This is a genomic window from Methylobacterium sp. Leaf85, from assembly GCF_001422125.1.
GTDB lineage: Bacteria > Pseudomonadota > Alphaproteobacteria > Rhizobiales > Beijerinckiaceae > Methylobacterium > Methylobacterium bullatum.
This window is the reverse complement of record NZ_LMME01000007.1, coordinates 55,189-107,998: the sequence shown is the minus strand read 5'-3', so window position 1 is coordinate 107,998 and position 52,810 is coordinate 55,189. Positions and strand designations below refer to the sequence as shown.

Below are 52,810 nucleotides of genomic sequence, written 5' to 3'. Positions count from 1 at the left end.
CGCTCTTCCGATCTCGCACCAAGCCGCACTGCAACATCGGCACGATCGGTCACGTCGACCACGGCAAGACGTCGCTGACGGCGGCGATCACGAAGGTCCTGGCGGAGTCGGGTGGCGCGACGTTCACGGCCTACGACCAGATCGACAAGGCCCCCGAGGAGAAGGCCCGCGGCATCACGATCTCGACGGCTCACGTCGAGTACGAGACGGCCAACCGTCACTACGCCCACGTCGATTGCCCCGGCCACGCCGATTACGTGAAGAACATGATCACSGGTGCSGCSCAGATGGACGGCGCGATCCTGGTCGTGTCGGCCGCCGACGGCCCGATGCCGCAGACCCGCGAGCACATCCTGCTCGCCCGTCAGGTCGGCGTGCCGGCSCTGGTGGTGTTCCTCAACAAGGTCGACCTCGTCGACGACGAGGAGCTCCTCGAGCTCGTCGAGATGGAGGTGCGCGAGCTCCTCTCCAAGTACGACTTCCCCGGCGACGACATCCCGATCACCAAGGGCTCGGCCAAGGTCGCCCTCGACAACGGCGACAAGGCCGTCGGCCACGACGCCGTGCTGAAGCTGATGGAGTCGGTGGACGCCTACATCCCGCAGCCGGAGCGTCCGATCGACAAGCCGTTCCTGATGCCGATCGAGGACGTGTTCTCGATCTCGGGCCGCGGCACCGTGGTGACGGGCCGCGTCGAGCGCGGCATCGTCAAGGTCGGCGAGACCGTGGAGATCGTCGGCATCCGCGACACCCAGACCACCACGGTCACGGGCGTCGAGATGTTCCGCAAGCTGCTCGACCAGGGCCAGGCCGGCGACAATGTCGGCGTGCTCCTGCGCGGCACCAAGCGCGAGGACGTCGAGCGCGGCCAGGTCGTGTGCAAGCCCGGCTCGGTCAAGCCCCACACCAAGTTCAAGGCCGAGGCCTACATCCTCACCAAGGAGGAGGGCGGTCGCCACACCCCGTTCTTCACCAACTACCGGCCCCAGTTCTACTTCCGCACCACCGACGTGACCGGTGTCTGCGAACTGCCCGAGGGCACCGAGATGGTGATGCCCGGTGACAGCGTCACCATGGACGTCACCCTCATCGTCCCCGTCGCCATGGAAGAGAAGCTCCGCTTCGCCATCCGTGAAGGCGGTCGCACCGTCGGCGCAGGCGTCGTCGCAGCCATCAACGATTAAGTTCGGTACGCTCCACCGGGCATCACCATAGATGGTGATGCCCGGTGACAGCGTCACCATGGACGTCACCCTCATCGTCCCCGTCGCCATGGAAGAGAAGCTCCGCTTCGCCATCCGTGAAGGCGGTCGCACCGTCGGCGCAGGCGTCGTCGCAGCCATCAACGATTAAGTTCGGTACGCTCAGTCTGCTGGGATCGACAGAGGGGCGGGTCCTCGCGCCCGCCCCTTCTTAAGTCCCGCCAAGGTTTCAGGTCATGAACGGTCAGAATATCCGCATTCGCCTCAAGGCGTTCGATCATCGCATCCTCGATGCCTCGACCCGCGAGATCGTGTCGACGGCCAAGCGCACCGGCGCGACCATTCGTGGTCCGATCCCGCTTCCGACGCATATCGAGAAGTTCACCGTCAACCGCTCGCCGCACATCGACAAGAAGTCGCGCGAGCAGTTCGAGATGCGCACCCACAAGCGCGTCCTCGATATCGTCGATCCGACGCCGCAGACCGTGGACGCGCTGATGAAGCTCGACCTCGCCGCCGGCGTGGACGTGGAGATCAAGCTCTAAGTCCCGCGGGGATTTAGAGCTTACCGTAGAATCGCGCGAGGGAGACACCTATGCGCTCAGGCGTCATTGCACAGAAGGTCGGCATGACCCGCATCTTTACGGATGCTGGCGAACATGTCCCCGTGACAGTGCTTAAAATCGATCAATGCCAGGTGGTCGCCCACCGTACCGTCGAGAAGAACGGCTACGTCGCCCTTCAGGTCGGCGTCGGCAAGGCCAAGGTGAAGAACGTGTCGGCTGCCGAGCGCGGCCGGTTCGCGGTCGCCAAGGTCGAGCCCAAGCAGAAGCTCGCCGAGTTCCGCGTGTCCGAGGACGCGCTGATCCCGGTCGGTGCCGAAATCACCGCCGACCACTTCATCCCCGGCCAGTTCGTCGACGTGACGGGCACGACCACGGGTAAGGGCTTCGCCGGTGGTATGAAGCGCTGGAACTTCGGTGGTCTGCGCGCCACCCACGGCGTGTCCATCTCGCATCGTTCGATCGGTTCGACCGGTGGCCGCCAGGACCCGGGCAAGACCTTCAAGAACAAAAAGATGCCCGGTCACATGGGCGTCGACCGGGTCACGACCCAGAACCTGCGCGTCGTGCGCACGGATCCCGAGCGTGGCCTCATCCTCGTCGAAGGCGCCGTTCCCGGTGTCGCCGGCGGCTGGATCCAGATCCGCGACGCGGTGAAGCGCAAGCTCCCCGCCGACGTGCCGCAGCCGGGCAAGTTCCGTGAAAACGGTTCTTCCGCTGCTCCCGCCACCGAAGCTCCGGCTCCCGAGGCTCCCGCTTCCGAGGAGAACGCGTGATGAAGCTCGATATCACCACTCTCGACGGCGACGGCGCCGGGTCCATCGACCTGGACGAGACCATCTTCGGTCTCGAGCCCCGCGCCGACCTTCTCCAGCGCATGGTGCGCTGGCAGCTCGCCAAGCGTCAGGCCGGCACCCATGCGGTCAAGAACCGCTCGGACGTCAACCGCACGCGCAAGAAGCTGTACAAGCAGAAGGGCACCGGTAACGCTCGTCACGGCGCCGCCTCCGCTCCGCAGTTCCGCGGCGGTGGACGTGCCTTCGGTCCGGTCGTGCGCAGCCATGCTCACGACCTGCCCAAGAAGGTCCGCGCCCTGGCTCTCCGTCACGCCCTGTCCGCCAAGGTGAAGGCCGAGACCCTCATCATCGTGGACGACGTGACTCTCGCCGACGGCAAGACCCGTAACTTGGTCGAGCGCTTCGAGAAGATGGGCCTGTCCAGCGCGCTGATCATCAGCGGTGCCGAGGTCGACGTGAACTTCGGTCGCGCCGCCCGCAACATCCCGCAGATCGACGTCCTGCCGGTCCAGGGCATCAACGTCTACGACATCCTGCGTCGCGACAAGCTCGTGCTGACGCGCGCAGCGATCGATGCGCTGGAGGCGCGATTCAAATGAGTGCCGATCCGCGCCACTACGACATCATCGTCTCCCCGGTCATCACCGAGAAGGCGACGAACCTCACCGAGCAGAACAAGGTCGTCTTCCGGGTTTCCCCGAAGGCAACCAAGCCGCAGATCAAAGAGGCGGTCGAGAAGCTGTTCGACGTCAAGGTCACGGGCGTGAACACGCTCGTCACCAAGGGCAAGAAGAAGATTTTCCGCGGGCTTCGCGGACAGCGTTCGGACGTGAAGAAAGCGATCGTGACCCTCGCCGAGGGTGAAACGATCGACGTCACGACCGGGCTCTGACACGAAAAGCGTTAGGATCAAGCCGATGGCCTTGAAGACATTCAAACCGGTCACGCCGAGCCTTCGCCAGCTCGTGCTCGTCGACCGCCGTGAGCTCTACAAGGGCAAGCCGGTCAAGAAACTCACCGAGGGCAAGTCGTCGTCCGGCGGCCGCAACAACCTCGGTCGCATTACCGTCCGCTTCCGCGGCGGTGGGCACAAGCGCACCCTGCGCAACGTCGATTTCAAGCGTCGCGAGCAGCTCGGCGTGGCCGCCACCGTGGAGCGGATCGAGTACGATCCCAACCGCACGGCGTTCATCGCGCTGATCACGTTCCCCGACGGCGTGCAGAGCTACATCCTGGCTCCCCAGCGTCTGTCGCCGGGCGACAAGGTGATCGCCGCCGAGCAGGTCGACATCAAGCCGGGCAATGCCGGCCCGGTGGGCAACATGCCGGTGGGCACGATCGTCCACAATGTCGAGCTGAAGATCGGTAAGGGCGGCGCGATCGCCCGCTCCGCCGGGAACTACGCTCAGATCGTGGGACGTGACCAGGGATACGTCACCCTGCGTCTGAACTCGGGTGAGCAGCGCCTGGTCCACGGCAATTGCTTCGCCAGTGTCGGTGCGGTGTCGAACCCGGACCACATGAACATCTCGCTCGGCAAGGCCGGCCGCAATCGCTGGCTCGGCAAGCGCCCGCACGTTCGCGGCGTTGCCATGAACCCGGTCGATCACCCGCACGGCGGCGGTGAGGGTCGTACCTCGGGCGGCCGTAACCCGGTCACGCCCTGGGGCGTGCCCACCAAGGGGAAGAAGACCCGCTCGAACAAGCGGACCGACGTCTTCATCCTCGCCAGCCGTCACAACCGCAAGAAGTAACCCTCATGGCACGCTCGCTCTGGAAGGGGCCGTTCATCGACGGCTACCTCCTCAAGAAGGCTGAGACCGCTCGCGGATCCAGCCGCAACGAAGTCATCAAGATCTGGAGCCGTCGCTCCACGATCCTGCCGCAGTTCGTCGGGCTCACCTTCGGTGTGCACAACGGACAGAAGCATATCCCGGTCTACGTGTCCGAGGAGATGGTCGGTCATAAGTTCGGCGAGTTCTCGCCGACCCGTACCTTCCACGGCCACGCAGCCGACAAGAAGGCGAAGAGGCGCTGAGATGGGCAAGCAAGCCACCCCCCGCGCGCTCCCCGAGAACGAGGCGAAGGCCGTCGCGCGCATGCTGCGCGTGAGCCCTCAGAAGCTCAATCTCGTTGCGCAACTCATCCGCGGTAAGAAGGTCGAGTCGGCTCTGGCCGACCTGGAATTCTCCCGCAAGCGGATCGCCCGCGAGGTCAAGAAGTGCCTCGAGAGCGCCATCGCCAATGCCGAGAACAACCATGACCTCGATGTCGACGATCTCGTCGTCTCCGAGGCCTTCGTCGGCAAGGCACTCGTGCTCAAGCGTTTCCACGCTCGTGCCCGTGGCCGCGGCGCCCGCATCCTGAAGCCCTTCGCGAACCTCACCATCGTGGTGCGCGAAGTCCCGACCGCCGAAGCGGCGTGAGGAGGACCTGATGGGCCAGAAAGTCAATCCGATCGGTCTGCGGCTCGGTATCAACCGGACCTGGGACTCCCGCTGGTTCGCCCAGAAGGGTGAATACGCGAAACTCATGCACGAGGACGTCGCCATCCGCGCCGCCCTCATGAAGCAGCTGAAGCAGGCTGCCGTGTCCAAGATCGTCATCGAGCGTCCGCACCGGAAGTGCCGCGTCACCATCCACTCGGGCCGTCCGGGCGTGGTGATCGGCAAGAAGGGCGCGGATATCGAGAAGCTGCGCAAGCTCGTCGGCACCCTGACCAAGGCCGACGTGACGATCAACATCGTCGAGGTGCGCAAGCCCGAGATCGATGCCACCCTGGTGGCCGATTCGATCGCCCAGCAGCTCGAGCGTCGTGTCGCCTTCCGTCGTGCCATGAAGCGCGCCGTGCAGTCGGCCATGCGTCTCGGTGCCGAAGGCATCCGGATCAATTGCTCGGGTCGCCTCGGCGGCGCTGAGATCGCTCGTCAGGAATGGTACCGCGAAGGTCGCGTCCCACTGCATACCCTGCGCGCGGATGTCGATTACGGCGTGGCGACCGCCTTCACGACCTACGGGACGTGCGGAATCAAGGTGTGGGTGTTCAAGGGCGAAATCCTCGAGCACGACCCGATGGCGCAGGACAAGCGCGCTCAGGAAGAAGGCGGCCGTTCGGGCGGACGTCGCGAGCGCGATGGCGAGGGTGGCCGCGAGCGCGGCCGGCGCGAACACGCCTGAGGCGTGATCGCGTACGCCCGTTAGCCATAGAAGGTGTTGAGAGGCTGCCATGTTGCAACCCAAGAAGACCAGGTTCCGTAAGCAGTTCAAGGGTCGCATCCACGGTGCGGCCAAGGGCGGCTTCGACCTCAATTTCGGGACGTTTGGCCTGAAGGCCATCGAGCCCGAGCGCATCACCGCACGTCAGATCGAGGCGGCCCGCCGCGCGATCACCCGTGAGATGAAGCGCCAGGGCCGTGTCTGGATCCGGATCTTCCCGGACGTTCCGGTCACGGCGAAGCCCACCGAAGTCCGCATGGGCTCCGGTAAGGGTGCACCCGAGTTCTGGGCTGCCCGCGTGCATCCCGGACGTATCATGTTCGAAGTCGACGGCGTCGCCGAGGACATCGCCAAAGAGGCCCTGCGCCTCGGTGCGGCGAAGCTCCCGATCCGCACGCGCGTCGTTCAGCGCATCGCTGACTAAGGGGAGGGGATCATGAAGTCGTCACAGAGACAGTCGGATCTGGCCGCCCTGTCGCCCGATCAGCTGAACGATGAGCTGCTGAACCTGAAGAAGGAGCAGTTCAACCTGCGCTTCCAGGGCGCCACCGGCCAGCTCGAGAACGTCGCCCGCGTCCGTGAGGTCCGCCGCGATATCGCCCGCGTTCGCACTCTCCAGCGTCAGAAGACGCTGAAGTCCGCGCAGGCCTGAGGAGTACACCATGCCGAAGCGCGTATTGCAGGGCGTCGTCGTCAGCGACAAGGGCGAGAAGACCATCGTCGTGAAGGTGGAGCGTCGCTTCACCCATCCGGTGATGAAGAAGACCGTCCGTCGTTCGAAGAACTATCACGCCCACGACGAGACCAACATTGCCAAGGTCGGCCAGACCGTGTCGATCGAGGAATGCCGTCCTTTCTCGAAGACTAAGACCTGGAAGCTCATCGAAGGTGGCGCAGCCGCCGTGGAAGCACCTTCCGCCGAAGCGTGAGACCGATGCAGTTTTGTTAAAGCGGGCGCAGCTTCTGCGCCCGCTTTTTTGCGTCTTGTGCCTAGCCGGGAAGAACGAGCGATTCGCCGAGGTGCATGACTTCTTGTCGGTCGCCCTATCCGACTGATCGAGCGTCACCGAATCAGATGGCTTCGACCGCGAACACTTGCTCAAATCCGCCGAGCATTCAGTTCCGCTCTCCCACGCTCGTCATCAACGGTGCGAATCAGGATGGCTCCCGGCGTCGGATACGACCGGTCGGACCTTTCGATGAAGACCCGTCCTGGATTGTCGTCTGCAGCGCAGCTGCGCGTCTTTGCTCTTGCGCCGCGCTTCCCTCTCTAGTAATAGGCCGTCCTTCGCGACATGCAAAAGGGTGTTCGCACCCTGGACCGCGGTGACCGCGCCGGCGTTGAGAAACGCCGAATGCGCGGTCCTTCTATATGAGCCGGGGACATCAGATCCCCATCAGACGTCGTCCGCCGGACAATACCGTCCGTGTGCGGAAACCCGTCTGAAACAAGGAAAGGTCACTCTCGTGATCCAGATGCAGACGAATCTGGACGTCGCCGACAATTCTGGTGCGCGTCGCGTGATGTGCATCAAGGTTCTCGGCGGGTCGAAGCGCAAGTATGCCGGTGTCGGCGATATCATCGTCGTCTCGGTGAAGGAGGCCATTCCCCGCGGCCGCGTAAAGAAGGGCGACGTCATGAAAGCCGTCGTCGTTCGCACCGCCAAGGAAGTGAAGCGCGCCGACGGATCCGTGATCCGGTTCGACAAGAACGCCGCTGTCCTGATCAACAATCAGAAAGAGCCGATCGGCACCCGTATCTTCGGACCCGTGCCGCGCGAGTTGCGCGCCCGGAACCACATGAAGATCATCTCGCTCGCTCCGGAGGTGCTGTGATGGCTGCCAAAGTCAAGAAGGGCGACAAGGTCGTCATTCTCACCGGACGCGACAAGGGTCGCTCCGGCGAGGTTATCCAGGTGATGCCGAAGGAAGACCGTGCGCTCGTGCGCGGGGTCAATCTGGTCAAGAAGCACCAGAAGCAGACGCAGAACCAGGAAGGCGGCATCATCTCCAAGGAAGCCGCGATTCATCTGTCCAACATCGCGATCGCCGACCCCAAGGACGGTCAGCCGACGCGCGTTGGTTTCCGCATTCTCGACGACGGCCGCAAGGTCCGGTTCGCCAAGCGCTCGGGGGATCTGATCGATGGCTGAGAAGAACAACGACGCGTACACCCCTCGTCTGCGCAAGCATTACGATGAGGTCGTCCGCCAGAAGCTGATCGAAGAGTTCGGCTACAAGAACCCCATGCAGGTTCCGGTCATCGAGAAGATCGTGATCAACATGGGCGTCGGCGAGTCCACCGCCGATTCCAAGAAGGCCACCGTCGCCGCCGGCGACCTTGCTCTGATCGCCGGCCAGAAGCCGGTCATCACCAAGGCCCGCAAGGCCATCGCGACCTTCAAGGTCCGCGAAGGCATGCCGATCGGCTGCAAGGTCACCCTGCGCAAGCACCGGATGTACGAGTTCATGGACCGCCTGATCACCATCGCGCTCCCGCGCGTTCGTGACTTCCGCGGTCTGAACCCCCGTTCGTTCGACGGCAACGGCAACTACGCGTTGGGCCTCAAGGAGCACCTGGTGTTCCCGGAGATTTCCTACGACAAGGCCGATGCCACCTGGGGCATGGACATCGTGATCCAGACGTCGGCTCGCACCGATGCCGAGGCACGCGCGCTCCTCTCGCAATTCCGATTCCCGTTCCGGCAGTAAGTGCTGAAAAGCGCTTAGACGCGGACACTGGAGAGAGACATGGCAAAGAAAAGCTCAGTCGAGAAGAACAACCACCGCAAGGAACTCGTGAAGCGGTTCGCCGCCAAGCGTAAGGCCCTCCTTGCCACGGCCAACAACGAAGGCCTCGAGATGGAGGAGCGCTTCGAGGCGCGCCTCAAGCTCGCGGAACTGCCCCGCAACTCGTCGGCGACCCGGGTCCGCAACCGTTGCGGCATCACGGGACGTCCCCGCGCTTTCTACCGCAAGATGGGCATCTCGCGCGTGGCGCTTCGGGAACTTGGCAATCGGGGTCTCATCCCCGGTCTGGTCAAGTCCAGCTGGTAAGGAGCAGACACCATGGTCAACGATCCCGTGGGTGATATGCTCACCCGCATCCGCAACGGTCAGATGCGCCGCCGCAACGTCGTTCAGACGCCCGGCTCGCGTCTCCGTGCGAGCGTTCTCGACGTCCTCAAGGCCGAGGGCTACATCCGCGATTACGCCACGACCGATTTCGGCAACGGCCGCACCGAGTTCTCGATCGAGCTCAAGTACTATGACGGCCAGCCCGTCATCCGCTCGATCCAGCGCGTCTCGAAGCCCGGCCGCCGTGTCTATTCGGCCGTGACCGAACTTCCCCGCGTCGCCGATGGCCTCGGCGTCACCATCGTGTCCACCCCGCAGGGCGTCATGGCCGACCACGAGGCGCGTGAGCGCAACGTCGGCGGCGAAGTGCTCTGCAAGGTGTTCTGATCTCGGACTTGGAGGAAAGGCAATGTCTCGCGTAGGCAAGAAGCCCGTTCCCGTCCCGTCCGGTGTGACGGCCACGGTGACCGGTCAGACGGTAACGATGAAGGGCTCCAAGGGTGAGCTCAAATATGTCGTCCCCAATGTGGTGGACGTGAAGTTCGAGGACGGCGCCGTCTCGGTGCTGCCCAAGAACCAGACCAAGGAGGCCCGCTCGCTGTGGGGCACCTCCCGGGCTCAGGTGGCGAACCTCGTCGAGGGCGTCTCCAAGGGGTTCGAGAAGAAGCTCGAGATCACCGGCGTCGGCTATCGTGCCGCCATGGCCGGCAAGGCCCTCAAGCTCTCCCTCGGCTACAGCCACGACATCGAGTACGAGATCCCGGTCGGGATCACGATCGCGGTGCCCAAGCCCACCGAGATCGTCATCTCCGGCATCGACCGGCAGGTGGTGGGACAGGTGGCAGCCGAGATTCGCGATTATCGCGGTCCCGAGCCCTACAAGGGCAAGGGCGTGCGGTACGCGGGTGAGTTCATCTTCCGCAAGGAAGGCAAGAAGAAGTAAGGGCCGGCCATCATGTCACGCAAAATCGATGCACTCGACCGCCGCAAGGCGCGTGTGCGCCGCGCGCTGCGGGCGGCGGCGAATGGACGGCCCCGGCTCTCGGTGTTCCGTTCCTCCAAGCAGATCTACGTTCAGGTCATCGACGACGCCGAGGGCAAGACCCTCGCCGCCGCCTCGACCCTCGACAAGGATCTCCGCTCGGGCCTGAAGACCGGTGCCGATACGGCAGCGGCCGCGGCAGTCGGCAAGCTCGTCGCCGAGCGCGCCAAGGCCGCCGGAGTCACCAAGGTGATCTTCGACCGTTCGGGCTACATCTATCACGGGCGCGTCAAGGCGCTCGCCGACGCCGCCCGTGAGGGTGGCCTCGAGTTCTAAGACCAGGCGGGGAGGGGCGGCACAGGCCGTCCCTCGGACAAGCTATCAAGCGAGCGGGCTCCGCCGCCCGCGTCAGTGAGACAGGATTCAAACATGGCACGTGAACGGGAAGGCGGTGGCCGCGGCCGCCGCGATGAGCGCGAGGAGCGCGACAGCGAATTCGTGGACAAGCTCGTCCACATCAACCGCGTCGCCAAGGTGGTGAAGGGTGGCCGTCGCTTCGGTTTCGCCGCCCTCGTCGTCGTTGGCGATCAGAAAGGTCGCGTCGGCTTCGGCCACGGCAAGGCACGTGAAGTGCCGGAAGCCATCCGCAAGGCCACGGAAGCCGCCAAGCGCGGTCTCGTCCGTGTCGCCCTGCGCGAGGGCCGCACCCTCCATCACGACGTCTACGGACGTCACGGCGCCGGCAAGGTCATCCTGCGCGCCGCTCCCCAGGGTACCGGCATCATCGCCGGCGGCCCGATGCGCGCCGTCTTCGAGACGCTGGGCATGCAGGACGTCGTGGCCAAGTCGCTCGGCTCGTCGAACCCCTACAACCTCGTCCGCGCCACCTTCGAGGCGCTGAAGAACGAGGACAGCCCGCGCGCCGTCGCGGCCCGTCGGGGTCTCAAGGTGTCGACGCTTCAGGCTCGCCGCCGCGATGCCGATCCGTCCGACCTGTCCGAAGCCGCAGTCGCTTAAGGGGAGGGTGCAATGGCAACGAAGACTCTCCGCGTCGAGCAGATCGGCTCGCCGATCCGCCGCGAGGGCGACCAGCGTGCGACGCTGATCGGCCTCAAGCTCAACAAGCTGCACCGGGTGGCCACGCTGGAGGATACTCCCTCCGTGCGCGGAATGATCCGCAAGGTGCACCACCTCGTGCGCGTCCTCGACGACGCGGCCTGAGGGAGGGCATCATGAAACTGAACGAAATCCACGATAACGACGGCGCGACCAAGAATCGGATGCGCGTCGGCCGGGGCATCGGCTCCGGCAAGGGCAAGACCGCTGGTCGCGGCGTCAAGGGTCAGAAGGCCCGTACCGGCGTCTCGATCAAGGGCTTCGAGGGCGGCCAGATGCCGCTTCACCGTCGCCTGCCCAAGCGCGGCTTCAACAATCTGTATTCCACGGACCTGAACGAGGTGAACCTCGGTCGCGTCCAGCAGGCTGTCGATGCCGGCCGTCTCGATGCTTCGGCGGTCGTCACGGTTGAGTCCCTCGTCACCGCCGGAATCATCGCCCGTCCCCGTGACGGCGTGAAGCTGCTCGGCGTCGGCGAATTGACCGCGAAGCTCTCCTTCGAGGTCACCCGCGCGTCGAAGTCGGCGGTCGAGGCTGTCGAGAAGATCGGCGGCACGGTCAACGTCGCTTACGGTGCCGGCATCTCCACCCGCGGCAAGCCTGCCGCGGAATAAGTCTTCCGACGCCGCTGTTGCGTAGCGTCGGGGCAGACTTTAAGTCGAAGCTCTGAGCGTCGGCCCGTGCGACCTGCGCGTGGCCGCCGTTTCAGTTTGTTCGGGGGTGCTTCAACCCCCAATCTGGATCTATCTCAGGAACGGGTGCCATGGCCTCAGCCGCCGAGCAGCTTGCCGCGAACCTCAATTTCGGGGCCATCGCCAAGGCCGACGAGCTCAAGAAGCGCATCTGGTTCACGCTGGGTGCGCTCGTGGTGTTCCGCCTCGGCACCTACATCCCGATTCCCGGCATCGACCCCGAGCAGTTCGCGCGGAACTTCCAGCAGCAGGCCGGCGGCGTCCTCGGGCTGTTCAACATGTTCTCCGGCGGTGCCGTCGAGCGCATGGCGATCTTCGCCCTCAACATCATGCCGTACATCTCGGCCTCCATCATCATTCAGCTTCTCACCTCGGTGATCCCGAGCCTGGAGACGCTGAAGAAGGAGGGGGAATCCGGTCGGAAGGTCATCAACCAGTATACCCGCTATCTCACGGTGGTGCTGGCGCTGGTCCAGAGCTGGGGCATCGCCTTCGGCCTCCAGAGTTCGAGCGCCGCGATCGATCCCGGCCCGTTCTTCATCCTGTCCACCGTCATCACGCTCACGGGCGGAACCCTGTTCCTGATGTGGATCGGCGAGCAGATCACGTCGCGCGGCATCGGCAACGGCTCCTCCCTCATCATCTTCGCCGGCATCGTCGCCCATCTGCCCACCGCCATCGTGGGTGCGCTCGAACTGAGCCGGACCGGTGCGCTGTCCGCCGCCGTGATCCTCGGCGTCGGCCTGGCGGCCATCGTCCTCGTTTACTTCATCGTGTTCATGGAGCGGGCCCAGCGCCGGCTTCTCATCAACTACCCCAAGCGCCAGGTCGGCAACCGCATGTACGAGGGCCAGACCTCGTTCCTGCCGCTGAAGCTGAACACCGCCGGCGTCATCCCGCCGATCTTCGCCTCGTCGCTGCTCCTGCTGCCCGCCACCGTGGCGAGCTTCTCGGCCAATAACGGCGGCACCGGGGTGCTGGCCACCATCACGACCTATCTCGGCCATGGCCGGCCGCTCTACATGGTTCTCTACGCGGCGCTGATCATCTTCTTCGCGTTCTTCTACACGGCGGTCGTCTTCAATCCGCAGGAGACGGCGGACAACCTGAAGAAGCAGGGCGGCTTCATTCCCGGCATCCGTCCGGGCGAGCGGACCGCCACCTTCATCGACAAGGTGCTGACGCGCATCACGCTGATCGGCGCCCTGTATTTGACTTTCGTCTGCCTTGTGCCGGAGATCCTGGCCTCCTACGCATCGGCGAGCCTCGGATTCGGCGGCACCTCGCTTCTCATCGTCGTCTCGGTGACGATGGATACGGTGGCCCAGGTGCATGGACATCTGATGGCCCACCAGTATGAGGGCCTCGTGAAGAAGGCGAAGCTGCGCGGCGCCACCCGGCGCCGCTGAGGCGCCCCAGACGACGCCGATCGACCAGGACGATGCCGGCAGGCATCGTCTTCTCCGTGCCCTGAACGCCAGAACCCCAACGCCCGACGCGGCTACCGGACGAGGACAACGACGCTATGCGGATCATTCTGCTCGGACCACCTGGAGCCGGTAAGGGAACCCAGTCGGCCCGGATCGTCGAGCGTTTCGGCATTCCGCAGCTTTCCACGGGTGACATGCTGCGCGCGGCCGTGGCCGCCGGTACCCCCGTCGGCCTCGAAGCGAAGTCGATCATGGAGAGCGGTGGACTGGTTCCGGATTCCGTCGTGGTCGGAATCGTGGCCGACCGGATCGAAGAGGCGGATGCCCGCCCCGGCTTTATCCTCGACGGGTTCCCCCGCACGGTGGAGCAGGCTGCGGCCCTGGACAGGATGCTGGCCGAGAAGAACCTGCAGCTGGATACGGTCGTCGAGTTCGCTGTGAACGAGGAGATCCTCGTCGGGCGCATCGCCAAGCGCGCCGCCGAGACCGCCGCACGCGGGGAACCCGTCCGCAAGGACGACACGCCCGAAGTGTTCAAGACGCGCCTTTCCGCCTTCCGCGCGCAGACGGCGCCGCTCTCGGCCTATTATGCGAGCCTCGGCATGCTTCGGACCGTCGACGGCATGAAGCCGGTGGACGAGGTGACGAGCGAGGTGATGGCTCTCCTCGAACCTCTGGCCAGCACCACCGCATCCTGAAATCGTCGGCTCGGTGGTCGTTGACAATATTGTCGGGTCGCGCTAGCAGGCCCCTATTCGTCCATGCGTGATGGGTCTGGAGTGCCTTCGTTCAAGAGGCGCTGCGGGCCGATTTGTCGTTATGGGCGGCGCGCAGGGGCCGGCCTCCACCGGACGCGCGTGACACAGCAGGGCCGGACCGCAGCGTCCGAGCGCCCAATGGAGTGAGACCTTGGCCCGTATCGCAGGCGTCAACATCCCGACCAACAAGCGCGTCGTCATCGCGCTCCAGTACATCCACGGCATCGGCGCGAAGAAGGCCGAAGAGATCACCGGCAAGGTGGGCATCCCCGCCGAGCGCCGCGTGAACCAGCTGACCGACGCCGAAGTGCTGTCGATCCGCGAGACGATCGACCGCGACTACATCGTCGAGGGCGATCTGCGCCGTGAAGTGTCGATGAACATCAAGCGTCTGATGGATCTCGGCTGCTACCGTGGCCTGCGTCACCGCCGCAATCTGCCCGTCCGTGGTCAGCGTACGCATACCAATGCGCGCACCCGCAAGGGCAAGTCGAAGCCGATCGCCGGCAAGAAGAAGTAATTTTATAAGATTGGGAGGCAGCTTTTCGCTCCGCCTCCCGTCTGTCGCGCCGGGTGGCCCGCTATCGGCAGCCCGTATGGCGGCTCGGTCATCCAGATCCGCGCCGCCGATACCGCAAAAATCCCGAGCGCCTGGAATGACGGGCGCGCCTGAAGGACGAGACGAGAGACAATGGCCAAGGAAGCAACCCGCATTCGCCGCCGCGAACGCAAGAACATCGTGTCGGGCGTCGCCCATGTGAACGCCTCGTTCAACAACACGATGATCACCATCACCGATGCGCAGGGCAACACCATCTCCTGGTCGTCCGCCGGCGCCATGGGCTTCAAGGGCTCGCGCAAGTCGACCCCTTACGCCGCCCAGGTCGCCGCCGAGGACGCGGCCCGCAAGGCTTCCGAGCACGGCATGCGGACCCTCGAGGTCGAGGTGTCCGGTCCCGGTTCGGGCCGTGAATCGGCGCTCCGCGCGCTGCAGGCGGCCGGCTTCACCGTGACCTCCATCCGCGACGTGACGTCGATCCCGCATAACGGCTGCCGTCCGCGCAAGCGTCGTCGCGTCTGATACCGGTTCGTCACTCGGCCCTTTGGTGTGAAAGCGGAGAAACGTGTGCCCGATGCCGTGAAGGCGCTCCCCGGCGTTCTACGCTGGAGCCTTGGCGATCTGACCGTCACCGTTCTGAATGACGGTTACCTTCAAGGCTCCCTCGATCTCGTCACCGGGATCGGGTCGGACGAGGCCGGTTCGCTTCAGGCGGCCGGCTTTCGTGCGCAGGCTCCTCGGATCACGCTCAACGCCTACCTGATCGAGGCGCCCGGCCGGAAGCCGATCCTCATCGATTCGGGCATGGGTCATTTCGGTGGCGACACGCTCGGTCACATTCCGGCAGCACTCGCTGCGACGGGGGTCAGCCCGAGCGATATCGAGACGGTGCTGCTCACGCATCTCCATCCCGATCATGCCGGTGGCTTGATCCATAAGGACGGTTCGGCCGCCTATCCCAATGCCGAACTCGTCCTGCATCAGGCCGAGACCGCTCACTGGCTGGCGGACGACGCGATCTCACGGGCTCCCGAGGGAGCCCGGCCGTATTTCGAGAACGCGCAGAAGGCGGTGGCCCCCTATGCCGGCCGCGTGCGGACGATGACCGATGGTGAGGTCCTTCCGGGCATCACGGCGGTTCCTTTACCGGGGCATACGCCGGGTCATACCGGCTTTCGGATCGTGTCGGGCTCGGCGTCCCTCTTGATGTGGGCGGATATCGTCCATCTGCCGGCGATCCAGTTCAAGCGACCGGAGGCCACGATGGTCTTCGACGTGGATCCGGATCGGGCGAGAGCCGTGCGCAAGCGGATGCTGGATGAGGTCTCGAGCGAGAGAACCTTCGTCACCGGCGGCCATCTGGAATTTCCGGCGCTCGGCTACGTGGCGCGGGAGGGCGGGGCCTACAGCTTCGTCCCGGAACTCTGGGTCGCGGCCCACTAACCGCCCGCCACTTCGCGGGCACATGATTTTCGAGACCGAGCCGTGCAAGGCGATGCGCGGGGAGGGCTCAAGGACCGACCACTGCAGTGGCTCGTGTCGGAAGTGCGAGAGGTAGGACCGTGGTCATACAGAAGAACTGGCAAGAGCTCATCAAGCCGAACAAGCTCCAGGTTTCGACCGGGCATGACCCCAAGCGGGTCGCCACCGTCGTCGCCGAGCCCCTCGAGCGCGGCTTCGGCACTACCCTCGGCAACTCCCTGCGCCGCGTTCTCCTGTCGTCGCTCCAGGGCGCGGCCGTGACCTCGGTCCAGATCGACGGCGTGCTGCACGAGTTCTCGTCGATCCCCGGCGTGCGTGAGGACGTCACCGACATCGTCCTCAACATCAAGACCATCGCGATCCGGTCGCAGACCGAAGCGCCCAAGCGCCTCACCCTGCGCAAGACCGGTCCGGGCACCGTCACCGCCGGCGACATCGCCGCCGTCGGCGATATCCAGATCCTCAATCCCGAACTCGTCATCTGCACCCTCGACGACGGCGCCGAAATCCGGATGGAGTTCACCGTCGCCACCGGCAAGGGCTACGTCCCGGCCGAGCGCAACCGCCCCGAGGACGCGCCGATCGGCCTGATCCCGGTGGACGCCCTGTTCTCGCCGGTCACCAAGGTGTCCTACCGCATCGAGACCACCCGCGAGGGCCAGGATCTCGACAAGGACAAGCTGACGATGACGATCGAGACCAACGGCGCCGTGTCGCCGGAGGACGCGCTGGCCTACGCCGCGCGCATCCTCCAGGACCAGCTCCAGGTGTTCGTGAACTTCGAGGAGCCCCGCAAGGAAGAGGCGCAGCCGCTCGCGCCGCAGCTCCCCTTCAATCCGGCCCTGCTCAAGAAGGTCGACGAGCTCGAACTGTCGGTCCGTTCGGCGAACTGCCTGAAGAACGACAACATCGTCTATATCGGCGACCTCATCCAGAAGTCGGAGGGCGAGATGCTGCGCACTCCGAATTTCGGCCGCAAGTCGCTCAACGAGATCAAGGAAGTCCTGGCCGCGATGGGTCTCCACCTCGGCATGGACATCCCCGGCTGGCCGCCGGAGAACATCGAAGATCTCGCCAAGCGCTTCGAAGAGCATTACTGAGGCGGAGGCGAAGCCGCCTCGGGCCGAACCTTACGGGCGCATCCCGGCGCCGTTTGTTTGGCCGACACGTCGGGGGTTCGCGCAAACGCGAACTCCCAAAGAATCCCGCCGCGGGGTCATGCGGAATGAACAGTCCCGATCATGGGGCGCTCGGCCGTACCGTGGCACGGCGGCCAGATAAGCAAGGAACAGCCAGATGCGTCATGGATTTCGCGGTCGTCGCTTCAACCGCACCACCGAACACCGCAAGGCGATGTTCGCCAACATGTCCGCCGCGCTGATCAAGCACGAGCAGATCATCACCACGCTGCCGAAGGCCAAGGATCTGCGTCCGGTCATCGAGAAGCTCATCACCCTGGGCAAGATCGACAGCCTGCACACGCGCCGCCTCGCCATGTCGCAGATCCGCGACGAGGCCATGGTCCGCAAGCTCTTCGCCGTCCTCGGCCCGCGCTACAACGCCCGTCCGGGTGGTTATTGCCGCATCATGAAGGCCGGTTTCCGCTACGGCGACAACGCGCCGCTCGCCGTGATCGAGTTCGTCGACCGCGACGTGGATGCCCGCGGCCTGGATTCGGGTCCGTCGCAGGTCTCCGACGCGGCGTAAGCCTCGGCTCCCCCTATCCGACGGCAGAAAGGCGGCCCCTGGGCCGCCTTTTTTCTTGCCCGCGTCACCCGGACCATCGGCTCGGTCCCCGCACGAAACCTCCTGAGCGGAGGCACGGGGGCTCACCCTGGGGAGACGAGCATCCCCGACACCAGAGCGGCGAGATCGGCCGATTCGAAGGGCTTGCGCAGAACCGGCAGGTCCTCGGGGATCGGGATCGCCTCGGCATGGCCGGTCACGATGAGGATCGGGACGGTCGACCAGCGCCGCCGCACGATCTCCGCGAGTTCGACGCCCGTCATTCCGGGCATGGCGAGGTCCGCCACGATGAGGTCGAAGGAGGAGCGCTCCAAGAGGGCCACCGCCGCCGCCCCGTCCGCTGCTTCGGTCTCGGTGTAGCCGAAGGTGTTGAGGAAGGAGGCGGTGACGTGCCGGACTTCGGCATCGTCGTCCACCACGAGGATACGCGCCGGGCTCACGGCGCGTGGCGCCGCCACTGCGGCGAGCGGTGGTCTCTCCTCGGCGAGGTCCGCGCGAGGGAGGAACACCTCGACCGTCGTGCCCTTCTCGACTTCGCTCGTAATGCGCAGCTTGCCCTGCGACTGCTGGGTGAGGCCGAACACCATGGCGAGGCCGAGGCCGGTGCCCTGGCCCACCGACTTGGTGGTGAAGAACGGCTCGCAGACCCGCGCCAGGATCTCGGGCGGGATGCCCATGCCCGAATCGGTGATCGTCACGGTGACGTAGTCTCCGGCCGTCAGGTCGGGATCGTCGGTCACCGTCACCGCGCCCGTGGCGATGGCGATCGATCCGCCGTCCGGCATGGCGTCACGCGCATTGATGCAGAGGTTGAGGATGGCGAGTTCCAGCTGGTCGGGATCGACCCGCGCCGCCGGATGGGCGGCGTCGAGGTCGGTGGTCACGCTGACGAGCCCGCCGAGGCTCCCGCCGAGCAGCACGTCCATCCCGGCGACGAGGGCATTCACGTCCACCGATCGGGGCCGCAGGTCGCGCGCCCGGCTGAAGCTGAGGAGGCGCTTCGTCAAAGACGCGCCGCGTTGCGCGGCCTGCGTCGCGTTGGTGACCAGGCGCTGGACCCGCGGCTGATCGACGATCTTGGGGCCGACGAGTTCGAGGCTGCCCAGGATCGCGGTGAGAAGGTTGTTGAAGTCGTGGGCGATTCCGCCCGCGAGGGTGCCCAGAGCCTGCATCTTGTCCGACTGGCGCAGGCGCGCCTCCAGGTTCTTCTGCTCGGTGACGTCCCGCTCGATGGTGGCGAGGTGGGTGATGGCGCCGGCGGCACCGCGAATCGGCACGCGAGTGACATGGCTCCAGCGCTCGGCGCCGACAGGTCCCTCGGCGGACACCGTCTCGGAGATGCTTCCGCTCGCGATCGCGGCGCGGTCGGCTTCGCGCGCGGCGCTCTCTCCGCTCGGCCTGCCTTCGATCTCCTCCCTGGTGCGTCCGAGGCACTCGGCGACGGTGTGGCCGAGTCGTCCGGCCTTGCGCGCGTTGAGGCGGACGAAGCGGCCCTCCTTGTCCTTGAACGCGATGGCGTCTTCCGCATTGTCGAGGAGCCCGAGGAGCAGAGCGCGCTCGGTGGCGAGCTCGCGGGCGAGGCTGTGGCGCTCGAAGGCCTGACGGACGGTGGAGCGCAGCAGGACGGGATCCCACGGCTTGGTGACGTAGCCGGTGATGCCACCCCGGTTGAGAGCGGCGACGACGGCGCTCATATCGGCATAGCCGGTGAGCAGGATCGTCTGCGCGTCGTGGAACGCCCGGGCCTCGGCCAGCATGACGTCGCCGGTCATGCCGGGCATCCGCTGATCGGAGAGGATGACGGCGATGTCCGGGCTCGCCCTGAGGATCTCGAGGGCCTCGGACGGCTTCGTCGTGGTGATGACCGTGTAATCGTCCTCGAACAGGTCTTCGAGGGCGATCAGGATGTCCGGCTCGTCATCGACGGCGAGGATCGTGCCTTTGACCATGTCTACGCTGCCTGCCGCGGAATGCCGATCACGAAACAGGCTCCCCCCCCTTCGGCCGTCTCCACGCTGAGCGAGCCGCTATGCGCCTGTACCACGCTGTATGCAATCGCCAGCCCGAGACCCGTTCCCGCGCCCACGGGCTTCGTGGTGAAGAAGGGCTCGAATATCTTTTCCCGCAGGGTCTCGGGAATGCCGGGTCCGGTATCGCTGATACGGATCACGTCCGTCTCGGGCAATTCCTGGGTGACGATGGAGATGGTGCCGGATTCCGGCATGGCATCGGCGGCATTGCCGAGGATGTTCATGACGACCTGATTGAGAAGGGCGGGGGTGCAGTGGATCTCGGGCCGGCCCGAGAAGTCGCGTTCGACGGTGATCCGCGTCCCGAGCTTGTGCTGGATCAGGGCGAGCACCGTCTCGATCGATTCGGGAACGTTGACGAGGGTGCGCTCGCCTTCGTCGAGGCGCGAGAACTTGCGCAGGTTCAGCACGAGATCCTGGATGCGCGTGAGGCCCATCCGCATGGAGCCCACGCGGTCGCGGCATTTGGCGAGCGACCGGTACGAGGCGAGTTCAGCCTCGGATTCCGCGATCTCGCCGAGCAGGCGCTCGACCGTGCCCTGATGCGCCAGGATGAAGGCGAGGGGATTGTTGATCTCATGGGCGATGCCGGCGACGAGTTCGCCGAGGGACGCCATCTTGGCGGCCTGGACCAGCTTGGCCTGGGCATCCGTGAGCTTGCGGTTGGCGGTGGCGAGATCCCGGTTGGCCTGTTCGAGGGCACCGGCCAGGGCGGCACGCGCCTCGGCCGCCTCGGCCTCGGCCCGCGCGCGTTCGAGCGCTCGCTCGCGGGCACCGAACTCGCCGGCGATGCGGCGGTCGTCTTCTTCCAGCAGCTTGCGCCGGACGAGGCCCCTGACGCGGATGACGAGGACTTCGCCGTCGGCCTTCGAGACCACGTCGTCGGCCCCGGCCGCATAGGCTTCCACCAGGAAATCCTTGGCCGGGGCGCTGCCGGCGATGCCGACGAGGTGGAAGGTCGGCGCTCCCGCCTCCCGTGCCTCGATTCCCGCCGCGCGGCGCCGGTCGATGGCCCTGCACAACGCGAGGCCGTCATAGGCGGGGCCGAGGAGGTCGATGGTCACGCAATCGAAGGCGGCATCGGCCTCGTCGAGGGCGGCGAGGGCGGCGCCGTGGGTGGCGGCGGTACGGACCTCGTGGCCCTCATGGGCAAGAAGGCCGGCAAGGAAGGTCCGATAGGTAGCGCTGCCGTCGACCACGAGGACGCGGCCGCGCCGAAACGCCGAGACGCCCGGACCGTCGCCGGAGGCAGCGCCCCCCTGGCGCTCACGCAGGAGGGCGCGGATGCGCAGGATCAGGATATCCCGGTCGGCGGACTTCGCCACATAGGCGTCGGCGCCGCTCTCCAGCCCCTGGCGTTCGCCGTCGCGGGCGCCGGTGAGCATCAGCAGCGGCAAGGCGCGGGTGCGCAGGGACAGGCGAAGCTGGCGGGTGAACTCGTCGCCGTTCATTCCCGGCAGATGGTGATCGGCCACGACGAGGTCGGGCAGGCGGGTGTTGAGATGGTCGAGGGCCATCTCCGCCGTTGGGCAGCGTTCCACCGAGAAACCGTGGCTCTCCAGGAGCAGGCGCAGTTCCAGCGCCTGCGTCTCGGAATCCTCGACGAGCAGGATCCGAGGCCGGGGGAGGGTGCCGTCGGGACTGCCGATCCCGCTCATGCGAAGGGGTCCTTCGCCGCGAGGCCGGGCAGGGCGAGGCGGACGAGATGGGGAGCGACCTGGTCGAGAGGGAGGATCGCGGAGGCTCCCGAGAGGCGAATCGCTGCCGCCGGCATGCCGAACACGACGGCGGTACTCTCGTGTTCGGCCACGGTCTGGGCACCGGTCTGGCGCATGGCGAGGAGGCCCGTGGCGCCATCCTCGCCCATGCCGGTGAGAAGGACGCCGATGCCGCGCGCCCCGGCATGGCGGGCCACCGAGGAAAACAGGACGGTGGCGGCCGGGCGCTGGCCGCCGACGGGCGCAGCATCGAGGAGGCGCAGGTGCCCGCCGGGCGCCCATTCGAGGTGCCGGTCGCCCGGCGCCACATAGACATGTCCGGCCTCGGCCCGCTCGCCATCGGCGGCGAGCCTGACCGGGAGGGCGACGACTCCGTTCAGCCAGGAGGCGAATCCCTCCATGAAGGCCGGCCCCATATGCTGGACCACGAGGACGGGAAGCGGGAACCCGTCGGGCAACCCGCCGATGACGCGGGCGAGGGCAGGCGGGCCGCCGGTGGAGGCGGCGATCGCCAGGACGCTGGCGGCGTTCGAGGCGGCCGGGGGCGCGGCGAGGTCGGACGGCGACAGGGGCGCGCCCCGGCGCCCGGCCCATTCCGACCCGATCGGCCGACGCCGGATCACCGGCACCTCGGCCATGATGCGCAGCTGCGTGCAGATTTCTGAAGAGACGGCATCGTAGCCGGCATGCGTCGTCGCCACCGGCTTTTCCACCACGGAGAGCGCGCCGGCGCGTAGCGCGTTCATGGAGATGCGCAGGGAGGAATCCTCCACCGAATCCGCGATGACGACGATGGGCGTCGGCTGCTCGGCCATGATCCGGCGCGTGGTCTCCAGCCCGTCGATGCCGGGGAGACGGATATCCATCGAGATGACGTCGGGACGGGTATTGGGGAGCACCGCGAGGGCTTCCTCGCCGGACGCGACGGCGGCCACCACTTCGAGGCGCGGGTCGCGGCCGACGATATGGCGCAGGAGCTCACGGACCACGAGGGAATCCTCCACCAGCATCACGCGCACGGGGGGGCCCCGCCTCGCCGCCGGAGGGGTCTCGATCGGTGTCTGCTCGGCGTCACTCACAACAATTGCCCGATCGTATCGAGAAGCTGGCGCTGGTCGAACGTCTGTTTCGTCAGATAGGCGTCGGCGCCGAGAGAGAGCCCCCGTGCGACATCGTCGGCATCCCCCCGTGAGGTCATCAGGATCAGGGGAAGGCGGGCGAAGGCCTCGTCCGCCCGCAGGGCCTTCAGCAGCCCGAACCCGTCGAGGCGCGGCATCTCCACGTCGGCCACGACCAGATCCACCCGTTCGATGCCGGCGCGCAGGCGGTCGAGGGCGTCCTGCCCGTCGACGCAGACGACGACGCGGTAGCCCGCCGATTCCAAGATGCCCTTCTCCAAGGTTCGCGTGGTGATGGAATCGTCGACCACCAGGATCGTCGAACGTCGCGGGAGCGCGGCTGTTCCGGAGGGTTCGTCGATGGGCTCCGGCGCCGCGTGGCTCGTCTCGCCCGCCCGGGCGGCCAGACCGTCGGGATCGAGGACGAGGACCGGCGTATCGCCCCCCAGGACGACGGTGCCCGAGATCAGGCGCGGATCGGCGCCGATGGGCGGTGCCGGCAGGACGAGAAGGTTGCGGACATCGCGCAGGGCATCGATCCGCATCGCCCAGGACCGGCCGCCCGCGCGCATCAGCACCGCCGTCACCGGGCGGCCCTCGCTCGGGCGGTTGTCCTCGCTCGCCACCCCGATGAGGCCCGCCAGATCCACCAGGGGCAGGGACAGATCCTCGCCGCCCTCCCTCGGCAGACGGACCATGGTCCGGCCCATCACAGAGGAGAGGCTCGACCGGTCGAGGCGCAGGAGGCGCTCCACGCTGGCGCTCGGCAGGGCGAAGATCGCGGCGCCGACATCCACCAGCAGCAGGGTCCGCCGCGCCGCCGACAGCGGGAGATGCATGATCAGCGACGTCCCGGCCGGGACACGCGGTTCGAGCCGGACACTGCCGCCGAGACGCCGGACCGTGTCGGCGACGACGGACAGGCCGATGCCCCGCCCGGACAGGGTGTCGATGGCGGAGGCGGTGGAGAAGCCGGGTTCGAACACCAGGGCGAGGAAGGAATCGGGATCGCCGTCGACGCCACCGATCAGGCCGCGCGCCCGCGCCGTCGCCTCGATGGCGCGCAGGTCAGGCCCGCGCCCGTCGTCATGGATGCCGATGACCAAGCGGCCGCCGCGCACGGCGACGTCGAGGGTGATCGAGAGTTCGGGCGGCTTGCCCCGGCGTTCACGCTGCTCGGGCGGCTCCGCGCCATGGCTCAGGGCATTGCGCAGGGCGTGGAGGACCGGGTCCTTCAGCGATTGAAGCATGGCGCGGTCGACGGGGAGGTCGAGACCGCGCGTCACGACGTCGATCTCCCGGCCGGCCTCGCGCGCCATGTCGCGCAGCGCCCGGGGAAACGCGCCGAACACGGTCTCCGCCGGCACGAGGGCCAGTCGCTCGGCCTCCCGTCCGATCCGGGCGGCGGCGGCGTCCGCCGCGGCGATGGCGCCGGTGCGGATACGGCCGAGCAGCGCGGCATCGCGGGCGAGGGCGAGGAGCGCCGTCTCGAAACCGCGCAACTCCGCCCTGATGGCGTCGAGGCCGGACGCGTCCGCTCCGGGCTCGGATCGGCCCTTGCCGCTACGGGCTTCGCCGCCGCGAAGGGTTTCGGCCCGGCGGCCGAGGGCGGCGGCGTCCCGCTGGAGCTTCGCCAGCCCCTCCGCCACAACGGATTCCGCGCCGAGCGCACTGGTCAGCTCATGCGAGGCCCGCGTCATCGCCTCCACCGCGTCGGCGGGCACGCGCAGGAGCGCGCCCGCATCGGCGGTGGGTTCGGCCGGGATCGGTGGAGGCTTCTGCGGCGGCGATGGCGCCGGGATACCGACCGCAGGCGAATCCGGCCGGGCCGGCGGCGGCTCGGCGGGAACCGGGGACGGGCCGGCGAGGCAGCGATCGAGGGACGCGAGCGCATCGGCCGGCATGGCCGGGTCCGCTTCGCCCTTGAGGGCCGCGACATAGGCCTCGATCCGGTCCAGGGCGAGGTGGACGGCCCCCGTCGCCTCACGGTCGAGGGCGGCGTCGCCGGCGACGATCCGCTCGAACAGGGTCTCGAGCCGATGGGCCACGGCCTCGACCTTCGGCAGGTCCACCGCCCGCGAGGCGCCCTTCAGGCTGTGCGCCCGGCGGAAGACGTCGTTCCAGTCGGGAGGGACGTTCCCGACCGCACCGGCCAAGGAAACGTGGGTCAAGGAGACATGGGCCAAGGATACATGGGCCAAGGCGGCGCGGATCGCATCGATATGCTCGCGATGTTCGACCTCGAAGGCCGCGAGGAGCTGCTGGCGGATATCCATCGGTCGGTTGCGCCCGGCCTCTCCCGTCAGTGCCGGTATCGGTCGGCGAGGGTCAGGAGCGCCTGGGCGAGTTCGGTGAGATTGGCGGAGGCCGCCTCGACCTCGCGGGTCCCGGCGGCGGTCTGCTGGCTCGCCTGCCGGATGTTCTGGAGGGCGCCCATCACCTGCTCGATGCCGAGCTGCTGCTGGTTGGTGGAGGCGACGATCTGCTGGAAGGTCTGGACGCTCTCCTCGACCTTGGCGGTGATCTCCTCGATGGTCCGCTGGGTCGTGTCCGAGCGGGCCTTGCCGGTCATGGTGCGCTTGACCGCCTCCTCGGTGAGCATGACCGAGGTGTTGATGCCCCGCTGGATCTCCGAGAGGATGGTGCGCACCTGCGCGGTGGCCGCCTTGGCCTGATCGGCGAGCAGCTTCATCTCCGAGGCGACGACGGCGAAGCTCCGGCCGCTCTCGCCCGCCGCCGCCGCCTCGATCGCCGCGTTGAGCGCCAGCAGGTGGGTGCGCTCCGAGATGTCGTTGACGGTGGTGATGATCTCGCCGATCGCCTGGGTCTTCTCGCTCAGCGAGACGATGTTGCCGGCCACCGCCTCCGCCTGCTCGCGGATGGCGTCCATGGCCTTGGCCGTATCGGCCACCGCCCGCAGGCCGGCCCGCGAGATCTGCGCGGTGGATTGGGCGGTGGCGATCACCTCGCTCGCCCGCTTGCCGATCTGGGCGCCGGAATGGGTGATCTCGTCGACCGTGGCGGCGGTCTCCTGCACGGCCGCGAACTGCTCCTCGACGCTGGCCGCCTGTTCCTGGGCGGAAGCGCGGATCTCGGCGGCGGCGGCATTGAGGTCGGAGGTGGCCGCCCGGTTGGTGCGGGCGAGGTCGGCGAGGCCGGAGACCATGGTGTTCAGGGTCGATGCCAGGCGGCCGATCTCGTCGGAGCCGGTGCGCCCGAGCGTCCGCGTCAGGTCGCCTGACCCCACATGCTCGGCGAAGGCCATGACCTCTTCGAGGGGCTTGACCACGCCCCGGCGGATGAGGCCCGTGACCACGATGCTCAGGACGACGCAGAGCGCGAGGATGAGGCCGATGGAGACGAGGCTGCGCTCGTAGATGTCGCTGGAGCGGCGCTGGCCCGCATCGATTCCCTGGTCGAGCAGGTCGCGGGTGCGGTCGAGATCGCGCAGGAACTCGTCCTGGATGCGGTTGAGATCGTCGTTGCGGGCTTCCACCCCCTCGACGTCCTTGGCCAGGATGGCGGCGAGCTGCACCTCGCTGGCGGTGCGCAGCTTCCGGAAATCCGCCGCGGCGGCGCTGGCGGCCTCGCCGAGCCGCTTCCAGATCGCCGAGCGCTCGGGAGAGGGGGCCGTGGCGCCATAGCCGTCGGCGGTGCGGACGGTGTCGACGAGGATCGCCTCCGCCTCGGACGCCACGCGGCGCCAGGTATCGACGTTCGCGGCGATCTCGCCATCGGGGCGGTTGCGCATCAAAGCCGCGATGACGCCGTTGCGGCGAAGGCTGCCGAGGTCGCGCGACTTGTTGCCGAGATCGTCGAGCTTGCGCGCGATGGTGAGGTCGCGCGTGACGATCGTCGCGGTATTGTCGCGGACGGCTCCGATCTGGCCCAGCGCGTAGACGCCGAGCCCCACCATCACCAGGGTGATGGCGACGAAGCCGATGAGGATCCGTTTTCCGATCGAGATCGACACGCTGGGCGACGCTCCGAAACCGCTCGACGGGAAAGGCTCCGGGGGAGCCTTGCCGTCAGCCTTGAGGCAGGTATCGCCGCAGGAGACGCGGCAGATCGATGACGACGAAGCCGGCCTCTCCGCCCTGATGGGCGGCCTCCGGGCCGGGAGCCGGTGCATAGCCCGAAACCGCATCCGCACCAAAGCCGCCCGTGAGAACCGGTTCGGTCGTGAGCGCGCCGTCCACGACCGCGACGGCGAGAACCCGGTCGACGGCGAGGGCCACGGGGGCGATGCCGCCGCGCAGGACGAGGATGTGGCCCGTCGCCGTCGAGGACTCGGCCCGCGAAGAATCCGCCCGCGAGGGAAGCGGACGCGAGAGGGCGCCCGCGAGGCTGAGCACGCTGACGACGCGGCCGGAGAGGGCGATCAGGCCGAGGAGTTCCGGGGGCGCCCCCGGAACGGGCGTGTAGGTCCGCGCCGGCACCACCTGGACGACGGAGTCCAGGGGCAGGCCGTAGCGGTCGTCCCCGGCGGCGCAGACCAGGAAAGGGCGGGTCGCCGCCCGATGGGCGATGTCGACGCCCCGGCGGGCGAGCGCGGCCGTGCGCTCGTCGAGCAGCCTCCGGATGCGCGGATCGTCTGAAGTGTCCCCTGCGGCCGGTGCGATCACGATACGGATGTCCTCATGCGCAGGCGGGCGTCCTCCACGCTTTCGACCAATCGTCCGGCACTCAGCCCGTCGCCTTCGCGGAGCAGGGTGTCGGGCGGCTGGTCGCGGCCGAAGCGGACGGCGTTGTCGAACGCCCGGCGGGCCTCGGCCTCGCGTCCCTGGGCGCCGAGCAGCAGGCCGAGCTGGTAATGCGCCATCACGAAGGTGCGGTCGAGATAGAGCGCCCCGCGCAGGGCCCGCTCGGCCTCCGCCTCTCGGCCGAGGTCGTAGGCGAGAAGACCGTCGTAATAGTGCAGCCGCGCATCTGTGGGGGTGGTCAGGAGGGCCGCCTGAACCCTGCGCCACCCTTCCGCGATCTGCCCGGAATCGGCGAGCCCCCGGATCGCGTCCAGCACCGCCTCGACATCCTCCGGCCCGGCCCCGTCGATCGAGGGCAAGAGCGGGGGCGGGGGCGCGTCCGCGATGGGAGCGGGCATCGGGGCGAAGGCGGGAGGCGGGTCGGCCTCGGGCGCCGGAGGTTCGGGAACCGGTCTCGGGAAGGCGGCCGCCACGGTCTCGGGTGGCGGCGGCGGCTCGATCGGGAGCGCGGTCGTCGGCAGGCGGTAGGCCACCGTACCGGGGAGGTTCACCGGCTGCAGGGTGGCCGCGAAGGCCGGGTTCGGTTCGGCATGGCCGATCAGGAGCCAGCCGTCCGGAACGAGGCGATGGCCGAGGCCGCGCACGATGCCGACCACGGCATCGGCCTGGAAATAGATCAGCACGTTGCGGCAGAGAATGAGGTCGAAGCCGGCGAAATGCGACGGCGCCTTACCGTCGAGCAGACTCATCAGGTTCTGGTGCTCGAACCGCACCATCCGCCGGAATTCCGGCCGCAGGGTGAAACTGCCCTCGCGGGCGATCCCCGGCAGCGAGGGGCCGAGGACGAAGTAGCGCGCGTGTTCCTCGGGCGGCAGGGTGCGCAGGGCCCAGCGCCCGAACACCGCCGCGCGGGCCGTCCCGAGAGCCTCGTGGCTGATGTCGGTGCCGGTGATGGCGATCCGCCAGCGGGGCAGGTCGTCGCCGAGGAGCTCGTGGAGCAGGATCGCGATGGAGTAGGGCTCCGCCCCCGTCGAGCATCCGGCGCTCCAGATCCGCAGGGACTTCGTCTCCGCGCGCGCCGCGATCAGGCCGGGCAGGATCGTCCCGCGCAGGGCCGCGAACTGCTCGGCGTAGCGGAAGAAGAAGGTCTCGCCGATGGTGATCTCGGCCTCGAGGGCGGCCCATTCCGCAGGACCGGTGGCCTCGGCGTCGAGATGGGCGAGATAGGCGGCGGAATCGGCGAGCCGGCACGCCTTGAAGCGCTTGCGCAGACGGTCGAAGAGCAGGTCGTCCTTGTCGGCGTAATAATGGTGCCCGGTCCGGGCGATCACCTTCGCCTTGAGGGCGGCGAAGGTCGGATCGCGTTCGGGGCCAGCCTTGGCCGGACGGATCATCGGGCGGCCGATCCGCTCATGGACGATCCGTTCATGGTGAAGTCGCGGCGTCGAGCCCGGACAGCCGCTCCGCCGCCGCGCGGGTGAGGGCATCGAGGCGGACGCGCTCCTCCCGCGTGAGGAGGCGGGCTAAGCTCAGCACGTCGACGCGGCCGTGCCCCCGCTCGAACCCGGCGATCACGCAGCCGTTGAGGCTGCGCGTCTCGTCCGCCGGCTGGATCTCGGAATCGGGAACGACGAGGAGGGCCTCGGCGCGGTCGACGAGGAAAGCGGTGGAACGGGCCGCATCGAGGACGAGATGGCGGTCCACGTCATCGGGATCGGCCGCCGCCTCGCTCAGCCCGAGGAGGCGCGCGAGGTCGATCACCGGAACCGCGGCACCGCCGAGGTTGAGGAAGCCCGCGAGCATGCCCGCCGTGGCGGATTGCCGGTGCAGCCGGGGCAACGGCAGCACCTCGCTCACGCAGGTCCGGGCCAGGGCGCAGGCGGTGCCAGCCACGTCGAGGATCAGGAAGGCCGTCGTCGCGGTCGGGGGCATCGGTCCCGGAAGGCATGATGGGAGGTTCGCCCCAGATAGGACGATGCCGGAGAACCACGCAAACGGATTCGGTTTTCAGGGACCGGAGTTTTCGCTCCGCCACCGGTCGTGCCGAGCCGGATCAGTCCGCGACGCCGTGTGGCGCGGCCGGGGGATGCGCGGCACCTTCCGGGGCGGCGCAGCAGGTCCGGTTCCGGCCGGCGGCCTTGGCCGCATAGAGGGCGGCATCGGCCCGCCGGTAGAGGTCGAACGGGTCCGTGGAGCCGCCCGCAGAGGGCAGGGCGCTGGCCACGCCGACGCTCACGGTGATCGCGCCCGCTTCGATCTCCGCCGACGGAACCGACAGGGTCGACATCCGCGCATGAACGCGCTCGGCCGCGCCGAGGGCGGCGGCCCCATCGGCATTCGGCAGCAGCAGGACGAACTCTTCGCCACCGACGCGGCAGACGATGTCCCCGGCACGACGCAGACTGGCGGACAGGCAGCGGCCGATGCCCTGGAGCACCCTGTCGCCGACGGCGTGACCATGGCGGTCGTTGTAGCGCTTGAAATGGTCCGCATCGACCACGAGGAGCGAGAACGGCGTTCCCTGAAGGCGGGCGCTCGTCCACAACCGGGCGACCATCTCCTCGAACGCGCGGCGGTTGGGCAATCCGGTGAGCATGTCGGTTCGAGACAGGCGCTCCAGTTCCGCCTGGATCGCGGCGCGGCGGCGCAGCTCCCGCCAGAACAGGAGGGAGAGGCCGATGGTCAGGCCGCACAGCAGAACCACGATGAGGCTGATGACGAGGGCCTTCCCGCGCCACTCCGCCTCGATCTCGTAAGCCGACAGGGTGACGTTGAGGATGAAGGGCAGGTCGCCGATGCGGGTGAAGGCGAAGTGCCGCTCGCTGCCGTCGCGGGGCGATGTCCCCACGAAGCTGCCGCTGCCCTCCCGCCGGAACCGTTCGAATGTCGGGGTCCCGGCGATGGAGCTGCCGATATCACTCTCCAGATAGGGATGGCGGACGATGCGCATGCCGTCGGAGCGATACAGGTTGATCGCACCATACGGGCCGAGACCGATCCGATCGAACAGCCTGTGGAAGTAGGACAGGCTCAGCGAGCCCAGCACGATGCCGCCGAAGGATCCGTCAGGCTTGTTGATGCGGCGGCTCAGGACCAGCACCGGCGTCCCCAGCAGGCGCGAGACTACGGGCGGGCTGATGTAGAGGCCGAGATCGGCCCGGGCCTTCTGCGCCTTGAAGTAGTCGCGATCGGAATTGTTGAGCTTGCGCGGCGTCACCGACGCGGCGTCGATGACGGTGTCTCCGTTCTCGTCGAGGACGAGCATCACCCCCATGTCCCTGGCGCTGGCGGCGCGGTCGAAGAGGATCAGCTGCCGCAATTCGGGGCTGACGTCTCGTACGCCCGGCACGTTCAGGCCGTCGACGACGCCCTGAATCGACAGGTCGATGATCTCGACATTGCGGGCGATGTCGCGCTCGATGACCCGAAGCAGGTTTCGCGAGGTCTGCTCGGCCTTGTCCCAGGCGTCGCGCCGCATGTCGAGCAGCATCACCCCGGAGGTGATCAGCATGCCGATCGGCGCGAGAACACCGAGCACGATCCAGGTCCGGGCGGACCATGTGAACCGGCCGAGGCGAAGCTTGAGGCCCATGGACAGCCTGCGGCACGAACGTCTTCAGGTAGTCCGGGGTCTCGTGCGCTAGCCCCCGACCCTCAGTGCCTCAGCACCTAGTGCGCGATCCATAGGCAAGCAAACACTCAGGGTTTGAATCCGGGTGGACTGTCATCACGAGGACCGACGGCGTGACCTCACTGTGGCCGTGCGAGGCATTATCTTGCCTCGAACGGCGTTGACCGGCCCCTCGGACCTGTTTAAACAGGCCGGCACGAGTTTACGATTCGTCAGACCGACGAACGGCGAGGTTTCGGTTTTCCCATGCGGGTCATCCTTATCGTAACGGAAGCGCCACCGACCGGGCGGCCCTGATACAGGGGCCGTGATCCGGATGGTGGCGCATGCAGGGTCCTTCGGGACCCTTTTTTGTTGCCGCGACGAGACGTTTGACACTGGGTTCAATCAGGTTTTGAGGAGCAGGACGATGAGCGGCGAGGTCATGACCGGGGCCGAAATGGTCATCCGGGCGTTCCGGGATCAGGGTGTCGATACGCTGTTCGGGTATCCGGGCGGTGCGGTGCTGCCGATCTACGATGCCCTCTTCCACCAGGAAGAACTGAAGCACGTCCTCGTCCGGCACGAGCAGGGCGCGGTCCATGCGGCCGAGGGCTATGCCCGCTCGTCGGGCAAGGTCGGTTGCGTCCTCGTCACGTCCGGCCCCGGCGCCACCAACATCGTCACCGGGCTCACCGACGCGATGCTGGATTCGATCCCCCTCGTCTGCATCACCGGCCAGGTTCCGACGCACCTGATCGGCACCGATGCGTTCCAGGAATGCGACACGGTCGGCATCACCCGCCACTGCACGAAGCACAATTACCTGGTCAAATCGATCGACGACCTGCCGCGCATCCTGCACGAGGCCTTCTTCGTCGCCTCGAACGGACGGCCGGGTCCCGTCGTGGTCGATCTGCCGAAAGACATCCAGTTCGCGAGCGGGATCTACGAGCGCCCCACCCATAACGGCCACAAGACCTACCGCCCCGCCTTCAAGGGCGACGCACAGGCGATCCAGTCGGCCGTCGAGCTGATGGCGAATGCCCGCCGTCCGGTCCTCTATACCGGCGGCGGCGTCATCAATTCCGGCCCGCACGCCTCGGCGCTCCTGCGCCAGCTGGCGGAGGTCACCGGCTTTCCCGTCACCTCGACCCTGATGGGTCTGGGCGCCTTCCCGGCCTCGAACCCGCAGTTCCTGGGCATGCTGGGCATGCACGGGACCTACGAGGCCAACCTCGCCATGCATGAATGCGACGTGATGGTCTGTATCGGTGCCCGGTTCGACGACCGCATCACCGGCCGTCTCGACGCGTTCTCGCCCTTCTCCAAGAAGATCCACATCGACGTCGACGCCTCCTCGATCAACAAGGTGGTCAAGGTCGATATCGGCATCGTCGGCGATTGCGGCTCGGTGCTGGAAGACATGCTCGCGGCCTGGAAGGCCCTGCCCAAGCGTCCCGACCAGGGCCGCTTCGACGAGTGGATGGCCAAGATCCGCACCTGGAAGGCGCGGGACTGCCTCGCCTATTGGCCGTCGGGCACGATCATCAAGCCGCAATACGCGGTGCAGCGGCTCTATGAGGCCTGCAAGGACCGGAAGACCTTCATCACCACGGAGGTCGGCCAGCACCAGATGTGGGCGGCGCAGTACTTCAAGTTCGACGAGCCGAACCGCTGGATGACCTCGGGCGGCCTCGGCACCATGGGCTACGGCCTGCCCGCGGCCATCGGCACACAGCTCGCCAATCCGGACGGTCTCGTCATCGACATCGCCGGCGAGGCCTCGATCCTGATGAACATCCAGGAGATGTCGACCGCCGTGCAGTATCGCCTGCCGGTCAAGATCTTCATCCTGAACAACGAGTATATGGGCATGGTGCGGCAGTGGCAGGAGCTGCTGCACGGCTCGCGCTATTCGCAGAGCTATTCGGAAAGCCTGCCGGACTTCGTCAAGCTGGCGGAGGCCTACGGCGCCAAGGGCATGCGCTGCGACAAGCCGGGCGAGCTCGACGGGGCGATCGCCGAGATGCTGGCCCATGACGGCCCGGTCATCTTCGATTGCATCGTCGACAAGAAAGAGAACTGCTTCCCGATGATCCCGTCGGGCAAGGCGCACAACGAGATGCTGCTCTCCGACTACCTCGGCGAGACCGGAATGGACCTCGGCGACGTGATCTCCGAGGAAGGCAAGATGCTGGTCTGACCGACGGCACGGAGGAGAGACGTCATGAACGCCATGAACACGCACTACCCCGATGCCGGTCGGGTCGAGCCGATCAACCGGCACACCCTCGCGGTCATCGTCGACAACGAGCCGGGCGTCCTCGCGCGGATCGCGGGGATGTTCTCGGGACGCGGCTACAACATCGAGAGCCTGACGGTGTCGGAGACCGAGGTGGCGCGCCACATCTCGCGCATCACCATCGTCACCGCCGGCACCGATGCGGTGATCCAGCAGATCAAGGCTCAGCTCGACCGGCTCGTGCCCGTGCACCGGGTCGTCGACCTCACGCTCCAGGGCAAGGCCCTCGAGCGTGAGCTCTGCCTCGTCAAGGTGGCGGGTACCGGTGAGCACCGCACCGAATCGCTCACCCTCGCCGCCGCCTTCGGCGCCAAGACCCTGGACGCAACCCTGAACTCCTTCGTGTTCGAGGTCACCGGCACCACCGAGGAGATCGACCGCTTCATCGGCCTGATGACGGTGATCGGCCTCGTGGAGATCTCCCGCACCGGCATCGCGGCCATGGGGCGTGGCTCCGAGGCGATGTGAGGCTTTTTCGCCGACGGTGATAACGTGCCGGAGATGTGCCGGGGATGATGCGATGAGAGCGAGGCTGGAACGGAGTGGGGACGATTTCGTCCTCTCAGTGACCCGAGAGGACGTGCGGAAGCTCGGTCTCGTCGAGGGGCAGGAAGTGGACATCGATCCGGTGCCTGCCCCCCTCGCGCCTCCGCCCGCCCGCCGTTACGTCAACGGGTTCCCCGTCTTCACGATGGCGGAAATGGCTGCGGAGATGAGGAGACTCGGGCCTGATTTCGAGCCTCCGACCGTCGATTGGGGACCGGATGTCGGTTCCGAGATCATCAATGATGACGATCCCCGCTGATCGGCCGCATGAGCCGGGTGACCTGATCCTCGTCGATCTCGACCCCGTTCTCGGAACCGAGCAACGCGGAAAGCGACCGGTCCTCGTTATCTCGACCCTGGAGATGAACACGCTGACCCGGCGGATCATCATCTGCCCGGTCACCCGCAATCGCGATCCCTGGCCGACGAAAGTCTTTTTGCCGGAGGGGTTAGGCGCTGACGGCGCAGTCCTCGCCGATCAGGTGCGTTCTATCGACCGCAGAGCGCGCATCCTCCGCTCCCTCGGGACAGTCCCCGATCCCATACTCGCGGAAGTCCGCGCCAAGGTGGCAGCGTTGATCGGCTTGCAATTCGATAGTGAGACCGAGGAAAGCTCAGCTCCATGACCACCCTCTACTACGCCCCCGGCGCCTGCTCGCTCGCCTCCCACATCGCCCTCGAGGAAACGGGAGCGCCCTACGAAACCGTGCGGCTCGACCTCGCAAAGGGCGACCAGCGGGCGGCCGAATACCTCGCCGTCAACGAGCGCGGCCGCGTGCCGGCGCTGGTCGAGGAGGAGTGGGTGCTCACCGAGAACACCGCCATCCTGCGCCACATCGCGCGCAGTCATCCGCAGGCCGGCCTGTGGCCGCAGGCGCCCCGCGATCAGGCGCGGGTCGACGAATGGCTGGGCTGGCTCTCCACCGGCCATCATATCGCCTACGCGCATATCCGCCGGGCCGAGCGCTACACGAGCGATGAGACGGCCTTCCCGGGCATCCAGGCCAAGGGCGTCGAGACCTGCGGCGACCTCTTCACCATGACCGAGGTCAAGCTCTCCAACGGCGGCTGGGCCGTCGGCGAAGCCTACAGCGTCGCCGATCCCTACCTGCTGCTGTTCTGGACCTGGGGCCGCGGCCCGGCGCTCGGCTTCGACATGGCGGAGCGCTTTCCCCATTGGACCGCGCATGCCCGCGCCATGGCGGCGCGGCCCGCCGTGCAGGCCGTGTTCGCCCGCGAAGGCCTCAAACTGCCTGAATAAGGTTCGACCGGGGGCACACCGCCTCTTGTTCGGGACGCAAAACCGGATTATGCCGCTGCGTACCGTACGGTACGGTACTGGTTGTCTGGAAGCATGAGCGCGACGGTCGCACGCGACGAGACGGGGCAGGAGGTCCCCTCGGCCCGCCAACAGGCGGTGCTCGATGCCGTGCTCGCTCTCCTCGTCGAGGAGGGCGACCAGCTCACCATGGACGCGGTCGCCCGCCGGGCGAGCTGCTCGAAGGAAACCCTGTACAAATGGTTCGGGGACCGGGACGGTCTCCTCACCGCTACGGTGCGCTGGCAGGCCTCGCGCGTCCATGCGGGGCGCGACGCGGCGGGCGCGCTCGATGCGGCGACCCTGCGGGAGCGCCTGCTCGATTTCGCCGTCACCTGGCTCGATGTGATCGCGGGCCGTACCTCGGTGGTGCTGAACCGCATCGCCATCGCGCATGCCGGCTCGCGCAAGGGCAACCTCGGCGCCATCGTGCTGGCGAACGGGCGGCTGGCCATCGGCGGGCGGGTCAAGCCCGTGCTGGAAGCTGGCCGCGCGGCCGGGCTCCTCGCCTTCGAGGACGGCGAGACCGCCTTCCGGACCTTCTTCGGTCTGGTCGGGCGCGACATCCAGATCCGACTTCTCCTCGGCGACGCGCTCGACCTCGACGCCGCCGAGATCCGACGCGACGCGGCCCGCGCCGTCGACCAGTTCCTGGCCCTCTACGGCCAGGCCCGACCCTGACACCCCACGCGAAGAGGACATTCAACCATGCGGGTCTATTACGATCGTGACGCCGACCTCAACCTGATCAAGGGCAAGAAGGTCGTCATCGTCGGCTACGGCAGCCAGGGCCATGCCCACGCCCTCAACCTGCGCGATTCCGGCGTGAAGGGCATCGTCATCGCACTCCGCGAAGGCTCGGCCACCGCCAAGAAGGCGGAGCACGAGGGCTTCACGGTGATGAACGTCGCCGACGCCGCCCGCCAAGCCGACGTCGTCATGATGCTGACCCCGGACGAACTGCAGGGCGACATCTACGAGGAGTCGCTCGAGCCGAACATGAAGCAGGGCGCCGCCCTCCTGTTCGCCCACGGCCTCAACGTCCACTTCAACCTCATCGAGCCCCGCAAGGATCTCGACGTGCTCATGGTCGCCCCCAAGGGCCCCGGCCACACCGTGCGCGGCGAGTACCTCAAGGGCGGCGGCGTGCCGACCCTGATCGCCATCGCGCAGGACGCTTCCGGCAACGCGCACGATCTCGGCCTGTCCTACGCTTCGGCCAATGGCGGCGGCCGCGCCGGCATCATCGAGACCACCTTCAAGGAAGAGTGCGAGACCGACCTGTTCGGCGAGCAGGCCGTGCTGTGCGGCGGCCTCGTCGAGCTCATCAAGGCCGGCTTCGAGACCCTGGTCGAGGGCGGCTACGCTCCCGAGATGGCCTATTTCGAGTGCCTCCACGAGGTGAAGCTCATCGTTGACCTCATCTACGAGGGCGGCATCGCCAACATGAACTACTCGATCTCCAACACCGCCGAGTACGGCGAGTACGTCACCGGCCCGCGCATCGTCACCGCCGAGACGAAGGCCGAGATGAAGCGCGTGCTGGATGATATCCAGTCGGGCAAGTTCACCCGCGACTGGATGCTGGAGAACAAGGTCGGCCAGACCTCGTTCAAGGCCACCCGCGCCAAGCTCGCCCGTCACCCGATCGAGGAAGTCGGCTCGAAGCTCCGTGGCATGATGCCGTGGATCTCCGAGAAGGCCCTGGTCGACAAGTCCAAGAACTGATTTTTGTGATGGGCGGCCGGGCTTCGCTCGGTCGCCCCATCTCGGTCGCCCCATCGCGGAGAAAGCCGGCCTCGTGCGAGCGTGGCCGGCTTTTTGTTTGGCGATTATATACTTGACGCACCACGCCTCGAAATGTAGGGTTTGGGCATCGGAGCCCTACGCCCATGTCCGTCCTGTCCAAGCCCTACTTTCACTGCGAAGAAGCCGCCTTCGCCCATCTTGAAACGGCTCTCTGGCCGCAGGGTCCGGTGTGCCCTCATTGCGGCTCCATGGGTAAGCACTACGATCTACGCAAAACCCGCCTTGGCCTCCGCAAGTGCGCAGAGAAAGCTTGCCGCAAGCAGTTCACGGTAAAGGTCGGCACGGTTTTCGAGAGCGCCCATATCCCGCTCTCAAAGATGCTTCAGGCCACGTACCTAATGTGCGCCTCTAAGAAGAGCATTAGCAGCCACCAGATCCACCGCCTCCTCGGCATCACCTACAAAAGCGCGTGGTTCCTGACCCACCGCATCCGCGAGGCCATGCGTGACGGTTCCTTGGCCCCCATGGGCGGCATCGACGGCATGCCCGGCGCTGGCGGCATCGTTGAGGCTGACGAGACCTTCATCGGTCGCGAGCCCGGCGTTCCGAAGGCCCGCGCCTATCACCACAAGATGAAGGTGCTGTCCCTGCTCGACCGCGACGCCGGCAAAGTCCGCTCCGTGGTCGTGGACGACATCAAGCCTGAGACCCTTCGCCCGATCATCGAAGCGAACATCCTCAAGGAAGCCAGCCTCTTCACCGACGAGTCCAGCATTTACACGAAGGTCGGTGCCACCTTTGCCGACCATCAAATGACGACTCATTCCGCCAAGGAGTACGTGCGCGGCATCGTTCACACGAGCACCGTCGAGGGCTACTTCTCCGTCTTCAAGCGCGGCATGAAGGGCGTCTACCAGCACTGCGGCAAGCAGCACCTTCACCGCTACCTCGCCGAGTTCGATTTCCGGTACAACAACCGGGTGAAGCTCGGCTGTGGCGACGTGGAGCGGACAGAGAGGGCTCTTGGTGGTATCGTAGGAAAGCGACTGACGTACCGGTCAGTTGGTGACAGGGCTTAAGGATCGGACAAAATAGCGTGGGTGAAAAGGTCACCATCACTGTTCGCGCCTCTGGCGCCCATCCCGACGTCCTGACTGTTCAGGACGCGATGCGCCAGGTGCTGGACTTGTTCGACCTTCTCTCCCCTGACGAAGACAAGCAAGATCAGGTTGCTTGGAAGCTCAGCTACGCAAGCACCAACAGTCCATTTACGGCGCAGGGCGAGGCCGTAAGTCTTCGCCCCGATGTCGACATTTCTGTTATAGCAAGACATCAGAAGTTGGACTTCGTAAGAAACATCACGTCTATTGGACGCGGAGAGATACCAGACAAGTTCAAATCTGGAAAAAACGCAGAGCTTCTGAAGGGCTTGTTAAAGCGCAACACGAACGGAGTTGGATCTACCGAGATAAAACTCTTTGATGATGCCATCCCGATCACTCTTACTCCCAGATTTGCTGAAGCCGCCATTCAAAGCCTCGCGGCTCGTGAAAATCCTCTGCCCTTAGTGAACTTAAAATTTGGTCGAGCGCGCGAAGAGCGAGGCTCCCTTGAAGGCTACTTCATGGATGTTGGGTTGCATTATAATCAACCAGCAATCCGCATTCTTGATAGAAAAACTAAAAACGTTATCTGGTGCCGTATTGACGAAGAAACACGAGACAAGATTGCGTCCGAAGCTGACTACAACGATGTGTGGAATAGACAGCGTATCAGAGTGAAAGGACGGATACGCTATGATAAAGAGGGGCGGATAGTTCACGTTACGGCAACAAGCATAGACCGCGTTGCTCTTAATAATACGAGTTTAGATGATATATTTGATCCCCATTTTACAGGTGAACTCAGCGCTAGTCAGTACCTAGATCTTTTAAGGGAGGGCAATCTTGCCAAGCAAGCCTAAGTACTACTGGGATGCTTGCGCTTGGATTGCGCTCATCAAACGCGAGCCTGGGCGGTTTGAGGCTTGCAAGTACGTTATTGAACTGGCCGAAGCAGGGAAGGTAGAGATATGGACCTCGGCCTTCACGCTAGCCGAAGTCTTCAAACGCAGGATAGACGCAAACCACGTCTATGCTTTGGACGAAGATAATGACACGGATTTTGAAGATTATATAGAAAAAGACTTCGTAATCACAGTTCAGGTGGATGTCGAAGTCGGGACAGCTGCACGCAGGCTACTGCGCGCCCATCCAGAAGTAGGAAAGCCGCAAGATGCCGTGCACGTGGCTACTGCGCTCCTGAATGACATTGACGAACTTCATACATTTGACCGCGCTGATCTTCTTGGTCTAACCGGGGTTTTGGATCGCAATGATGGACAAAAACTGTTGATTTGTCCTCCGCCTGCACCGCCGCCGCCTCCAGCAGTGCCCCCCTCTTTGTTCGATACCCTTGAGGTTCAGCCCGATGAGTCCCCGCGTAATCAAGCAGAGGGCTGAAGCCCCACAACAACCCAAGCCGCCCTCCAAGCTCGGCGCCGAAAAGCTGACGCCCGAGGAGCAAAAGCGCCGGTTTGAGGAACTGGCCCGCGAACTCGAATGCGACGAGTCGGAGGAGCGCTTTGATGCGGCGCTTCGACTTGTTGCGCGACAAAAGCCGTCAGCTAAAGAGCCACCAGATGACTATGAAGAAGGTCAGCCAGAAAGTAAAAAAAGAACCAATCACGACTGACAGTTCGCCTTGAACAAAGCCGCCTTCCGAGACAATCGTAAATAAAACTAATACGCCTATTGCAAGAAAGAATGAAATAACGGCCGCACTTTTGGCTGAAAATGAGAAATAAGCGGCTGCTATGTTTGGAGTTGATGGAGGACCGACCGGTAGAACGGCTGTTGCTGTTGTTACCGCCGGCGAACCTCCGCTTTTGCTGTAAAAATAGGCTACGGTCAAGCCAACGATAATCCCAAGAATGAAGCGTCCCATTGTAGCCCTCGGCTTATCCTAGGGCTTCACATACCACATGATGCGTGTGGTGCGTCAAGTATATAATCGCCTTTTGTTTGGGTCGACCCTCCCCCCATTGCGGGGGAGGGTGGTCGCGGAGCGACCGGGAGAGGGGACGACGCTTCCGGAAATGGCGATCCCCTCATCCGACTGGGCTCGCGGGCCATCGTCTCCCGCGGAGGGGAGAAGGACGAGCTGCCCCCGTTGTACTCTCAGGAAAATCCGGCGATCATGCTCCCTAACGGTCGCCCATTTGAGAGCGGCCGAAGGTTGGAGGACACCCATGGCTTCGCTCTATTACGACGAGCATCGCGCGCTTCAGGAAGAGTACAACACCGTCAAGCTCGCCGAGCGCCTCGACACCGGCTGGGTGCATGACGAGATCGGCCCCGACGAGGCGGCGTTCATCGGCAGCCGAGACATGTTCTTCCTGTCCACGGTCGATCCCGACGGCATGCCCACCGTCTCGTACAAGGGCGGCAGCACCGGCTTCGTGAAGGTGCTCGACGCCAACACGCTGGTCTTCCCCGGGCTGGACGGGAACGGCATGTGGTACTCGATGGGCAACATCGAGGGTCAGTCCAAGGTCGGGCTGCTGTTCATCGATTTCGAGACCCCGCACCGTGTCCGCGTCCAGGGCCACGCCCGGATGCTGCGCGACGATCCGCTGATGGCCGAATACACCGAGGCCAAGTACCTCGTGAAGATCGAGGTGACGAAGGCCTGGGTCAATTGCCCGCGCTACATCCACAAGTACCAGAAGGTGTCCCAGAACAAATACGTGCCGCGCCCCGACAAGGAGACGCCGCTCGCCCTTTGGAAGCGTCTCGACATGGTCGGCGACGTGATCTCGGACGAGGACAAGGCGCGGGTCGAGAAGGAAGGCCAGCTCGCCCTGCCGGAATACGAGGCACGGGTGGCGCGCGGCGAAAGCTGAAGCCCGGCCGAGCACCGTCCCGGCCATCGCATCCGGGGCGGTGCGCCAAGCAGGTTCGCGTCGGCAAGCCAACGCTTCACCTCGCTTAGGCCCTTGAAGTATCGCAGGTTTTAGGACGCAAAACCGGTGACCACTTTTGCGAACCTGCTTAGTCCGCCCGGCGGGCGACGATGAAGACCCGCGGGAAGGCGAGCAGGCGTCGCCCGTCGCTGCGCGGCGGATAAGCCTCATCGATCGCCGTCGCATAGGCAGCGAGGAACCCGGCCGTGTCCTCGGGGTCCAGCGGGTCGAGGAAGGGCCGGAGCCCGGTCGCCCTGACCCATTCGACGATGGCGGCGGCATCCGCCATCGGGTGGTGATAGGCGGTGCGCCAGACATCGACCCCGGCCGCAAGCGGCGCCAGCAGGTCGTAATAGCCGGCCGGCTCCAGCATCCGCCCGAGCCGCCCGGCCACAGCCGGATCGCCGATGGCCCCGGCCCAGGGACCGGCACCCGCCACCTCGCGCATCAGGCGGTGCGAGGGCTCGGCGAGGTTGTCGGGCATCTGCACGGCGAGCACGCCGCCGGGTGCCAGGAGGCCGAGGAGCCGGGGCAGGAGCACCGGGTGGTCGGGCAGCCATTGCAGCACGGCGTTGGCGTAGATCAGGTCCGGCGCCCGCTCGGGGATCCAGGTCGCCGCATCGGCCAGCGCGAAGGCGAGGCCGGGCAGGCGGCTCCTCGCCCGCTCCAGCATCGCCGGTGAGGTATCGAGGCCGATCACCTCCGCTTCGGGAAAGCGTGCGGTGATGAGCGCGGTGGAATTGCCGGGGCCGCAGCCGAGATCGTAGACGAGGCGGGGGGCTTCGAGCGGCACGCGGGCCAGGAGCTCGGCCGCCGGACGGGTACGCTCGTCCTCGAAGCGGGTGTAGAGGGCGGGGTTCCAATCGGCCATCGTGCTCACCCTTCCGCTCCGTCGTCGTCAGCAGCCGAGCTGGTCGGCCAGATCCGTGAGGTCCCGGGCCGCATAGGTGACCGGAACTTTGGGCGCCGTTTCGCCACCGCCCGGCCCGTTCTCGCGCGGGCGGGCGATATGGGCGGTGGACAGGCCGTGGCTCGCCGCTGCCGCGAGGTCGCCCGAATGGGCGGCGACCATCAAGGTCTCCGCCGGAGCGAAGCCGAAGGCCGCCACCGCATCGCGATAGAGGGCCGGTTTCGGCTTGTAATCGCGGGAATGGCCGGCACCCAGGATCGCATCGAAAATCAGCCCGTTGCGGCGGGCGAGGTCGGCCATCAGCCGGATATGCCCGTTCGAGTTTGGCGCCAGGAGGTGGCGCGTCCGAAGACGCCGCAGGGCATGCGGTACGTCGGGCCAGGCATCGAGCCGGTGCCAGGCCTGGACCAGTTCCCGCTGTGTGGCATCCGAGACGCCGACGATGCCGAACTCGGCCAGGACGAGGGGCAGGGAGTCCGCATGGAGGGTATCGAGGTCCACGAAGGGTCGGGTCCCCGAACGCACGGTCTCCATCGAAGGCCCGTAGCGCCGGCGCCAGGCATCCGCGAAAGCGCCGGCATCGAGGGTGGGCACCTCCGCGCCGAGGAGGCGTGCGGCCTCGCGGGCCACTCCGGAGCGCCAGTCGACGAGCGTCCCGAAGACGTCGAAGACGAGCGCCCGGATCATTACCGGACGGCCCGCAACCGCGGCCCGCGGCGGACGAAGCCGACGATGTCCTTCACCGCATCCAGCGTCGGGGCCGCGATGGCCTCGGCGCGCTCGGAGCCGTCGGCGAGGACGGAGTCGATATAGTCGGTATCGGCCACGAGGCGCTTCATCTCGGAGGCGATCGGCGCCAGCGTCTCCACGGCGAGCTCCACCAGCGCCCCCTTGAAGGCGGAGAACTGCGCGCCGCCGTAATCGGCCAGCACCTCGTCGCGGGTGACGCCCTTCAGCGCCGCGAAGATGCCCACGAGGTTGTCGGCCTCTGGCCGCGCGGCGAGACCCGCCGTCTCGGAGGGCAGGGGCTCCGGATCGGTCTTGGCCTTGCGCACCTTGTTGGCGATGGTATCCGCCTCGTCGGTGAGGTTGATGCGCGAATTGTCGGAGGCGTCCGATTTCGACATCTTCTTGGTGCCGTCCCGCAGGGACATGACGCGGGCGGCCGGGCCGCCGATCAACGGCTCGGTGATCGGGAAGAAGCCCGCGCCCGCATCGTGCCCGTGGGCGGAGATCGACTCGGAAAAGTCGTTGTTGAACTTCTGCGCGATGTCGCGGGTCAGTTCGAGATGCTGCTTCTGGTCCTCGCCCACCGGCACGTGGGTGGCGCGGTAGGCCAGGATGTCGGCGGCCATCAGCACCGGATAGGCGTAGAGCCCGACGCTCGCGTTCTCCCGGTCCTTGCCGGCCTTGTCCTTGAACTGGGTCATGCGGTTCAGCCAGCCGAGGCGGGCGACGCAGTTGAAGATCCAGGCGAGCTCGGCATGGGCCGGCACCTGGCTCTGGTTGAAGACGATGCTGCGCTTCGGATCGATGCCGGCGGCGAGGAAGGCGGCCGTGACTTCGCGGATCTGGCCCTTCAGCGCGGCCGGATCCTGCCACAGGGTGATCGCGTGCATGTCGACGACGCAGTAGAGGCATTGCGCCTCGCGCTCCTGCATCTCCACGAAGCGCTTGATGGCGCCGAGGTAATTGCCGAGATGCAGGTTGCCCGTGGGCTGTACGCCCGAGAACACGAGCTCTGTGAACGCGGTCATCGCGCGTGGTTCCTATGGCGTGATGGCGAGGGAGAAGCCCGACGCTCGGATCAGGGCACCGACGTGTGCGTTCTGAACGGCTCACCATGGGTGGTCAAGGTGCACGGCATGTTGGCCCAACCCGCGCCGAAAATCGAAAAGATCGAATTTCCGTACGGAATTTGGCATCGAAGGTAGATCGCCTTCAACCGTTCCGGGGAGGCGGCAAGCGGTGAGGTGGGTGAATGGAAGCTCAGCTGCAAAGTGTCATGGCCGACGTGGCGGTGAGTGTGTCGGAGCTGAAGAAGAGTCCGACATCGGTGATGAACCGTGCCGACGGAGCACCGGTGGCGATCCTGAACCACAACCGCGTCATGGGCTACATGGTCCCGCCGGAGACCTTCGAGGCCATGATGGAGGCCATCGACGACGACGTGCTGGCGGCCATCGTGAAAGCCCGCTCCGGCGAAGTGCCGTGTACGGAGCCGCCAAGCGGTAGCGCCGCCGCTACCGCCTAACCCCGCTCCCGTGCCTGCCCGGTCGGGCAGATGTCCAGCAGCACGCACTTCCCGCACGCCGGATTGCGGTGGTGGCACACGGCCTGGCCGTGGAGCATCAGGATCTCGTGGTTGTCGTAGAGATCCTGCGCGCTCCACTCCGCCGGAAGTTGCGCCCGCAGGATCGGATGAGACGGGCCGACATCGACCTTCGGGCCGATGAGGCCGGTGCGTTGCGCCACCCGGTGGTGGTGGCTGTCCACCGGCAGGGCCTGCATCCCCAGCAGGCTGAACGAGAGCACGGCCGCACTGGTCTTCGGCCCCACTCCGGGGATCGCCTCGAGCCACGAGCGCGCCGCGTCGACCTCCATCTCCTTCAGGAAATCGAGGGAGAGGGCGCCGTGACGCTCGGCCACCGCCGCCAGGACGGCGCGGATGCGGGGCGCCTTCAGTTCCGGCCATGTCACGCCGGAGATGGTGGCCTCGATCTCCTCCACGGGCGCGCCCACGAGGTCGGCCCAATCCGGGTAGCGTGCCCGCAACGCCTTGAAGGCGCGACCAGACTCGGCGTTCCGGGTGCGGTGCGACAGGAGCGAGGAGACGAGTTCGCTCAAGGGATCGAGGCTGTGGAAATACGGAATCGGGCAGCCGTAGACCGGGCAGAGCCGGCGATGGATCTCCAGCGCCTTGTCCGTCAGGCTCGCATCCGCGAGGGGGACGGATCGCTTGGTCTGCCGGGGGCGGGGGCCGGCGAGGTCGTGCCCGGAGGTGATGGCCATGACGACGGAATCCGCGCCGAGTCCCGCCGGTTCCGATCCGGCGCGAGAGGACGTGCCGCAGGGCGGCAGTATCGTGCAATGGACTGACAGTTGCGCCAAGGTGAAAGCCCGAACCTTGCGCCCCGGCGAAGGTCATGCGAGGCTTTGTCCGTCAGCGAATGACGAAGCGGGAGAGCCCAGGCCGGTACCAACCGGTCATGGCGCCGACGGAGCAACCACCCCCGGAAACTCTCAGGCACAATCACCGCTTCGTTTTGACAATCTGGAGAGAGGCGCCTTCGCGGGCGTCCACCGAAGGAGAAATCCCACCCTTCCCGGGGCGGGAGAAGCTCTCAGGTAACCGTGACAGATGGGGGTAGCCGGATCGCTCGATCGAGCATCCGGAGCCGTTCTGTCATGGGATGACCAGATGCCGCTCGACGCTTCCAGCACACCGCTTCACGCGCTCCATCTGCGCCACGGCGCCCGCATGGTGCCCTTCGCGGGTTATGCGCTGCCGCTCCATTATCCGGCGGGCCTGATCGCCGAACACCTGCACACCCGCAAGGCGGCCGGTCTGTTCGACGTGTCGCATATGGGCCAGATCCGGCTGAAGCCGGGTCCGGGCGGCATGGCGGACCTCGCCCGCGCCCTCGAAACCCTCCTGCCCATCGACGTGCTGGGGCTGGCGCCCGGCCGGCAGCGCTACGGTTTCCTCACCGATGACACCGGCGGCATCCTCGACGACCTCATGGTCGCGCGCCTCGACGACAGCCTGATCCTGGTCGTCAACGCAGCCAACAAGGTGGCGGACGAGGCCCATCTTCGCGCTCATCTCACCGGCCTGTGCGAGATCACGGTGCTGCCCCGGGCGCTCCTCGCCCTCCAGGGGCCGCTGGCGGAGAGCGCCCTGGCACGGCTCGCCCCCGAGACCGCCGCCATGCGCTTCCTTGACGTGACCTGGGTGGAGCTCCTCGGCGCGTCCGCCCTCGTCAGCCGCTCCGGCTATACCGGGGAGGACGGGTTCGAGATTTCTCTCCCCGAGGATGCCGCGGATGCGGTCGCCGAGGCATTGCTGCAGGACGAGGACGTGGAGCCGGTGGGCCTCGGCGCACGCGATTCCCTGCGGCTGGAAGCCGGCCTGTGCCTGCACGGAGCCGATATCGATGCCGGGACGAGCCCGGTCGAGGCCGGCCTGACCTGGGCGATCCAGCCGGTCCGCCGCCACGGCGGCGCGCGGGCGGGCGGCTTTCCGGGCGCTGAGCGCATCCTCGATGAGATCGGTGACGGTCCCGCGTCGCGGCGCGTCGGCCTGCTGCCGGAGGGCCCGACCCCGGTGCGGGGAGGGGCCGCGCTCGTCGCAGAGGAGGCCGGCGAGGCCATCGGCCGGGTCACCTCCGGCGGGTTCAGCCCCAGCCTCAAGGCGCCCATCGCCATGGGCTACGTCCCCGCCGCCCTGTCGACGCCCGGCACCCGCCTCTTCGCGGAAGTGCGCGGCCGGCGCCTGCCGGTCTCGGTCGTGGCGCTTCCCTTCGTGCCGGCGCGCTTCAAGCGCAGCTGAATCCCGGCCCCCGGCCGACTTCCCCCACCACCTGTTCACGGAGCGCATCATGCTGAAATACACGGACGAGCACGAGTGGCTGGCCATCGAGGGCGATGTCGCCACCATCGGCATCACCACCCATGCGGCTGAGCAGCTCGGAGACCTCGTCTTCGTCGAGCTTCCCAAGGTCGGCGCCAAGCTCGTCAAGGGCGAGGCCGCGGCGGTGGTGGAATCGGTGAAGGCCGCCTCCGACGTGTTCGCCCCGGTCTCGGGCGAGGTGACCGAAATCAACGAGGCCGCCGTGTCGGACCCGGCCAGCATCGGCACCGACCCGCAGGGCGCGGGCTGGCTCTACCGCCTCCGCCTCGACGACGTCGCCTCCCTCGACGGATTGATGGACGAGGCCGCCTACGCCGCGTTCGCGAAGTAGCGCTCGGAACGACCCAGAACGCGCCCTCCTCCCCCTTGTGGGGAGGAGTTGGAGGTGGGGGTGATTGGGTGACCCGCTGCGGAGTCCGGCGGAACCACCCCCACCCTCGATCCCTCCCCACAAGGGGTAGGGAGGTGCGTCGCGACATTCTTCAGACTTCGGCACGCGAGGCCCATCATGCCAAACGATCGCTACGACCCTTACGATTTCGCCAATCGCCGCCATATCGGCCCGACCACCGCCGAGATCGCGGCGATGCTGGAGGTGATCGGCGCACCGAGCCTGCACGGCCTCGTGGACGAGACCCTGCCGGCCGACATCCGCCAGGAAGAGCGCATCGATTTCGGCACGTCGCTCACCGAGCGCCGGGTGCTCGAACACATGCGCGGCATCGCCGACAAGAACCGGCTTCTCGTCTCGCTCATCGGCCAGGGCTACCACGGCACCACGATGCCGCCGGTGATCCAGCGCAACATCTTCGAGAACCCGGCCTGGTACACGGCCTATTCGCCTTACCAGCCCGAGATCAGCCAGGGCCGGCTCGAGGCGCTGCTGAACTTCCAGACCCTGGTCTGCGACCTCACCGGTCTCGACATCGCCAATGCCTCGCTCCTCGACGAGGCCACGGCAGCGGCGGAGGCCATGGGTATGGCCTCGCGTATCGCCCGCAACGGCAAGACCGCCTTCTTCGTCGACGGCGAATGCCTGCCCCAGACCATCGCCGTCCTGAAGACCCGTGCCGCGCCGCTGGGCTGGACCATCGTCGTCGGCGACCCGTCGACCGATCTCGACCCGGCGGAGGTGTTCGGCGCGGTCTTCCAATATCCCGGCGTCTGCGGCGCCATCCACGATTTTTCGGAGGTCATCGCCCGCCTGCACGAGGCCGGCGCGGTCGCCGTGATGGCCGCCGACCCCCTGGCCCTCACCCTGCTGAAGCCGCCCGGCGAGATGGGCGCCGACATCGCCATCGGCTCGATGCAGCGCTACGGCGTGCCCATGGGCTATGGCGGCCCGCATGCCGCCTATCTCTCCACCCGCGAGGCGCATAAGCGCACCTTGCCGGGCCGGCTCGTGGGCGTCTCCGTCGATGCGAGGGGAAACCGGGCCTACCGCCTCGCCCTGCAGACCCGCGAGCAGCATATCCGCCGCGAGAAGGCGACGTCGAACATCTGCACCGCGCAGGTGCTGCTGGCGGTGATCGCCGGCATGTACGCGGTGTTCCACGGGCCACGCGGATTGAAGGCCATCGCCGCCCGGGTCCATCGCGACGCGGTGCGCCTCGCCGAAGGCCTTGAAACGCTCGGCTTCACCGTGGAGCCGAAGGGCTTCTTCGACACGATCACCGTGGAGGTCGGCGCCTTCCAGGGGCTGATCCTGCAGAACGCGGTGAAGAACGGCGTCAACCTGCGGACAGTGGGCTCGGACCGCATCGGCATCACCGTCGACGAGCGTACCCGGCCCGACATCGTCCAGGCGGTGTGGCGTGCCTTCGGCGGCGAGCATCTCACCTACGACGAGGCCTGGCCCAACCAGCGCCTGCCGGAGGCGAATCTGCGCACCTCCGCCTATCTCACCCACCCGATCTTCCACATGAACCGGGCCGAGAGCGAGATGACGCGCTACATGCGTCGCCTCGCCGACCGTGACCTGGCGCTGGACCGCGCGATGATCCCGCTCGGCTCGTGCACGATGAAGCTCAACGCCACCGCCGAGATGCTGCCGATCTCCTGGCCGGAATTCTCGGAGATCCACCCCTTCGTGCCGGCGGATCAGGCCGAGGGCTACCAGGAACTCCTGCGCGACTTCTCCGACAAGCTCTGCGCGATCACCGGCTACGACGCGATCTCGATGCAGCCGAATTCCGGCGCGCAGGGCGAATATGCGGGGCTGCTCGCCATCCGGGCCTACCACCTCTCGCGCGGGGATGCGCACCGCAAGGTCTGCCTGATCCCGTCCTCGGCGCATGGCACCAACCCGGCCTCCGCGCAGATGTGCGGCATGAGCGTGGTCGTGGTCGGCGCCGACCAGCACGGCAACATCGACGTGGAGGACTTTTCGCGGAAGGCCGAGTTGCACGGCGAAAACCTCGCGGCCTGCATGATCACCTACCCGTCGACCCATGGGGTGTTCGAGGTTCGGGTCCGCGAGATCTGCGACATCGTCCATGCCCATGGCGGCCAGGTCTATCTCGACGGGGCCAACCTCAACGCGATGGTGGGCCTCGCGCGCCCCGGCGATATCGGCGGCGATGTCAGCCACCTCAACCTGCACAAGACCTTCTGCATCCCCCATGGCGGCGGCGGCCCCGGCATGGGCCCCATCGGCGTCAAGGCGCATCTGATCCCGTTCCTCCCCTCCGATCCACGGACGGCCGAGGAAGGGGCCGTCTCGGCGGCGCCCTACGGCTCGGCCTCGATCCTGCCGATCTCGTGGAGCTACTGCCTGCTGATGGGCGGGCGCGGCCTCACCCAGGCCACCCGCGTGGCCATCCTCAACGCCAATTACATCGCGAGCCGCCTGAAGGGCGCCTATCCGGTGCTCTATGCCGGGGCACAGGGCAGGGTGGCGCATGAATGCATCATCGACGTGCGGCCGTTCCAGAAATCGGCCGGGATCGGCGTCGAGGACATCGCCAAGCGGCTGATCGATTGCGGCTTCCATCCGCCGACCATGAGCTGGCCGGTGGCCGGCACCCTGATGATCGAACCCACGGAATCCGAGACCAAGGGCGAGATAGACCGGTTTTGCGATGCGATGCTGGCGATCCGGGAAGAAATCCGCGCCATCGAGGAGGGGCGGATGGACAAGGCAAACAACCCGCTGAAACACGCGCCGCACACGGTGGCGGACCTGATCGGCCCCTGGGAGCGGCCCTATTCCCGCGAGGCGGCGTGCTTCCCCTCGGGAAGCCTGCGGATGGACAAGTACTGGCCGCCGATCAACCGCGTCGACAACGCCTATGGCGACCGCAACCTCGTCTGCTCCTGCCCACCGGTGGACGCCTATAGCGAGGCGGCGGAGTAGGGTACTTCGGCCTGCTAGCCTACCTGTTTCACCCATCTGCTCGTGCAGGCAGAGCGCGTCCCTCTCCCCCTTGTGGGGAGAGGTTAGGAGTGGGGGTGGCTCCGCCAGCCTCCGCAAGCTGAGGGTCACCCAACCACCCCCACCTCCAACTCCTCCCCACAAGCTCGACGGATCTCGGGCAGGCCCGAGATCCGCTGGGGAGGAGGGCCGCTTCCCTCCGTGTAGGATGGCGGACACCTCCGGGGGCGGTCTCCCGAGGCGCGCACCCACCGGCCCGAGACGATCCGCCATGCCCGACACCCGCTACACGTTCCTCGACACGCCCATCGGCGCGCTGCTTCTCGCGGGAGCGGACGAGCGCCTGCGTTGCATCGGTTTTCCCACCGGCAAGGGCGCGGTGACACCCCGGGCGGACTGGCACCGGGACGACGCGGCCTTCGCCGAGGCCCGGCGGCAATTGAGCGCCTATTTCAAAGGCCAACTCACCCAGTTCGACCTCGACCTCGATCCGCGCGGCACGCCGTTCCAGAGGCAGGTCTGGACCGCGCTCATGGACATCCCGCCAGCTAAGACGATCAGTTACGGCGCGCTGGCCAGGCGGATCGGCCGTCCGAGCGCCAGCCGGGCCGTGGGTGCCGCCAACGGTGCCAACCCCCTGCCCATCGTGGTTCCCTGCCATCGCGTCATCGGCGCGGCGGGCAGCCTCACGGGATTTGCCGGCGGCCTCGATACGAAGAAGTGGCTGCTCGCCCTGGAGCGCGGGGCGACCTCTCGTGTCTCGGCGCAGCTCAGCCTGCTCTGAGCGACTGTTTAAGATGTCCGTCCAAGGCTTGACCTCATCCTGAGGTGCCGCGGAGCGGCCTCGAAGGAGGCCTCCAGAACTAACCGAGCGAACTGGAGGGCTCCTTCGAGGCCTCCGCTACGCTCCGGCACCTCAGGATGAGGAGGTCGGCTCGGATGATCGTGTCTGGCGGGTGATCGACTCTGAGTCCGGCGCGAAGCGGCGCTTTGATCATTCTCCACATCCTCACCGCGACGACAAGCCGGCCTCGCCGCAGACACGCCCTGCGTGTTTCGAATTTCGGCGCATCCCGTTCCTGACGTATCCGCCTGCCCAGCGGCCAGCGACAGGGCCGAGCCGGAGGGATAAATGGCGGGACCGGACAATCGTCTGAGCGGGCTCGGCAAGGACGCGATGCGCCTGCTGCGCCCGATCTGGCCGCTCGTGGCCGCCTCCTCGGCGATCGGCGCCTTAAGCGGTCTCGCCACGGCGACGGTGCTGGCCAAGGTCAACACGGCCATCCATGCGGAAGGCGGTCTGTCCGAGACTTTCATTCCCGTCTTCCTCGGCCTCGTCCTCCTCGGCGTGGGCGGGTCCCTCCTGTCCGGGCTCGGCAGCGCCCTGGCGAGCGGGCGCATCAGCGCCGGCCTCAGCCGCGATCTCGCCGACATGATCCTCACGGCGCCCATCGACCGCATCGAGCAGATCGGCCGCCACAAGGTCCTCGCTTCGCTCAACACCGATGCCGCCACGCTGTCGACGACGGTCTCGATGCTGTCGGGACTGATCATCCATAGCGGCGTCACCGCCGGCTGCCTCGTCTATATGCTCACCCTGTCAGCCCCGCTCTTCGCCATCACCCTGCTGATCTTCGGCCTCGGCAGCTATGTGGAGAACATCCTGCGCCGCCGGGCCATGGTCGGCTACCGCACGCGCCGCGCCCTGGCGGACACGATGCAGAAGCATTTCCAGAGCCTGACCGACGGCAGCAGGGAATTGCGGCTCAACCGGGAGCGCCGGATGCGGCTGAGGGACGGGGCCCTGGCCTCCTCCATCGAGGAGCTCCGCCGCAACGGGTTCAGGACCAACACGCTCGTCGAATTCTCCTACCTGACGAAGAAGCTGGCCCTGTTCGCCACGATCGCGGCCATCGTGACCTACAAGGCGACATTCGGGATCGACAACGCCGTCCTCTCCGGCTTTGTCCTGGTGCTGCTCTATATCGAGCTGCCGGTCACCTACATCCTCGCCATCCTGCCCGAGATCGGCCGGGCGCGGATCGCCTACCAGCGCATCGCCGAATTCTCGGCCGGACGCACCGTCTCGGAGCCGAACCTGCTCGCATCGGTGGAAGCACGGACACCCCATGCGATAAGTGACATCGCGCTTCGCGGCGTCAGTCACGCTTTCCCGGCCGCCGAGGGCAAGCCGGGCTTCGCCCTCGGCCCCATCGACCTCACCGTACGGCGGGGGGAGATCCTGTTCATCGTCGGCGAGAACGGCTCGGGCAAGACCACCCTCATCAAGCTGATCCTCGGCCTGTATCCGCCACAGACCGGCACCCTGTTCCTCGACGGAGCGCCGGTGACGGACGAGACGCGGGACGCCTACCGCCAGCATTTCTCGGCGGTGTTCTTCGACTATTACCTGTTCGACGATCTCGTCCTGCCCGCCGGGGCGGATCCGGCGGCGGCGGATGCCTATCTCAAGACCCTCGATCTCGCCCACAAGGTGACGATCCGGGACGGGGCCTTCTCCACCGTCGATCTCTCGGCCGGGCAGAGGAAGCGCCTCGCCCTGGTCCAGGCCAATCTCGAAGGACGGCCGGTCCTCGTCCTCGACGAGTGGGCGGCGGAGCAGGACCCCACCTTCCGCCGCCTGTTCTACACACGGCTCCTGCCGGACCTGAAGCGTGAGGGCCGGACCCTGATCGTCATCAGCCACGACGACCGCTACTTCGATGCGGCCGACCGGGTGATCCACCTGAACAACGGCGCGATCGTGGAAGCCTCACCGCCGGCCTGAGCGGCGATTCGCCTATTTCGGCAGGGCGTAGATGTTCACGTCGAGCTTCTCGTCCGCCTTGTCGTTCAGGTCGGTGACGTATTCCTCGATGAACCGGTCCTGGACCACCACGTCCTTGGCGTCGAGATAGGCGGTGAGGGTCTCGTAGGTGCCGTCGATCTCGTCGTAGGAGCCCTTGTGCGGGAAGCGCAGGGCCTTGCCGCTGGGGGTCGTGCCGAAGCGCAGGCCGCCGGTCTCGGCGGGCTTCGGGTTCGGCATGGAGGCGATGGGGATCATCGCCTCGAACTGGAAACCGTCATCGTCGGTCTTGGCGAAGACCGCGAGCGGCCGGCCGGCGGGGGTGATCCCGTCCTTGGCGAGCGCCTCCTCGATCTTCGCGAAGGCC

At 66.6% G+C, this 52,810-nt stretch carries 61 protein-coding genes, 1 pseudogene and 2 riboswitches (1 of these 64 cut by a window edge); of the genes and pseudogenes, 47 read left to right on the top strand and 15 right to left on the bottom strand.

Features of this window, described 5'->3' with window-relative positions; all coding sequences use genetic code 11:
• From tuf (ASF08_RS07100) to rplQ, 30 genes and pseudogenes are all read left to right on the top strand, one after another.
• On the top strand, window positions 1-1,184 hold a 1,184-nt coding region (gene tuf, locus ASF08_RS07100; protein WP_056143080.1), incomplete at its 5' end, for an elongation factor Tu.
• A gap of 31 nt (window positions 1,185-1,215) precedes the next feature.
• A pseudogene (gene tuf / locus ASF08_RS23870) lies at window positions 1,216-1,353 on the top strand (elongation factor Tu); the annotation flags it as partial.
• 85 nt (window positions 1,354-1,438) lie between these two features.
• Window positions 1,439-1,747 (top strand): 30S ribosomal protein S10, encoded by a 309-nt coding sequence (gene rpsJ / locus ASF08_RS07095; protein WP_018044230.1) that lies wholly within the window; start codon window positions 1,439-1,441, stop codon window positions 1,745-1,747.
• Window positions 1,748-1,797: 50 nt separating this feature from the next.
• Complete coding sequence (gene rplC, locus ASF08_RS07090; protein WP_018044229.1) at window positions 1,798-2,541, top strand: 50S ribosomal protein L3; 744 nt, start codon at window positions 1,798-1,800, stop codon at window positions 2,539-2,541.
• Window positions 2,541-3,161 (top strand): 50S ribosomal protein L4, encoded by a 621-nt coding sequence (gene rplD, locus ASF08_RS07085; RefSeq protein WP_027172970.1) that lies wholly within the window; start codon window positions 2,541-2,543, stop codon window positions 3,159-3,161. Before rplC ends, rplD begins: the two co-directional genes overlap by 1 nt.
• Entirely contained in the window at window positions 3,158-3,454 is a 297-nt protein-coding gene (locus ASF08_RS07080) for a 50S ribosomal protein L23 (RefSeq protein ID WP_018044227.1), read from the top strand. Before rplD ends, ASF08_RS07080 begins: the two co-directional genes overlap by 4 nt.
• 25 nt (window positions 3,455-3,479) lie before the next feature.
• Window positions 3,480-4,316: a 50S ribosomal protein L2 gene (gene rplB / locus ASF08_RS07075; RefSeq protein WP_018044226.1), complete on the top strand. Its 837-nt coding sequence runs from the start codon at window positions 3,480-3,482 to the stop codon at window positions 4,314-4,316.
• Between the two features lie 5 nt (window positions 4,317-4,321).
• Window positions 4,322-4,600, top strand: coding sequence for a 30S ribosomal protein S19 (gene rpsS / locus ASF08_RS07070; protein ID WP_018044225.1), 279 nt, complete (start codon window positions 4,322-4,324; stop codon window positions 4,598-4,600).
• Between the two features lies 1 nt (window position 4,601).
• Entirely contained in the window at window positions 4,602-4,988 is a 387-nt protein-coding gene (gene rplV / locus ASF08_RS07065) for a 50S ribosomal protein L22 (protein WP_018044224.1), read from the top strand.
• 10 nt (window positions 4,989-4,998) lie between these two features.
• A complete protein-coding gene (gene rpsC, locus ASF08_RS07060) occupies window positions 4,999-5,739 on the top strand; it encodes a 30S ribosomal protein S3 (protein ID WP_018044223.1) in 741 nt (246 codons plus the stop codon).
• 49 nt (window positions 5,740-5,788) lie between these two features.
• Window positions 5,789-6,202 (top strand): 50S ribosomal protein L16, encoded by a 414-nt coding sequence (rplP, locus tag ASF08_RS07055; RefSeq protein ID WP_056143077.1) that lies wholly within the window; start codon window positions 5,789-5,791, stop codon window positions 6,200-6,202.
• Between the two features lie 12 nt (window positions 6,203-6,214).
• Window positions 6,215-6,430: a 50S ribosomal protein L29 gene (rpmC, locus tag ASF08_RS07050; protein ID WP_018044221.1), complete on the top strand. Its 216-nt coding sequence runs from the start codon at window positions 6,215-6,217 to the stop codon at window positions 6,428-6,430.
• A 10-nt stretch (window positions 6,431-6,440) separates the two neighbouring features.
• Window positions 6,441-6,707 (top strand): 30S ribosomal protein S17, encoded by a 267-nt coding sequence (rpsQ, locus tag ASF08_RS07045; RefSeq protein ID WP_018044220.1) that lies wholly within the window; start codon window positions 6,441-6,443, stop codon window positions 6,705-6,707.
• Window positions 6,708-7,245: 538 nt separating this feature from the next.
• A complete protein-coding gene (gene rplN / locus ASF08_RS07040) occupies window positions 7,246-7,614 on the top strand; it encodes a 50S ribosomal protein L14 (RefSeq protein WP_018044219.1) in 369 nt (122 codons plus the stop codon).
• Window positions 7,614-7,931: a 50S ribosomal protein L24 gene (gene rplX, locus ASF08_RS07035; protein WP_018044218.1), complete on the top strand. Its 318-nt coding sequence runs from the start codon at window positions 7,614-7,616 to the stop codon at window positions 7,929-7,931. The genes rplN and rplX overlap by 1 nt, the downstream gene beginning before the upstream one ends.
• Complete coding sequence (gene rplE, locus ASF08_RS07030) at window positions 7,924-8,490, top strand: 50S ribosomal protein L5 (protein ID WP_018044217.1); 567 nt, start codon at window positions 7,924-7,926, stop codon at window positions 8,488-8,490. The genes rplX and rplE overlap by 8 nt, the downstream gene beginning before the upstream one ends.
• Before the next feature lie 39 nt (window positions 8,491-8,529).
• Window positions 8,530-8,835 (top strand): 30S ribosomal protein S14, encoded by a 306-nt coding sequence (gene rpsN / locus ASF08_RS07025; RefSeq protein ID WP_018044216.1) that lies wholly within the window; start codon window positions 8,530-8,532, stop codon window positions 8,833-8,835.
• Between the two features lie 12 nt (window positions 8,836-8,847).
• Window positions 8,848-9,243, top strand: coding sequence for a 30S ribosomal protein S8 (gene rpsH, locus ASF08_RS07020; RefSeq protein ID WP_018044215.1), 396 nt, complete (start codon window positions 8,848-8,850; stop codon window positions 9,241-9,243).
• Between the two features lie 22 nt (window positions 9,244-9,265).
• The gene (rplF, locus tag ASF08_RS07015) at window positions 9,266-9,799 is read left to right on the top strand and encodes a 50S ribosomal protein L6 (protein WP_018044214.1); all 534 of its coding nucleotides are present in this window, start codon (window positions 9,266-9,268) and stop codon (window positions 9,797-9,799) included.
• 12 nt (window positions 9,800-9,811) lie between these two features.
• Complete coding sequence (gene rplR, locus ASF08_RS07010) at window positions 9,812-10,174, top strand: 50S ribosomal protein L18 (RefSeq protein WP_018044213.1); 363 nt, start codon at window positions 9,812-9,814, stop codon at window positions 10,172-10,174.
• 93 nt (window positions 10,175-10,267) lie between these two features.
• Window positions 10,268-10,855: a 30S ribosomal protein S5 gene (rpsE, locus tag ASF08_RS07005; RefSeq protein WP_018044212.1), complete on the top strand. Its 588-nt coding sequence runs from the start codon at window positions 10,268-10,270 to the stop codon at window positions 10,853-10,855.
• A 12-nt stretch (window positions 10,856-10,867) separates the two neighbouring features.
• A complete protein-coding gene (rpmD, locus tag ASF08_RS07000) occupies window positions 10,868-11,059 on the top strand; it encodes a 50S ribosomal protein L30 (protein WP_018044211.1) in 192 nt (63 codons plus the stop codon).
• A gap of 11 nt (window positions 11,060-11,070) precedes the next feature.
• Window positions 11,071-11,568, top strand: a complete 498-nt coding sequence (rplO, locus tag ASF08_RS06995; RefSeq protein WP_018044210.1) for a 50S ribosomal protein L15 — start codon at window positions 11,071-11,073, stop codon at window positions 11,566-11,568.
• Window positions 11,569-11,717: 149 nt separating this feature from the next.
• Complete coding sequence (secY, locus tag ASF08_RS06990; protein WP_018044209.1) at window positions 11,718-13,055, top strand: preprotein translocase subunit SecY; 1,338 nt, start codon at window positions 11,718-11,720, stop codon at window positions 13,053-13,055.
• Between the two features lie 116 nt (window positions 13,056-13,171).
• Window positions 13,172-13,774 carry an adenylate kinase gene (locus tag ASF08_RS06985; protein WP_056143074.1) on the top strand — a complete coding sequence of 201 codons (603 nt, stop codon included), beginning with the start codon at window positions 13,172-13,174 and terminating at the stop codon, window positions 13,772-13,774.
• A 211-nt stretch (window positions 13,775-13,985) separates the two neighbouring features.
• Window positions 13,986-14,354, top strand: coding sequence for a 30S ribosomal protein S13 (gene rpsM, locus ASF08_RS06980; protein ID WP_018044207.1), 369 nt, complete (start codon window positions 13,986-13,988; stop codon window positions 14,352-14,354).
• Between the two features lie 171 nt (window positions 14,355-14,525).
• Window positions 14,526-14,915, top strand: a complete 390-nt coding sequence (gene rpsK, locus ASF08_RS06975; RefSeq protein ID WP_018044206.1) for a 30S ribosomal protein S11 — start codon at window positions 14,526-14,528, stop codon at window positions 14,913-14,915.
• A gap of 45 nt (window positions 14,916-14,960) precedes the next feature.
• Window positions 14,961-15,836 carry an MBL fold metallo-hydrolase gene (locus ASF08_RS06970; protein WP_056143071.1) on the top strand — a complete coding sequence of 292 codons (876 nt, stop codon included), beginning with the start codon at window positions 14,961-14,963 and terminating at the stop codon, window positions 15,834-15,836.
• 119 nt (window positions 15,837-15,955) lie between these two features.
• Entirely contained in the window at window positions 15,956-16,975 is a 1,020-nt protein-coding gene (locus ASF08_RS06965) for a DNA-directed RNA polymerase subunit alpha (RefSeq protein WP_018044204.1), read from the top strand.
• Window positions 16,976-17,171: 196 nt separating this feature from the next.
• A complete protein-coding gene (gene rplQ, locus ASF08_RS06960) occupies window positions 17,172-17,582 on the top strand; it encodes a 50S ribosomal protein L17 (protein ID WP_018044203.1) in 411 nt (136 codons plus the stop codon).
• 122 nt (window positions 17,583-17,704) lie between these two features.
• Here the strand turns inward: rplQ and ASF08_RS06955 are convergent, their stop codons facing one another.
• The 9 genes from ASF08_RS06955 to ASF08_RS06915 all read right to left on the bottom strand — a co-directional run bounded on the left by ASF08_RS06955 (window position 17,705) and on the right by ASF08_RS06915 (window position 30,782).
• Entirely contained in the window at window positions 17,705-19,570 is a 1,866-nt protein-coding gene (locus ASF08_RS06955) for a response regulator (RefSeq protein ID WP_056143068.1), read from the bottom strand.
• A gap of 2 nt (window positions 19,571-19,572) precedes the next feature.
• Entirely contained in the window at window positions 19,573-21,309 is a 1,737-nt protein-coding gene (locus ASF08_RS06950; protein ID WP_056143063.1) for a response regulator, read from the bottom strand.
• A complete protein-coding gene (cheB, locus tag ASF08_RS06945) occupies window positions 21,306-22,379 on the bottom strand; it encodes a chemotaxis-specific protein-glutamate methyltransferase CheB (protein WP_056143111.1) in 1,074 nt (357 codons plus the stop codon). The genes ASF08_RS06950 and cheB overlap by 4 nt, the downstream gene beginning before the upstream one ends.
• A 65-nt stretch (window positions 22,380-22,444) precedes the next feature.
• On the bottom strand, window positions 22,445-24,763 hold the full coding sequence (locus tag ASF08_RS06940) for a hybrid sensor histidine kinase/response regulator (protein ID WP_056143059.1): 2,319 nt from the start codon (window positions 24,761-24,763) through the stop codon (window positions 22,445-22,447).
• Window positions 24,764-24,789: 26 nt separating this feature from the next.
• Window positions 24,790-26,460 carry a methyl-accepting chemotaxis protein gene (locus tag ASF08_RS06935; RefSeq protein WP_056143056.1) on the bottom strand — a complete coding sequence of 557 codons (1,671 nt, stop codon included), beginning with the start codon at window positions 26,458-26,460 and terminating at the stop codon, window positions 24,790-24,792.
• A gap of 55 nt (window positions 26,461-26,515) precedes the next feature.
• Window positions 26,516-27,112, bottom strand: a complete 597-nt coding sequence (locus tag ASF08_RS06930; RefSeq protein WP_056143054.1) for a chemotaxis protein CheW — start codon at window positions 27,110-27,112, stop codon at window positions 26,516-26,518.
• Window positions 27,109-28,584: a CheR family methyltransferase gene (locus ASF08_RS06925; protein ID WP_056143051.1), complete on the bottom strand. Its 1,476-nt coding sequence runs from the start codon at window positions 28,582-28,584 to the stop codon at window positions 27,109-27,111. The genes ASF08_RS06930 and ASF08_RS06925 overlap by 4 nt, the downstream gene beginning before the upstream one ends.
• Before the next feature lie 31 nt (window positions 28,585-28,615).
• Complete coding sequence (locus tag ASF08_RS06920; RefSeq protein WP_056143047.1) at window positions 28,616-29,122, bottom strand: chemotaxis protein CheW; 507 nt, start codon at window positions 29,120-29,122, stop codon at window positions 28,616-28,618.
• A gap of 121 nt (window positions 29,123-29,243) precedes the next feature.
• Window positions 29,244-30,782 (bottom strand): sensor domain-containing diguanylate cyclase, encoded by a 1,539-nt coding sequence (locus ASF08_RS06915; protein ID WP_056143044.1) that lies wholly within the window; start codon window positions 30,780-30,782, stop codon window positions 29,244-29,246.
• Window positions 30,783-31,230: 448 nt separating this feature from the next.
• On the opposite strand from ASF08_RS06915, the gene ASF08_RS06910 reads away from it, so the two are divergent.
• The 10 genes from ASF08_RS06910 (at window position 31,231) to ASF08_RS23865 (ending at window position 39,219) form a co-directional block, all read left to right on the top strand.
• Window positions 31,231-33,006 carry an acetolactate synthase 3 large subunit gene (locus ASF08_RS06910; RefSeq protein WP_018044193.1) on the top strand — a complete coding sequence of 592 codons (1,776 nt, stop codon included), beginning with the start codon at window positions 31,231-31,233 and terminating at the stop codon, window positions 33,004-33,006.
• A 24-nt stretch (window positions 33,007-33,030) separates the two neighbouring features.
• Window positions 33,031-33,573 carry an acetolactate synthase small subunit gene (gene ilvN / locus ASF08_RS06905; RefSeq protein ID WP_018044192.1) on the top strand — a complete coding sequence of 181 codons (543 nt, stop codon included), beginning with the start codon at window positions 33,031-33,033 and terminating at the stop codon, window positions 33,571-33,573.
• Between the two features lie 52 nt (window positions 33,574-33,625).
• On the top strand, window positions 33,626-33,910 hold the full coding sequence (locus ASF08_RS06900; RefSeq protein WP_018044191.1) for a hypothetical protein: 285 nt from the start codon (window positions 33,626-33,628) through the stop codon (window positions 33,908-33,910).
• On the top strand, window positions 33,891-34,277 hold the full coding sequence (locus ASF08_RS06895) for a type II toxin-antitoxin system PemK/MazF family toxin (protein WP_056143041.1): 387 nt from the start codon (window positions 33,891-33,893) through the stop codon (window positions 34,275-34,277). The genes ASF08_RS06900 and ASF08_RS06895 overlap by 20 nt, the downstream gene beginning before the upstream one ends.
• Complete coding sequence (locus tag ASF08_RS06890) at window positions 34,274-34,912, top strand: glutathione S-transferase family protein (RefSeq protein ID WP_056143037.1); 639 nt, start codon at window positions 34,274-34,276, stop codon at window positions 34,910-34,912. Before ASF08_RS06895 ends, ASF08_RS06890 begins: the two co-directional genes overlap by 4 nt.
• A 93-nt stretch (window positions 34,913-35,005) precedes the next feature.
• Complete coding sequence (locus tag ASF08_RS06885; RefSeq protein WP_056143032.1) at window positions 35,006-35,650, top strand: TetR/AcrR family transcriptional regulator; 645 nt, start codon at window positions 35,006-35,008, stop codon at window positions 35,648-35,650.
• A gap of 27 nt (window positions 35,651-35,677) precedes the next feature.
• The gene (ilvC, locus tag ASF08_RS06880) at window positions 35,678-36,697 is read left to right on the top strand and encodes a ketol-acid reductoisomerase (RefSeq protein ID WP_056143029.1); all 1,020 of its coding nucleotides are present in this window, start codon (window positions 35,678-35,680) and stop codon (window positions 36,695-36,697) included.
• 164 nt (window positions 36,698-36,861) lie between these two features.
• Window positions 36,862-37,797: an IS1595 family transposase gene (locus tag ASF08_RS06875; RefSeq protein ID WP_056143025.1), complete on the top strand. Its 936-nt coding sequence runs from the start codon at window positions 36,862-36,864 to the stop codon at window positions 37,795-37,797.
• Between the two features lie 17 nt (window positions 37,798-37,814).
• Complete coding sequence (locus tag ASF08_RS24615) at window positions 37,815-38,681, top strand: hypothetical protein (protein ID WP_156629491.1); 867 nt, start codon at window positions 37,815-37,817, stop codon at window positions 38,679-38,681.
• On the top strand, window positions 38,665-39,219 hold the full coding sequence (locus ASF08_RS23865; protein WP_162238944.1) for a type II toxin-antitoxin system VapC family toxin: 555 nt from the start codon (window positions 38,665-38,667) through the stop codon (window positions 39,217-39,219). The genes ASF08_RS24615 and ASF08_RS23865 overlap by 17 nt, the downstream gene beginning before the upstream one ends.
• A gap of 160 nt (window positions 39,220-39,379) precedes the next feature.
• Here ASF08_RS23865 and ASF08_RS24610 read toward each other — a convergent pair whose 3' ends face one another.
• Entirely contained in the window at window positions 39,380-39,703 is a 324-nt protein-coding gene (locus ASF08_RS24610) for a hypothetical protein (RefSeq protein ID WP_156629490.1), read from the bottom strand.
• Window positions 39,704-40,007: 304 nt separating this feature from the next.
• On the opposite strand from ASF08_RS24610, the gene ASF08_RS06865 reads away from it, so the two are divergent.
• Window positions 40,008-40,661: a pyridoxamine 5'-phosphate oxidase family protein gene (locus tag ASF08_RS06865; RefSeq protein ID WP_018044186.1), complete on the top strand. Its 654-nt coding sequence runs from the start codon at window positions 40,008-40,010 to the stop codon at window positions 40,659-40,661.
• Between the two features lie 148 nt (window positions 40,662-40,809).
• Here ASF08_RS06865 and tam read toward each other — a convergent pair whose 3' ends face one another.
• From tam to trpS, 3 genes are read right to left on the bottom strand one after another with little or no spacing between them, the layout of a single operon-like run.
• On the bottom strand, window positions 40,810-41,592 hold the full coding sequence (gene tam, locus ASF08_RS06860; RefSeq protein WP_056143018.1) for a trans-aconitate 2-methyltransferase: 783 nt from the start codon (window positions 41,590-41,592) through the stop codon (window positions 40,810-40,812).
• 27 nt (window positions 41,593-41,619) lie between these two features.
• The gene (locus tag ASF08_RS06855) at window positions 41,620-42,318 is read right to left on the bottom strand and encodes a haloacid dehalogenase type II (RefSeq protein WP_056143015.1); all 699 of its coding nucleotides are present in this window, start codon (window positions 42,316-42,318) and stop codon (window positions 41,620-41,622) included.
• Window positions 42,318-43,388, bottom strand: a complete 1,071-nt coding sequence (gene trpS / locus ASF08_RS06850; protein WP_056143013.1) for a tryptophan--tRNA ligase — start codon at window positions 43,386-43,388, stop codon at window positions 42,318-42,320. The genes ASF08_RS06855 and trpS overlap by 1 nt, the downstream gene beginning before the upstream one ends.
• Window positions 43,389-43,612: 224 nt before the next feature.
• On the opposite strand from trpS, the gene ASF08_RS06845 reads away from it, so the two are divergent.
• Window positions 43,613-43,885: a type II toxin-antitoxin system Phd/YefM family antitoxin gene (locus tag ASF08_RS06845; protein WP_244474473.1), complete on the top strand. Its 273-nt coding sequence runs from the start codon at window positions 43,613-43,615 to the stop codon at window positions 43,883-43,885.
• Here the strand turns inward: ASF08_RS06845 and ASF08_RS06840 are convergent.
• Entirely contained in the window at window positions 43,882-44,643 is a 762-nt protein-coding gene (locus ASF08_RS06840) for an endonuclease III domain-containing protein (protein WP_056143010.1), read from the bottom strand. The two genes, ASF08_RS06845 and ASF08_RS06840, sit on opposite strands and share 4 nt — an antisense overlap.
• Before the next feature lie 157 nt (window positions 44,644-44,800).
• Window positions 44,801-44,900, top strand: a riboswitch (glycine riboswitch).
• A riboswitch (glycine riboswitch) is annotated at window positions 44,901-45,002 on the top strand.
• Window positions 45,003-45,052: 50 nt separating this feature from the next.
• Here ASF08_RS06840 and gcvT point away from each other — a divergent pair.
• From gcvT to ASF08_RS06815, 5 genes are all read left to right on the top strand, one after another.
• On the top strand, window positions 45,053-46,183 hold the full coding sequence (gene gcvT, locus ASF08_RS06835) for a glycine cleavage system aminomethyltransferase GcvT (protein WP_056143007.1): 1,131 nt from the start codon (window positions 45,053-45,055) through the stop codon (window positions 46,181-46,183).
• A 49-nt stretch (window positions 46,184-46,232) separates the two neighbouring features.
• Window positions 46,233-46,595: a glycine cleavage system protein GcvH gene (gene gcvH, locus ASF08_RS06830; RefSeq protein ID WP_056143004.1), complete on the top strand. Its 363-nt coding sequence runs from the start codon at window positions 46,233-46,235 to the stop codon at window positions 46,593-46,595.
• 177 nt (window positions 46,596-46,772) lie between these two features.
• Window positions 46,773-49,619 carry an aminomethyl-transferring glycine dehydrogenase gene (gene gcvP / locus ASF08_RS06825; RefSeq protein ID WP_056143001.1) on the top strand — a complete coding sequence of 949 codons (2,847 nt, stop codon included), beginning with the start codon at window positions 46,773-46,775 and terminating at the stop codon, window positions 49,617-49,619.
• A gap of 289 nt (window positions 49,620-49,908) precedes the next feature.
• Entirely contained in the window at window positions 49,909-50,421 is a 513-nt protein-coding gene (locus tag ASF08_RS06820; protein WP_056142998.1) for a methylated-DNA--[protein]-cysteine S-methyltransferase, read from the top strand.
• Window positions 50,422-50,769: 348 nt separating this feature from the next.
• Window positions 50,770-52,425 (top strand): cyclic peptide export ABC transporter, encoded by a 1,656-nt coding sequence (locus ASF08_RS06815; RefSeq protein WP_056142996.1) that lies wholly within the window; start codon window positions 50,770-50,772, stop codon window positions 52,423-52,425.
• Window positions 52,426-52,437: 12 nt separating this feature from the next.
• On the opposite strand, the gene ASF08_RS06810 is transcribed toward ASF08_RS06815, so the two are convergent.
• Window positions 52,438-52,810 carry the 3' portion of a GyrI-like domain-containing protein gene (locus ASF08_RS06810; protein WP_056142993.1) on the bottom strand. The gene runs 332 nt beyond the window's last position, so 373 of the gene's 705 nt are visible here — the last part of the coding sequence; its start codon lies off the right edge, out of view; it ends in the stop codon at window positions 52,438-52,440.

What these genes read in the sequence shown, in the direction of transcription:
- ASF08_RS06845 (WP_244474473.1), top strand. Translation starts at nt 43,613, where the DNA reads ATGGAAGCTCAGCTGCAAAGTGTCATGGCCGACGTGGCGGTGAGTGTG.
- rpsH (WP_018044215.1), top strand. Translation starts at nt 8,848, where the DNA reads ATGGTCAACGATCCCGTGGGTGATATGCTCACCCGCATCCGCAACGGT.
- ASF08_RS06890 (WP_056143037.1), top strand. Translation starts at nt 34,274, where the DNA reads ATGACCACCCTCTACTACGCCCCCGGCGCCTGCTCGCTCGCCTCCCAC.
- rplX (WP_018044218.1), top strand. Translation starts at nt 7,614, where the DNA reads ATGGCTGCCAAAGTCAAGAAGGGCGACAAGGTCGTCATTCTCACCGGA.
- rpsE (WP_018044212.1), top strand. Translation starts at nt 10,268, where the DNA reads ATGGCACGTGAACGGGAAGGCGGTGGCCGCGGCCGCCGCGATGAGCGC.
- ASF08_RS06910 (WP_018044193.1), top strand. Translation starts at nt 31,231, where the DNA reads ATGAGCGGCGAGGTCATGACCGGGGCCGAAATGGTCATCCGGGCGTTC.
- ASF08_RS06855 (WP_056143015.1), bottom strand. Translation starts at nt 42,318, where the DNA reads ATGATCCGGGCGCTCGTCTTCGACGTCTTCGGGACGCTCGTCGACTGG.
- rplC (WP_018044229.1), top strand. Translation starts at nt 1,798, where the DNA reads ATGCGCTCAGGCGTCATTGCACAGAAGGTCGGCATGACCCGCATCTTT.
- ASF08_RS06920 (WP_056143047.1), bottom strand. Translation starts at nt 29,122, where the DNA reads ATGCCCCCGACCGCGACGACGGCCTTCCTGATCCTCGACGTGGCTGGC.
- secY (WP_018044209.1), top strand. Translation starts at nt 11,718, where the DNA reads ATGGCCTCAGCCGCCGAGCAGCTTGCCGCGAACCTCAATTTCGGGGCC.
- tam (WP_056143018.1), bottom strand. Translation starts at nt 41,592, where the DNA reads ATGGCCGATTGGAACCCCGCCCTCTACACCCGCTTCGAGGACGAGCGT.
- cheB (WP_056143111.1), bottom strand. Translation starts at nt 22,379, where the DNA reads ATGCTGGTGGAGGATTCCCTCGTGGTCCGTGAGCTCCTGCGCCATATC.
- ASF08_RS06840 (WP_056143010.1), bottom strand. Translation starts at nt 44,643, where the DNA reads ATGGCCATCACCTCCGGGCACGACCTCGCCGGCCCCCGCCCCCGGCAG.
- gcvT (WP_056143007.1), top strand. Translation starts at nt 45,053, where the DNA reads ATGCCGCTCGACGCTTCCAGCACACCGCTTCACGCGCTCCATCTGCGC.
- rpsQ (WP_018044220.1), top strand. Translation starts at nt 6,441, where the DNA reads ATGCCGAAGCGCGTATTGCAGGGCGTCGTCGTCAGCGACAAGGGCGAG.
- rplE (WP_018044217.1), top strand. Translation starts at nt 7,924, where the DNA reads ATGGCTGAGAAGAACAACGACGCGTACACCCCTCGTCTGCGCAAGCAT.
- rplR (WP_018044213.1), top strand. Translation starts at nt 9,812, where the DNA reads ATGTCACGCAAAATCGATGCACTCGACCGCCGCAAGGCGCGTGTGCGC.
- rpmD (WP_018044211.1), top strand. Translation starts at nt 10,868, where the DNA reads ATGGCAACGAAGACTCTCCGCGTCGAGCAGATCGGCTCGCCGATCCGC.
- rpsJ (WP_018044230.1), top strand. Translation starts at nt 1,439, where the DNA reads ATGAACGGTCAGAATATCCGCATTCGCCTCAAGGCGTTCGATCATCGC.
- ASF08_RS06940 (WP_056143059.1), bottom strand. Translation starts at nt 24,763, where the DNA reads ATGGATATCCGCCAGCAGCTCCTCGCGGCCTTCGAGGTCGAACATCGC.
- ASF08_RS06815 (WP_056142996.1), top strand. Translation starts at nt 50,770, where the DNA reads ATGGCGGGACCGGACAATCGTCTGAGCGGGCTCGGCAAGGACGCGATG.
- ilvC (WP_056143029.1), top strand. Translation starts at nt 35,678, where the DNA reads ATGCGGGTCTATTACGATCGTGACGCCGACCTCAACCTGATCAAGGGC.
- ASF08_RS06925 (WP_056143051.1), bottom strand. Translation starts at nt 28,584, where the DNA reads ATGATCCGTCCGGCCAAGGCTGGCCCCGAACGCGATCCGACCTTCGCC.
- rplQ (WP_018044203.1), top strand. Translation starts at nt 17,172, where the DNA reads ATGCGTCATGGATTTCGCGGTCGTCGCTTCAACCGCACCACCGAACAC.
- ASF08_RS06865 (WP_018044186.1), top strand. Translation starts at nt 40,008, where the DNA reads ATGGCTTCGCTCTATTACGACGAGCATCGCGCGCTTCAGGAAGAGTAC.
- gcvH (WP_056143004.1), top strand. Translation starts at nt 46,233, where the DNA reads ATGCTGAAATACACGGACGAGCACGAGTGGCTGGCCATCGAGGGCGAT.
- rplB (WP_018044226.1), top strand. Translation starts at nt 3,480, where the DNA reads ATGGCCTTGAAGACATTCAAACCGGTCACGCCGAGCCTTCGCCAGCTC.
- trpS (WP_056143013.1), bottom strand. Translation starts at nt 43,388, where the DNA reads ATGACCGCGTTCACAGAGCTCGTGTTCTCGGGCGTACAGCCCACGGGC.
- rplF (WP_018044214.1), top strand. Translation starts at nt 9,266, where the DNA reads ATGTCTCGCGTAGGCAAGAAGCCCGTTCCCGTCCCGTCCGGTGTGACG.
- ASF08_RS06900 (WP_018044191.1), top strand. Translation starts at nt 33,626, where the DNA reads ATGAGAGCGAGGCTGGAACGGAGTGGGGACGATTTCGTCCTCTCAGTG.
- ASF08_RS24610 (WP_156629490.1), bottom strand. Translation starts at nt 39,703, where the DNA reads ATGGGACGCTTCATTCTTGGGATTATCGTTGGCTTGACCGTAGCCTAT.
- ASF08_RS06915 (WP_056143044.1), bottom strand. Translation starts at nt 30,782, where the DNA reads ATGGGCCTCAAGCTTCGCCTCGGCCGGTTCACATGGTCCGCCCGGACC.
- ASF08_RS06985 (WP_056143074.1), top strand. Translation starts at nt 13,172, where the DNA reads ATGCGGATCATTCTGCTCGGACCACCTGGAGCCGGTAAGGGAACCCAG.
- ASF08_RS06895 (WP_056143041.1), top strand. Translation starts at nt 33,891, where the DNA reads ATGATGACGATCCCCGCTGATCGGCCGCATGAGCCGGGTGACCTGATC.
- rpsC (WP_018044223.1), top strand. Translation starts at nt 4,999, where the DNA reads ATGGGCCAGAAAGTCAATCCGATCGGTCTGCGGCTCGGTATCAACCGG.
- ASF08_RS06950 (WP_056143063.1), bottom strand. Translation starts at nt 21,309, where the DNA reads ATGAGCGGGATCGGCAGTCCCGACGGCACCCTCCCCCGGCCTCGGATC.
- rpsS (WP_018044225.1), top strand. Translation starts at nt 4,322, where the DNA reads ATGGCACGCTCGCTCTGGAAGGGGCCGTTCATCGACGGCTACCTCCTC.
- ASF08_RS06885 (WP_056143032.1), top strand. Translation starts at nt 35,006, where the DNA reads ATGAGCGCGACGGTCGCACGCGACGAGACGGGGCAGGAGGTCCCCTCG.
- ASF08_RS06820 (WP_056142998.1), top strand. Translation starts at nt 49,909, where the DNA reads ATGCCCGACACCCGCTACACGTTCCTCGACACGCCCATCGGCGCGCTG.
- rpsK (WP_018044206.1), top strand. Translation starts at nt 14,526, where the DNA reads ATGGCCAAGGAAGCAACCCGCATTCGCCGCCGCGAACGCAAGAACATC.
- rpsN (WP_018044216.1), top strand. Translation starts at nt 8,530, where the DNA reads ATGGCAAAGAAAAGCTCAGTCGAGAAGAACAACCACCGCAAGGAACTC.
- rplV (WP_018044224.1), top strand. Translation starts at nt 4,602, where the DNA reads ATGGGCAAGCAAGCCACCCCCCGCGCGCTCCCCGAGAACGAGGCGAAG.
- rpmC (WP_018044221.1), top strand. Translation starts at nt 6,215, where the DNA reads ATGAAGTCGTCACAGAGACAGTCGGATCTGGCCGCCCTGTCGCCCGAT.
- gcvP (WP_056143001.1), top strand. Translation starts at nt 46,773, where the DNA reads ATGCCAAACGATCGCTACGACCCTTACGATTTCGCCAATCGCCGCCAT.
- rplO (WP_018044210.1), top strand. Translation starts at nt 11,071, where the DNA reads ATGAAACTGAACGAAATCCACGATAACGACGGCGCGACCAAGAATCGG.
- ASF08_RS06875 (WP_056143025.1), top strand. Translation starts at nt 36,862, where the DNA reads ATGTCCGTCCTGTCCAAGCCCTACTTTCACTGCGAAGAAGCCGCCTTC.
- rplD (WP_027172970.1), top strand. Translation starts at nt 2,541, where the DNA reads ATGAAGCTCGATATCACCACTCTCGACGGCGACGGCGCCGGGTCCATC.
- ASF08_RS07080 (WP_018044227.1), top strand. Translation starts at nt 3,158, where the DNA reads ATGAGTGCCGATCCGCGCCACTACGACATCATCGTCTCCCCGGTCATC.
- ASF08_RS06955 (WP_056143068.1), bottom strand. Translation starts at nt 19,570, where the DNA reads ATGGTCAAAGGCACGATCCTCGCCGTCGATGACGAGCCGGACATCCTG.
- rplP (WP_056143077.1), top strand. Translation starts at nt 5,789, where the DNA reads ATGTTGCAACCCAAGAAGACCAGGTTCCGTAAGCAGTTCAAGGGTCGC.
- ilvN (WP_018044192.1), top strand. Translation starts at nt 33,031, where the DNA reads ATGAACGCCATGAACACGCACTACCCCGATGCCGGTCGGGTCGAGCCG.